The sequence below is a fragment of the Streptomyces sp. NPDC043680 genome (assembly GCF_056436685.1).
In genome coordinates this window covers 281912-338864 of the sequence record NZ_JBWKCE010000004.1, presented here as the reverse complement: position 1 = coordinate 338864, position 56953 = coordinate 281912, and the positions used below count along the sequence as shown (strand labels likewise).

The following is a 56953-nucleotide window of genomic DNA, read 5'->3' as shown; positions in this document are numbered from 1 at the left end:
CGTATGGAGGGCAGGGTCGAGGCGACCTTGCAGCCGGCCGTGTGGGACCGGCTGCTGCGGCTGCCGGTGACCTTCTTCGCCGGCCGCTCCACCGGTGAACTGGCCGGCGCCGCCCTGGGCATCAGCTCCATCCGCAGCCTGCTGTCCGGGATCGGCTCGGTGTCCGTACAGGCGAGCACCGTCGCGGCGATGAACCTGGTACTGCTGCTGGTGTACAGCGTGCCGCTGGCGATGGCGGCGCTCGCCATGCTGGTCGTCGTCGCCGCGGTCTTCCTGGGCCTGGGGCTGTGGCAGCTGCGCTACCAGCGGCAGCTGATCAAGCTCGGCCACAAGCTGGACAACCAGGCGTTCCAGACCCTGCGCGGGCTGCCGAAGCTGCGCGTGGCCGCGGCCGAGAGCTTCGCCTACGCCGCGTGGGCGAGGGAGTTCGCCCGCACCCGTGAGCTCCAGCAGCGCATCGGCCGGATCAAGAACGTCATCACGGTGCTGAACGCGGTCTGTCTGCCGCTGTGCACGCTCGTGATGTTCATGCTGCTGGCCGGGCCGGCCAGGGGCAGCATGTCCGCCGGTGAGTTCCTCACTTTCAGCACCGCCGTGACGATGATGCTCTCCTCGGTCACCCAGTTGACCGGTGTGCTCCTCTCGGCCGCCGCGGTGCAGCCGATGTTCGAGCAGGTCAAGCCGATCCTCCGGGCGGCCCCGGAGGTCCGCGGGTCCAGTACGCGGCCGGGCGTGCTGAGCGGGGCCGTCGAGGCGAAGGGCCTGTCCTACCGGTATGCCGACGACGGCCCGCTCGTCCTCGACGACGTGTCGTTCCGGGTGGGGGCGGGTGAGTTCGTGGCGATCGTCGGCGCCAGCGGCTGCGGAAAGTCGACCCTGCTGCGGCTGCTGATCGGCTTCGACAAGCCGGCCGCCGGCAGCGTCCTCTACGACGGCCAGGACCTGGCGGCCCTCGACCAGGCGGCCGTGCGCCGCCAGTGCGGGGTGGTCCTGCAGAACGCACAGCCCTTCTCCGGCTCGATCCTGGACTGCATCAGCGGCGCGGAGACGTACACGCTGGAGGAGGTGTGGGAGGCCGCCGCGATGGCCGGCCTGGCCGAGGACATCAAGGCGATGCCCATGGGCCTGCACACGATGCTGTCCGACGGCGGCGGCACCGTCTCGGGCGGCCAGCGGCAGCGGCTGATGATCGCACAGGCCCTCATCCGCAAGCCGGGCATCGTCTTCCTGGACGAGGCCACCAGCGCGCTGGACAACGAAGCCCAGCACGTGGTGATCGAGTCCACCCGGGCCCTGCACTGCACCCGCATCGTGATCGCCCACCGGCTGTCCACCGTCATGGATGCCGACCGGGTGATCGTCATGGCGGACGGCCGGATCGCCCAGCAGGGGCCGCCCGCGGAACTGCTCGCCGATACGGGCGGCCTCTTTCACGAGCTGGTCCGCCGCCAGATCGGCTGAGGCGGACCGTGGTGCCGTGGGTGTTGACCGCGGCGACGCGTGGGTCGGGGGCACCGTGGAACGGTGCATCGCCTCGGGCGACGCGGACTGCCGCCCCCGGCGGCCCGGGAGTTCGACGTGAGCCGGCGGGGAGGGTCAGTGGCCGGTGGTGCGGGGGCAGGACGCGGTGCCCGCGACCTCGGGGTGGTCCGCAAGGGCGAGCGAGGTGGAGGGCGGGGTGGTGGTGGCCACGCCGCTGACCAGGGTCAGCAGGGACAGGACCATGGCGGTCGGGGGCAGGCGGAGGGCCGCGGTGACGAGCAGGGCAGTCACGCCGAGCAGGGTCGTCGCGAGGCCGAGGACGAGGGTGCCCCGCTCCGACCAGCGTGCGGACAGCCGTCCCGCGGCGAAGCCGAACACCATGAAGCCGAGGGAGTTCAGCCCGAACGCGACCGAATACCGCTGCGACAAGATGCGTAGATGCCCTGGAGTACGTACGTGGCGCCGCTCAGATAGGCGAACAGGGCGGCGTTGACGAAGCCGGTGATGAGCACGTCGCCGAGGAAGACGCGGCCGGTCAGCGGCCGGCGGACGTCGCGGCCGGTCTGCACGAGCCCTCCGACGGTGCGGTCCTGGCGGGGCAGGGTCTCCTCGCGGAAGACCGCGGCCGAACCGGTCGGACAGGGGCCCGGCGGCCGGCTGGCCCAGGGCGAGGCCGAGCAGGCAGGCGGGGTGACGGTCAGTTGCGCGGCCGAGGTCGACGCGTGCAACTCGCCGGTCAGCCCGGGCAGGACCGGGAGGTAGAGGTCCATCGAGATCGGGCCGAAGACCGTCAGCAGAGCCAGGACGACGGCCGGCGCACGGCCGACGGTCCGCTCGCGCGGTACGGCCGGTATCACGGGGGTGCGTAGCACGGAGGTGCTCACACGGGCTCCGATCGCCGGGGAAGGGCAGGGGGCTACGGCCGCAGGAGTGCCTTGATGGCGCGGCGCTCGTCCATGGCCTGGTACGCCTCGGCGGCCCGGTCGAGCGGCAGGTCGAGGTCGAAGACCTTGCCGGGGTTGATCTCGCGGTTCCAGATCAGGTCGATCAGGTGCGGCAGGTACTGGCGTACCGGAGCGGGGCCGCCGTGCAGGTGGACCTGGGAGAAGAAGAGCTCGTCGCCGGCCAGGGTGACGTCATGGTTGACGCCGACGAAGCCGACGTGTCCGCCGGGGCGGGTGGAGCGGACGGCCTGGAGCATCGACTCCTGGGTGCCGACGGCCTCGACGACCGAGTGCGCACCCAGGCCGCCGGTCAGTTCCTTGACCCTTGCCACGCCCTCGTCGCCGCGCCCGGTGACGATGTCGGTGGCCCCGAACTCGGAGGCGAGCTTCTGCCGCGACGCGTGGCGGCTCATCGCGATGATCCGTTCTGCGCCGAGCTGCTTGGCGGCGAGCACCGCGAGCAGCCCGACCGCGCCGTCGCCGACGACCGCGACCGTCTTGCCGGGGCCGGCCTCGGCGGCCACGGCGCCGAACCATCCGGTGCCCAGCACGTCGGAGGCGGCCAGCAGGCTGGGGAGCAGGTCGTCGTCGGGCATGCCCGGGGTGGCCACGAGCGTGCCGTCGGCGTGCGGGATCCGGGCGCGCTCCGCCTGGGTCCCGGACTGGAAGACGCGGTGGACGCAGGAGGACGGGTAGCCGGAGAGGCAGATCTCGCAGGTGCCGTCGGAGGTGGCGAAAGAGCCGACGACGAACTGGCCGGGCTTGATGTGCTCGACCGCGCTGCCGACCTCCTCGACGACGCCCACGTACTCGTGCCCCATGGGGGTGGGGCCTTCGACGGACGCGATGCCGCGGTACGGCCACAGGTCCGATCCGCAGACACAGGTCGCGGCCAGTCGGATCACTGCATCGGTCGGGGCGGTGATCCGCGGGTTCTCGACCTCCTCCACCCGGATGTCGCCGGGGGCGTGCAGTACGGCACCACGCATGAGGATCTCTCTTCCTTGCCGACTCGGGGGCAGGCCGCCACAGGGGAGGTCCAGGACTGCCTCGCAGACAGTCAAGGGCGGCGACCGCGGGGTGCGGCCCGGGCGCGCAGCGTGTCGCCCGCGATGTCACCCGCGGGCACGCACAGCCCGTGAACCGGACCGGCGGCGACCGGCCCCGACCTTGTACAGGGACTGCGGGGAGGGCCACCGCAACCAAGGAAACAGCTGTTCACAGCGGCGAGGGAGTTCCTAGTGCTGTGGCCGGGAAGGTTTGCCGGGTCGCGTTGTCCGGTGCGGTGCATCGCAAGGCGGAGGCCCGCGGCTCGTACTGGACGTACTTGCGCGGTCCGCCAACGCAGCGAGGTGCCGTGCCGGGCGGCGCGACCCGGTGGACCTTTCCGGTCACAGCACTAGCGAGGGTGTACCGGCAGTACACCCCAGGGCCGGCGCACCGGGCGCACGGTCGAGGGGTGGACAATCGCCAGGAGGTCCGCGAGTTCCTCGTCTCGCGGCGCCGAACCCGGACTCACCCTCACCATCTACACCGCCGAACCCAACTCCCCCTCGGCAGAGGGGCTGCGGCTCCTCGCCGCCTGGGCAGCCACCCAGGAGACGGCATCCGCTATGTCGGGGGCAGCAGCAGACCGGGGTGGTCCTTGAGCAGCCCGGGTGGAGCCGCCTGCCGCCAGGAGTCGACGACGATCGCCCGGAGCTCGTCCGCATCGTCGACAGCGGCCAGGCGCACCCGGACCCAGGCGAAGGACGCCTCGTGGCCCGCGACCCAGAACTTCTCGGGCTCGGCGAGGACCAGTTCGTCACGCTCCTCCTTCGGGCAGCGGACGGCCATCGAGGTCTGGTCGTCGGGCAGGGTCAGGAACATCTTCCCGCCGACCCGGAAGGTGGGCATGGCCCAGGCCTCCTTCTCCGTCGTCTCCGGCAGGGCGAGGGCGATTTCGCGGACTTCGTCGGACGTGCTCACGCCCTGACCGTACGACAGGCCTCTGACATCGGGCCTCGCCGCGGACGCGCCGACCGCCCGGGCGTAGGCTTCGCTCAGCACGGAACAGGGCGGGGGGCGGGGCGTATGACGGCTGAGACGGCACCGAGGTGGAGGTCGACCCTCGATTCGGTCGTGGTGTACGCGCAGGGCGCGGTCTGCCGCCGCCTGGTCCGGGGCAGCGTGCCGCCGCACGGCCAGGTGCGGGTGACGGGACTGCCCCACTCGCTGGATCCGGGCTCCCTGCGGGCCCGTGTCCTCGGCGCGCCCGGGGTGCGCGTCACCGGGGCACGGGTGGAGGTCGAGGCCGAGCCGCTCGGCACCCGCGCACCCGACGGGTTGCGGAGCGAGGTCGAGCGGCTGCGCGAGGAGTACGCGGCGGCGCGGGGACGCCGGGATCGGCAGCTGGGCCTGATCGACGAGGTCAGGGCCCTGCATCCGGTGCCGCCCGCCCGTCGGCGCGAGGACCCGCACCGGCGCACCCCGGTCGACGCCTGGCTGGAGCTCGCCGACTTCGTCGACGAGCGGCTGACGGGACTGCACGCCCGCCTCGTCGAGCTGGAGGAGGCGCTGCGCCGCGTAGAGCACGAGCTCACCGTCGCCGCGGACAGGCTCGCCCGCGCCTCCACCGACGCCCCGTCCGCGCACGTCGAGACCACGGTCTGCGCGGTTCTGACCCTCGACGGCGCCGGTGACGCCGAGCTGGAGTTGGAGCTGGAGTACGGGGTGCCGGGCGCCGTCTGGGTGCCGGCCTACCGTCTCACCCACCGTCAGGGTGACGGCACAGGCCGGCTGGTGATGCGCGCCTCCGTCGCGCAACGCACCGGCGAGGACTGGACCGGTGTGCGCATCGCCCTGGCCACCGCGGACCTTCGGCGCCGCACCGACCTGCCGAAGCTCCGTTCGATCCGGATCGGCCGCCGTCAGCCCGCCCCCGCGCCCACCGGCTGGCGCGAGCCTCCGGCGGGGCTCGCCGACCTGTTCGCCGGGTACGAGGCGGCCGGCCCTCGCCCGGCTCCGATCGCCGCGCCCGCGCCGGTCGGGGCCGGCCGTGCGCCCGTGGCCGGCGCGGCCGGCGCCGCATCCGGTCCCGTACCTCCACCGCCGCCTCCGCCGGCACCGCAGGGCTACGGCGGGCCGCCCCCGGCGCCCGCGCCTCCGGCCGCGCCCGGCAGTGCGTACGCCCCCTCCCCCGCGCTCTTCGGCGGCGGGTCGGCCGCCCTCGCGCAGCCGGCCTCCGCGCAACCGGCCAGCAGGTCGCGTACCGGCGGCGGGTCCTTCGCGGGCGCCCCAGCCCCCATGGCCCCGGCGGCTCCCGGAGCGACCGCACCGGCCCCGCCCCCGCCGCCGGCGGCCGGTCCGCCGCAGCCGAGCGGCGCCGAGCTCGACTACGCCGCCCTCGTCCTGTGCGGCCCCGACGAGCACGGCGGTCGCAAAGGCCGGCTGTTCCCCGAGCCTCCCCTCGGCGCGGTCGCGGCCGAGCACCGGCGGCGCGCCGAAGCGGTGGCGGCGCTGCCGCTGCCCGGGCACGCCGTGCGGCCCCGCGAGTCGGCGGGTTCGTTCGACCACCGCTTCAATGCGGCCGCCCGCGCCGACATCCCGTCGGACGGCACCTGGCACACCGTCACCGTCGCCGAGCTTCCGGTCGCCGTACGCACCGAGTACCTCTGCGTGCCGTCCGTCGAGCAGACCGTGTACGCCGAGTTGGTGCTCTCCAACGCGACCGACCAGGCTCTGCTGGCCGGCCCGGTGGAGGTCACCGTCGACGACGACTTCCTGCTGACCACCGCGCTGCCCACGCTCGCGCCCGGCGGTGTCCGCCGGGTGGGGCTCGGACCGGCCGAGGGCGTCCGGGTCGTCCGCCGTACGAACCTCCACGAGTCGACTTCGGGCCTGCGCAACAACACGACCGTGCTCGACCACCGGGTCCACGTGGAGCTGGCCAACCGGCTCGCGAAGCCCGTCACCGTCGAGGTCCGCGAGCGGGTGCCGGTCACCTCCGACCCGGACGTCCGGATCGTGGAACGGGCCGGCTGGACGGCCCCCGACGGTGCGGGGCCCGAGCACCATGCCCCGGGCACCCGCGTCCGGCGGGTGGACCTGCCCGCCGGCGCCACCGCCGCCCTCGACGGCGGCTACGAGATCCGCTTCCCGGCCGGCAAGGCCCTGGTCGGCGGCAACCGCAGGAGCTGACACACGCCATGTCCACGGCCCCGAAGCCGATCGCCCTCCCCGTCACCGCCGTCACCTGTCTGGAGGACCGCGCCCACGTCGAGCGCACCGCCGTGCTCGACCTGGAAGCCGGTGTCCAGCGGCTGCGTCTCGGACCGGTCAGTGCGCTGGCCGTCGACCGTACCCTCCATGCCGAGTTGACCGCCGAGCATGCCGCGACCGTGCTCGACGTACGGATCGTCCGCAGCTGGACGCCGCGCGGGCCGCTGCCGTCGCCCGACGAGGACTCCGCCCTGCGCCACCGCGTGCACACCCTCGAAGAGGAGCAGCTCGCCCTGGGGCGCCGACGCGACCGGCTGCACGCCCGCCTCGACCTGCTCGGCCGCCTCGCCGCCGACGTGCTGAGGGACATCGGTGAAGGCGCCGGCTCCGGCGAGGCCGAAGCGCCCCGCTGGACCCGTGAACTGGACCGGGTGGACGGGGAACGCGACGCGTACGGCGAGCAACTCCGCGCCGTGGAGGCCCGGCTGGCCGCCCTCGCCGTCGAACTCGCCTCGGCCCGGCGGGCCATGGACCTCTCCGAGGAGGAGCCCGCCGAGCTGGTCGCCCACATCGAACTGACCGTGGAAACCGCCGTCGCCGGGCCGGTCGGGCTGCGCCTGAGCCACCTCACGCCCTGTGCGCTGTGGCGGCCCGCCTACCGGGCCGTGCTCGACGGGGACTGCCTGACGCTGGAGACCGACGCGATGGTCTGGCAGCGCACCGGCGAGGACTGGTCCGACGTACGGCTGACCTTGTCGACGGCCCGGTCGGCGCTGGCCACCGATGCACCGCGGTTGGTCGAGGACCGGCTGACGCTGGGGGACCGCTCCGCCGCGGAGCGGCGCACCGTCGACGTCGAGCTGCGCGAGGAGGAGATCGGGGAGCTCGGCCCGGCTCCGGTGCTCGGCCTGCCAGGGGTGGACGACGGCGGCGAGGCGCGGGTGCTGCGCTCCCCCGCACCCGTCTCCGTGCCCGCGGACGGCCGCGCCCACCGGGTGCCGCTCTCCGCCTTCACCACGGCCGCCGGCAGCGAGTACGCCTGCTCGCCCGAGCTGTCCCCGCTGGTCACCGAGGTGGTGCGGTTCGACAACCTGGCCGGCCATGCGCTGCTCGCCGGTCCCGTGGACCTGGTCCGCGGCAGCGGATTCAGCGGCCGCGGCATGCTGGACTTCACCGCCCCCGGCGCCCCGGTCGAGCTCGCCTTCGGCAGCTGCGACGACCACCGGGTGGTGCGGAACGCCGAGGAGTCCAGTGATTCCGCCGGAATCACCCAGCGGACCGTGGTCACGCGTACGGTGCAGCTGCACCTGTCCCGGTTCTCCGCCCCCGGCGAGCAGGGTGAACGGGTGGTCGTCCTACGGGAGCGGATCCCGGTCTCCGAGGTCTCGGCGGTGGAGGTCCGCCTGCGCAAGGACGCCTGCTCGCCGGCGCCCGACGCGGTCGACGCCGAAGGCATCGTCCGCTGGGACGTCCGGCTGCCGCCCGGCGGCCGCCGCACCGTCACCCTGGTCTACGAACTGTCGGCGAGCGCCAAGGTCGTCGGCCTGTGAGGGGTGCGCGCGAGCCCCGGCCGACCGTCAGCCGCTGTCCGTTCCTCCGTCCTGCCGACGCCTGAGCGCGCGCCGGCCGCCATGGGCGCAGCAGGCCGCGCTGCAGGTCTTGGGGCGGCGCCCGCACCACGGCCGGCAGGCCCGTTGACCAGGAGGGACCGGCCGTGTACCCGGAGCGCACGGTCCGCCGCGAGCTGGAGCGGTCCCGGCCGATCGAACATACGATGGGCGGGAACCGGCGCGGGCGCCTCGCCGTGCCCGCCCAGAGGACTCGGGGTGGAGACACATGGCACAGCCCGCCGACACAGCGCGGACCGTCATCCTGACCGTGGACGACGACCCGGGGGTCTCCCGCGCCCTCGCCCGTGACCTGCGGCGGCACTACGGCGCCGGGTACCGGATCGTGCGCGCCGAGTCCGGCGAGTCCGCGTTGGAGGCGCTGCGCGAGCTGAAGCTGCGGGGCGACCTGGTGGCGGTGATCCTCGCCGACTACCGCATGCCGCAGATGAACGGGATCGAGTTCCTCGAACAGGCCCTCCAGGTGTACCCGGGCGCGCGGCGGGTGCTGCTGACCGCGTACGCCGACACCAACGCGGCCATCGACGCGATCAACGTCGTCGACCTCGACCACTACCTGCTCAAGCCCTGGGACCCGCCGGAGGAGAAGCTCTACCCGGTCCTGGACGATCTGCTGACCGCCTGGCGCTCCAGCGACTTCCGGCCGGTACCGGCCACCAAGGTGGTCGGGCACCGCTGGTCCGCGCACTCCTCGCACGTCCGGGATTTCCTGGCCCGCAACCAGGTGCCGTACCGCTGGTACTCCTCCGACGAGCCCGAGGGGCGGCGACTGCTGGAGGCGGCCGGTGCCGACGGTGAGCGGCTGCCCCTGGTGATCACGCCCGGGGGCACCGTGCTGATCGAGCCGGAGGCACCCGAACTGGCTGCCCACGTGGGGCTCGCGACGACCCCGGCCGCCGAGTTCTACGACCTCGTCGTCATCGGCGGGGGCCCGGCCGGGCTGGGCTCCGCGGTGTACGGGGCCTCGGAGGGGCTGCGGACCGTCCTGGTCGAGCGGTCGGCGACCGGCGGGCAGGCAGGCCAGAGTTCCCGCATCGAGAACTACCTCGGCTTCCCGGACGGCGTGTCCGGTGCGCAGCTGACGGAACGCGCCCGCCGCCAGGCCGGCAAGTTCGGCGCCGAGATCCTCACGGCGCGCGAGGTCACGGGGCTGGAGGTCAGCGGGGCCGCGCGAGTCGTCCGCTTCTCCGACGGCTCGGCGGTCGCCGCGCACAGCGTCATCCTGGCGACCGGTGTGTCGTACCGGCAGCTCCAGGCGCCGGGCTGCGACCACCTGACCGGCTGCGGGGTGTACTACGGCTCCTCACTCACCGAGGCGTCCTCCTGTCTGGGGCAGGACGTGTACATCGTGGGCGGCGCCAACTCCGCCGGGCAGGCGGCGTTGTACCTGGCGCGGGGCGCGAAGTCGGTCACGCTGCTGGTACGCGGGGAGTCCCTGACGGCGTCGATGTCGCACTACCTGGTCCAGCAGATCGGGGAGGCGCCGAACATCGCGGTGCGGACCCGGACCGTCGTCGAGGCGGCGCACGGCGAGGAGCACCTGGAGCAGCTGACCCTGCGGGACGTGGCGAGCGGTGCGACCGAACGCGTCGACGCGCAGTGGATGTTCGTCTTCATCGGCGCGGCCCCGCTGACCGACTGGCTGGACGGCACGGTGCTGCGGGACGAGCACGGCTTCATCCTGGCCGGACCGGACCTCACGCCGGACGGGCGGCCACCGGCCGAGTGGGAGCTGGACCGGCCGCCCTACCACCTGGAGACCAACGTTCCCGGCGTGTTCGTGGCGGGCGATGCGCGCGCCCAGTCCGCGAAGCGCGTCGCGTCCGCCGTCGGAGAGGGAGCCATGGCCGTGATGCTCGTCCACCGGTACCTGGAGCAGTCATGAGCGGGCAGGTCATGACCTGCAGCCCGCAGGAGATCGCCTCGCTGTTCCTGTTCGAGAAGCTCTCCCCGGAGCAGCTCGGGCGGCTGTGCGCAGAGGGGCGGGTGGAACGGTTCGAAGCCGGACCGGTGTACGCGGAGGGCGACCCGGCCACCTGCTTCTTCGTGATGATCGAGGGCACCGTCGTACTGTCCCGCCGGGTCGGCGGCGACGACGTCGAGGTGAGCCGCACCTCGCAGCGCGGCGTGTACGCGGGGGCCATGCAGGCCTATCTGGGCGACCGGGTGCCGCAGACCTACAACAACTCGATGCGGGTGACCGAGCCGACGCGGTTCTTCGTGCTGCCCGCCCAGTCGTTCGCGGACATCATGCAGGAATGGTTCCCCATGGCAGCGCACCTGCTGGAGGGGCTCTTCTTCGGTTCGAAGAACACCCAGCGGGCGATCGGACAGCGGGAACGGCTGCTGGCCCTGGGATCGTTGTCCGCCGGCCTCACCCACGAGCTCAACAACCCGGCTGCGGCCGCCGTCCGCGCCACCGCCATGCTGCGGGAACGGGTCGGCAAGATGCGGCACAAGCTGGCCGTCATCGCCCAAGGCCCGTACTCCCGCGAGGCACTCGCGGGTCTCATCGAGATACAGGAGCGCACCGCCGAACGCATCGCCAAGGCGCCGGCGTTGAGCCCGCTTGAGGCGTCCGACCGAGAGGACGAGCTCGCCGACTGGCTCGATGAGCACGGCGTCCCGGAGGGCTGGCGGGTCGCACCGACCTTCGTACAGGCCGGGCTGGACACGGACTGGCTGGAGCAGGTCGCGGCGGCCGTGGCCGAGGACATCCTGCCGGGGGCCATCGGCTGGCTCAACTACACGGTCGAGACCGAACTGCTGATGGACGAGATCGACGACTCCACCACGCGCATCTCCCACCTCGTGGATGCGGCCAAGCAGTACTCGCAGCTCGACCGCGCCCCGCACCGGGTCGTCGACGTCCACGAGCTCCTCGACAGCACCCTGCTGATGCTGTCCGGGAAGATCGGCCCCCGGGTGCGGGTGGTCAAGGACTACGACCGCTCCGTGCCGGACGTGCCCGCCTACCCGGCCGAGCTCAACCAGGTGTGGACCAACCTCATCGACAACGCCGTGTCCGCCATCGGGAGCACCGGCGACGACGGCACGCTGACGGTCCGCACGGCACGGGAGGGTGACCGGCTGCTGGTGGAGTTCCGCGACACCGGGCCCGGCGTCCCGGCGGACATCCGCAGCCGCATCTTCGATCCCTTCTTCACCACCAAGCCGGTCGGCGAGGGCACCGGTCTCGGTCTCGACATCTCCTGGCGCATCGTCGTCAACAAGCACCACGGCAGCCTCCAGGTCGAGTCCGTGCCGGGCGACACCCGCTTCCAGGTGCTGCTGCCGCTGACCGCCCCGGACCCCGGGGCCACCACCGGAACCGAGACCGCCACCGAAACCGACACCGCCGAGGAGCCCGTATGACCGGCATCAACGGAATCGATCCGACCGTCCCGCCCACCGGCACCGGCTGCGTCGAGTGCGACGCCGCGGGCGGCTGGTGGTTCCACCTGCGGCGCTGCGCCCAGTGCGGCCACATCGGCTGCTGTGACTCCTCACCGGCCCAGCACGCCACCGCCCACTGGAAGTCCACCGGTCATCCCGTGGTCCAGAGCTTCGAGCCGGGCGAGGAGTGGTTCTGGGACTATGACACCAACGCCCTCTACGAGTCCGGGCCGGAACTGACCCCGCCGGGCGGACACCCGGCGGATCAACCGGCGCCGGGACCGGCCGGCCGGGTTCCGCAGGACTGGACGAGTCGGCTGCACCGCTGAACCCGTCGGGGCGGGCGCTCAGGTCCGTCCGTGCTCCGTCCACGGACGGAGCTTCTCCGGGTTGCGGACCGCCCAGATGCAGGTGATCCGGCCCCCGACGAGGCTGAACGCCGCCACGGTCACGGTGAGGCCGGCGTGTTGGGCGACGAGGCCGGGCCTGCCGTTGACCGTCCGCTCCAAGAGTGCCAGCCCAGGGGCCTTGTCGGCGATGTGGATCAGGTACTGGGCGATGCGCTCGCCGCCCTCGACCGGGCGCAGGGCGGCGCCGACCAGTCCGCCGCCGTCGGCGACCATCGTGGCGTCGGGGTCGAGGAGAGCGACCAGGGCCTTGATGTCCTTGGCCTCCCACGCCTCTTTGAAGTCCCGCACCAGACCGGCCTCTCCGGCCGTCGGAGCCGCCGGAGCCTGCGCGGCACGCATACGCCGACGGGCCGAGGACGCCAATTGCCGGCAGGCCGCCGGCGTCCGGCCGACGATGTCGGCGACCTCGGCGAAGGGGTACCGGAAGACGTCGTGCAGGATGAACGCCACGCGTTCGGCCGGCGTCATCGACTCCAGGACGACGAGGAAGGCCATGTTCACCGACTCGTCCAGGGTGACCCGGTCGGCGGGGTCGGCCGGCTCGGCCCGGCCGCCGACCGTCGGCCCGCTGATCCACTCCGTAAGGTCGGGCAGCGGCTCCGGTATCCACGCGCCGACGTAGCGCTCGCGCCGGACCCGGGCCGAACCGAGCAGGTCCAGACAGACGCGGGTGGCCACCGTCGTCAGCCAGGCGCCGGGCGACTCGACGGCCTGCTGCCGTTCGCGTGACATCGCGTACCAGCGGGCGTAGGTCTCCTGCACGGCGTCTTCGGCCTCGGCCAGCGAACCCAGCAGCCGGTAGGCGAGGTTGATCAGGTGCCGCCGCTCGCCGACGATCGCGCTCAGGCCCGACTCGGCGCGGTCGTGCCCAGTTTCGGATGGGGTGCTCATGGTCGCGACCGCTCCCTGGTTCTTCTCGTCCGGTTCCGCTCTCGCTGCTTCGACGAAATACCGCTCCGGACTGTGAGGGCGGCGCTTCACCTCACGTTTCGCGCGCCCACGTCGTCGAAGTACCGAGACACTACCGACGCACCGCCGCAAGGCAGAAGAGGGGACCGTGCCATGGCCGCACAGACGACGGCAGCACACCGCAGCTTCACGTTCCTGCACGTCGCGATCGCCCTGCAGACCCTGGCCGTCTTCTTCCAGGCCGTCACCGCCGGACTGCTGCTGTCCACGTCCCACGGCGAGGCCCTGCACGGCGCCGGAGCCCGCGTGATGTACGGCGCCTCGATGCTGTACGTACTCGGGGCGATCCTGGCGTGGCGGCCGGGCGGCGGGCCGGCCCGTCCCATCGCGTACGCGTCGGGTTTCCTCGTCCTCGCCTCGGTGCAGGTGGTGCTGGGCATCGCGCACGTCCCGTCGCTCCATGTCCCCCTGGGCGTGCTGATGTTCGGCCTGAGCGTGTCGGCGCTGGGACAGGCGCTGTCCGCCCGCCGGCGGGAGCGCCCCGGCACCCGGTGACGGGGGTCCGTTTTCGCCAACCTTGCACTGACCCGATGTATGTCTGTACTCCCCACCTACCCGCCGATAGCCTGCATCCCGCCGTGCACCGCCCCTCACCATGGCCGTGCCGGCCGCCCGTCCGCGCGCCCTCGCTTCCACGTCACTCGACGAAACGGGACCCATGAAGTCGCCCTTCCACGTGAGAGCATTCGCCGCCGCCCTCGTCAGGGCCGCCAGGGAACGCAGGCGCCCCCATGGCGAGTAGCGGTGTCTGAGGTGGATCCCGTGACCGACGTGGCACGTGAAGCACCGCGCTCAGAGGTGCGTCTGGTGGTGATCGGCTCGGTGATCGGTGCGGTGCTGCTCGCGGCGTCGCTCGTGGTCGCTCTCGGCGGACACAACGACCCGGAGACGCCGAAGATCCCCGGCCTGCCGGGGCTGACCGCTTCTCCCCGGCTGCCTTCCGGCGTGCCGTCCGGCTTCCCTTCGCGGTTCCCCTCCGGTTCCCCGTCCGGTCCTGGACAGCCGGGTGACCTGCCCACCGGACTCCCCTCCGGGTTTCCGTCGCACTTTCCCACCAGCTTTCCGACCGACCTGCTCACCCGGTTCCCGACCGGGATGCCCGACGCACCCGTCCTCCCGGACGGTGCACCGTGACGGACACGAACGCGAACACGAACACGGACACGGACTCGGCCGCGCCCGGGCGCCCGGGCGTGGACTCGGTGGCGCGAGGACGGGCGCTCCTGGTCGCCCGGCTCATGATCGGGCTGTACATCGTGGAGCTGCTGCTCAATGTCGCGCGGCCCAAGGTGCTGCCTGACGAGCCCACGGTCTCCATCTTCTACAAGCTTCCGAAGTCGATGGCCCAACACCTGCAGCAAGGGCCGTTCGCCTCCTTCGACCGGCTGCTCTCCGTGCCGCGGACCGTCTTCTGGGCCGTGATGGCGGGCATCGTGGTGGGGGCGCTGCTCCAGGTGGCCGCGGCGGTCATGCGCCCGCAGGGCCGCCGGGCCGCGGTGCTCACGTGGGCAACGCTGGCAGCGCTGCTGGGCCCGTTCTCGTTGCTGGCCCTCAGCATCGTCGCCGCGTATCCCCTGACTGCGCTCGCCTGCGCCCCCGGCACGGCCTTCGTCCTCTGGCTGTTGCACCACGGCCAGCGCTTCGCCCGCGCCCCGCTGTCAGCCCTGCTCGCCGCCTTCGGCTGGGGCGCGTTCATGGTGTTCGGGTTGGGCCGGGCCTACACGGGCCTCGCCTACGCGACCATCTACGGATACTCGGTCAAGAACGCGCACTCGCTGCTCGACGCCACCTCACCCAAGTCCCTGTACCGGGTGATCGACTTGCTGGTCCTGCACCTGAGCGTCGTGAACGCGCTGCTCGTCGCGGCAGGCGTGGTGGTCGTCCTGCTCCTGTTCCGCCACCAGGTCGTCGATACCGTGACCGGCCTCGTACTGGGAGCCGCCGTCGGACTCGGGTACGCCTTCGTGGAGTCCATCCTGTTCATCCGGCTGTACGGGGCCCTGAGCTCGATCACCGGCGCGTCAGGCGGCTTCGAGTACTGGATCCGGCAGTCGATCGGCCTCCTCGGCGGGCCGGTGGCGTACGGTGCGCTGCTCGGAGCCGGGCTCGGCCTGGCGCTCCGGAGGAAGCAGCGCCGGGAGCGGGGGCTCATCGCGGGGGCCGCCCTCATCGCCGTGATCGGCGGCGCGGTCTCCACCGAAACGCTGGCGGCGTGGTTCTCGCGCCTGGTCGGTGACCACATGGAGGTCGGGGCGGCGTTCGACACCCTCGTCGTCTCGCCGTTCCTCTGGCTGCTCCCCCAGGCGCCGTTCATCGTCCTGGCCGTACTGCTCCTGCTGGCCGGCCGGCGCGCGCGGGCCTCGGCGGCGCGGGCCGCCCTGTCCGCCGAGGCGGCGGCAGGCGTGGCCGTCACGCCCGGTGAGGAGACCGTCCTGGCCGATCCCAGGCTGCGCTTCTGGGCGCTGGTGAGCACCTGGCGTCGGTACGGGCCGTTCGCGGCACTGGCGCTGCACCGCCTGCACACCGCTCAACTGGAGCTGGCCGGCCTGCGCCTGCACGAGCAAGTGGATCCCGAGAGGGCTGACCCGTTGCGTACGAAGGTCTTGCGTTTGAAGACGAAGGTTCGCGACGCGGCGGTGATGTCATGAGCCGTCGCCGACTCGGCGCGCTGATGTCGCGGGGATCCCGCCTCATCGCAGCAGCGGTGCCGCTCGCTTGCCTCATGCTGTTCCTCGTGCCGCACCAGGCATCAGCCTGCTCGGTCAGCTACGGCTACAAGCCGCAGTTGAAGTTCAGCGGCAAGGACTTCCGCCTGGGTGGCGGCCACGCGTGTACGAGCGGCACGTCGCTCGCCGGCTCCACCGCCGTGGCCCTCCTGGTCGTGGGCGCGCTGGCCGCCGCCGGCGCCAGGGCCTTCAGGCGAGGTGAGGCGTGGGCCGAAGCGTCGGCACCGGGGCAGGCGTTGACCGATTACCTGCAGGCTGCGGGAACGGTGGTGACGGGGCCCGTCCCCGAGGACAGCCGGACGGGAGACGACGGTGCGCATCCTCAGTCGTAGTCCGCTGACGGGGCGCCGGGCCGCTCGGTGCGGCGCGCCGCACCGGCGCCGGCGCCGCATGGTCGCCCTGCTCGGCGCGGCGGCCATCGCGCTCGTACCGGGGTCGCCGGCGGCGCTCGCGCAGCCCACGCCGCCGCCTGCGCCCCCGCTCTTCACGGACTCGAACGGGGTACGTCTCATCGTCCCGCCGGGGACGCATCTGGGTACCGACCAGGAACTGGAGGCAGCGTCCGGGCAACTGCTCCTGAATCCGCTGGGCCGAAGGCTGGTCGCGGCACGCATGAGGTTCGGTTCCGCTCCCGGCAACGTGTCCGTCGAGTGGTTCGACTTCCTCTCCGCGCTGGGTGAGGGGATCCCGTCATGGTTCCGAGCGGACACGTTCCGCAACGACATGCTCAGAGCACTCAATGCGGCGAATGCGAACTTCGACATCAAGAACGACTACAGCATTGCCGCGAAAGCGGTGGACTACGCGACAGGAAAGGGGCTTTACGGGGAGCTCGGGGCGAAGCAGGACAGTGGCCTGCTGGAGGTCTCGACGAGCAACGTCTATCACGACGCCCACTCCGAGCAGATTCCGCTCGCACGCGTCCGCGCCGCCGGTCCGCTGAGCATCAAGACGATGTCGAAAGGCGTCAGTGACGCGGAAGCCCGGGAGCTCACCGAAAAGATCCTGACGAGGTCCTCGTTGGGACTGGCGAGCGAGAACAGCCCCTGCCTGAACATGTGCGAGAAAGAGACCAAGGACTTCCGGTACAGACTGGCGATCGCCCAGTACGGGCGTATGGGGAGTCCCGAATCCAAGGTGTCCGTGGGAACCTCGCAGAGCGTCATGGGCAAGGCCACTGCCCAGCTGCGCAGGGAAAAGAGCCGGGCGGCGGAACAGCAACGCGCCGCAGCCCTGGGCCTGCGGCCCGACTGCGACACCGGGGCGGCACGCCTGCCGGGAGGAACGGGCGGAGGCGGAGGCCGGGGGGTGGTGGCGATGGCCGCAGCGCTTCCCGCAGCCGCCCCCTGCCCCCCGGCGGAAGAATCCCCGTCGGGTGGGCTCGCCAAGGCGCTCGGCTCGAACGACAACGGCGGCATCGACTTCTCCACTCTCGAAATGCGCTACTTCTCCGACGCCCCGGGCTCGGACGGCGTGCAGTACTCGTACACGGCGCAGCCGGCCGCGCCCGGTCTGCAGCAGGACATGGACTCCGGCCTCGACGCCCTCACCAACAGCGTTGCGGACCTGAGGGCCTGGCTCGTGCTGGACCCGGCGAAGTTCTGGGTCAATCTCAATCCCTCGGAGCCGGACAGGATCATGGACAGTGCTCTGGGCCAGACGAACGCCGGCCGGGTACTCCTTGAGGCGGACCTTGAGATGAAGCGCACCGAGGGCCGGCTCCTCGACCCCCACACCGAATTCGGCGCGCGCTACTGGAAGGAAATGAGCGGCATCTCGGGGAACTCGTGCTATTCCTCCAGGCTCTGGATCGTGCCGGGCGACGTAGAGGTACGCGAGGACGGCGCGTCGCTCTACATCCTCAAGGCCTCCCTCGCGGTCAATGCCACATCGCAGCACCTTGAGGGACTGCCGCAGTCGTGCAAGGCCGATCCCCAGAGCGATGCCCGCAGTGAGCAGCTGCAACAGGCGATGGTGGTACCCAAAGTCACGGAAGCGGTCAACACGGCGCCGGAGTACGCGCCGCTGCGGCGGGCCTTTCTCGCCCGGGTCGTGGCCCAGTGGATACGCAAGCGCCATCAGGAGGGCCACAGCACCTCGTTCGACAAGCTGATCGACTCCAGTGACCTCGGCCTGGCCAAGATGCAGGGTCCGTGGCGGCCGCGCCAGGTCTTCGACGCCTATGTGCAGTCCATCGAGAAGGGGGAGTTCCGCTACGAGCAGACCACCCAAGAGGGCAACACGCAGGTCACGTCCACCATGGTGTTCGGCGGGGTCGACTTCAGCAAGCTCGACCCCAAGCAGCTCAGCGCCGCGCAGATGGACGAGGCGTACCCCCGGCTGCCCCGGATCGTGAAGGCGTCGAAGGACCGACCGGCCTCCGCCGCGAACGGGTCGATCTGGCTGGGCGAGACGACGACGGCCCCGAGCCGCAGCGTCTGGTCCAAGTCGGCGGACGCCATACGGGACTTCGCGGCCGGGCGCACCGGCATCGTCGTCTTGCTGCTGGGCGCGCTGGTGCTGGTCACCTTCGGGATCCGTAGCGGTTCCGGAGGCAGACGGGCACGATCGTGAACCGGACCGGACCGGCATCGGATCCAGCGGCGGCGGCAGGGTCATCAGGGTGATCCGTCCGCACAGATGTGCTGGTGCGCCGGGGCGGGGATCGACTTGCGCGGGAAATCGAACAAGTGGCCTAATCGAGCCATGGCGCGAACAGCTTTCCCCGACGATCTTCTGCTCACCCAGGTCCAGGTCATCCGGACCTACACCGCTCTTGCACAGCCACGCGGCGGCCACACCACCGACCTGCGGCACCAGCTGATCGAGGGCCTGCGTCGGCTCTACGCCCACCCCTACTGGACGGAGCCCGGCCACTCGTACGCCGACCTCGTCGACCTGCGCCGTGCGGCCAGGGACCACGCGTGGGTGGAGGCGGCATGAGTGGCCGATACGACCTAGGCTGGTGATGTCGTCCTGGGTCTTCGTACGACAGGAGGCCGGCCGTGAGACGAACCCGCATCCGGCTGGGCCGGGTCTGCGTCGCCGCCGCCGCAGCAGGTGTGCTCCTCGCACCGACCGCGGCGGGCTCCGCGTACGGGACGGGGTACGGGACGGGCTCGACGCACGGGGCACCCCCCTCGGGGCGGCCCCCCGCCACGGCCCCCTCGCCGGACACCGGCGGCACGGCGTTCCAGGAGCTCACCCCCGCCGTCGCGGCGAAGCTGGACGACGCCGTACGCGAGGTCGTGCGCGAGACTCGGGTGCCGGGTGCGATCGTGGGGCTGTGGGCCCCGGGCAAGGGCAGCTACGTGAAGGCGTTCGGCGTGGCCGACAAGCAGTCCGGCGCGCCCGTGACGACCGACCTCTACATGCGCATCGGCAGTGAGACCAAGACGTTCACGGTCACCGCCCTCCTGCGGCTGGTCGACCAGGGGAAGATGAGCCTGGACGACACGATCGGCACGTACGTCAGCGGCGTTCCGAACGGGGACCGTATCAACCTGCGCCAACTGGCCGGTATGCGCAGCGGCTTGTACAACTACGCCAACGACGACGCCTTCAACAGGCTGCTCGACACCATGCCCGCCAAGCCCTTCACGCCGCGGCAGTTGCTGGACTACTCCTTCAAGCACCCCGTGCAGTTCCAGCCGGGCGCGAAGTTCGAGTACTCCAACACCAACATCATCCTGCTCGGCCTGGCGATGGAGAAGGTCACCGGCCGGCCGTTCCAGGAGATCATCAAGGAGCAGGTCCTGGAGCCGGCCGGCCTGCACCACACGCTCTTCCCGACCGGGACGGAGTTCCCCGAGCCGCACGCACACGGCTACACCGCTCAGACGACGTCCGGCAAGGTCGAGGACTCGACGGGCATGAACCCGTCCTGGGGCTGGGCCGCCGGAGCGATCATCTCCGACCTCCAGGACCTGCGCAGCTGGGCCCGTACCGTCGCCACCGGAACGCTCCTGAAGCCCGCAACCCAGGCCGAGCGGCTGAAGACCACGCCGATAGGCATCCCGGGGGCCGGCTACGGCCTGGGCATCTTCGACGTCAACGGCTGGATCGGGCACGACGGCTCCCTCCCCGGGTACGAGAGCCTGGTCGTGTACCTGCCCGAGGCGCAGGCGACCATGGTCATCCTCCTCAACACCGACGTACTGACCGACGGCAAGGAGCCCAGCGCGTTCTTCGGCCAGGCGGTCACCGAGGTCGTGACCCCCGACCACGTGTACCCCGGCCGCAAGCCCCTCGTACCCAAGAGCAGTTGAGGGCCACGCCGACGTGCGTCAGATCAGCACGACGGCACGGTTGTACGCCACGAGGCCGATCCCCGTGCCCAGGCAGACCAGCACGATCAGCCAGAACATGAAGGGCAGGGCGACCTGGGCAAGGACCGGGGCGAGGACCACCGCCGGGACCACGGCCAGGATGAAGTTGAGCGGCCAGCCAGAAGAACGTTCGAACCAGCCGTAGCCCTGGAGGTACGGTTCGAAGGGGGCGTTCAGCAGGGTGTGCCATGGTCGCCAGCCGGAGTACAGCTGATCGCTGACGCCTTCGGCGAAGTAGACCAGAGCCCAGACGAGCGCGACCCAGCCGAGGGCGAGGACGAGGAAGCCCCGCCCCGGCACCTCGATGTCGGTGACGGCCAGCAAGAAGGCGTGGGCGCCGAACACGAGGGCGACGACGGTGGCGGCACTGAGCAGGACATAGCCCATGACGGCGAGTAGGGCCCGGCGCCAGGACGGGGTCTCGACGGAGTAGGGCTGGCCGAGGGCGCGCCCGGCCTCCAGGCGGAGTTTCCAGTCCTCGGCCTGCCGCAGTTCCTCCAACCGGCTGCGAGCGCTGTGGGAAAGGGTGTCCTCCCTCAGCACTTTCGACTGCATCAGCACTTCACCCAGTTCCCGGACGACCTCGCGCCGCGTCTCCCCGTCCAGGGAGACGAGCCCGGCACTCGCGCGGTCGAGCGACGCCCTGGCCGTCCAGCGCAGCCCCTGGACCGGCTCGGCCAACTGCGCGAGATCCCGCTCCCCCCGGGACCGCTTCCGGTCCCGCCAGTCCAACAGGATGGGGCCCAGCAGGTCGTGGAACAGCTCGTACTTGGTGGTCGTGCCGCACACCACGCGCCGCAGGATGAGGACCCCGCCGACGCAGAGCGCTTCGAGCGTCTCGTGCAACAGGTGACGGAGCCGGAGGCTCTCGAACGGCTGTTCATCGTCGTCCAGGCCGAACATCCTGCGGGCCTGCGGGGTGAAATCTCGGGTCGTCACCAGCCCGGAAAGATCGTCCAGGCCGAGCAGTATCTTGGCTCCGGTCGGTGTGACCAGGTAGCGGATGATCGCGTAGAGAATCTCCAGATGGTCGGACGGCATCGAATCGTCCAGCTTGCCGCGCACATAGGACCGCAGGACTCCGGCCGCCCGGCCTTCCTGTTCATAGGTGGCACGGGTGAGCGTCCGGTCGGGCCGGTCGCTGTCGAGCTCCCACAGGTGCCGGCAGACCACTTGGAAGTAGCCGGGCTCGGCGTAGCCCTTCGTCCCGCTCGGCCCCTCCGTGCCCAGGTCCGCCACCAGCTCTTCGAACAGACCGTCCTCCGCTTCGAAGGGCGGCACCAGGGTGTCGAGCGGACCCCGGAACGCGCGCTGCATGCTGGTACGGCTCATGGGTCCCAGCCGCAGACCGTTCTCGATCAGCGTGGGCACACGGCTCAGCAGTTCGTCGAGTCCGGCCAAGTAGTCCTCGCGGATTCCGACCACCACCCGGGCCCCGCCGCGCGGGTGCGTGCCGAGCACGGCCAACTCCTCCCAGACCGTGTCCAGTCCGTCCGGGTAGCGCAGCGCCTCCTCGAACTGGTCGAGGATCAGCACGGGGCAGCTGCCGGTCTCGGCGCCGTAGCACCGCAACTGGTCACACCACGCTCCCGTGCGCTCCGCGGACCTGAAGTCCTCGGCTACCAACGAGCTCAGCTGCTCCGCCACCGGAGGCCGCCACGTGTCGACGTACACGACGGTGAAGCCCCCGGCTGTGTCGAGGGCCGGACCCAGCCCCGCCTGGAGCAGCGAGGATTTGCCGACGCCGCTCGGCGCGTACACCAGCGTGAGGGGGGTCGAGTAGACCATGTTGTACAGCACCTCGGCCTCGCGCTTCCGGCCGAAGAACAGGTGTCGGTCGTGCTCGGTGAAAGGCCGCAGGCCCACGTAGGGGTTGTCGGCCGTCCCAGGGGGGGTCATGCCGCCGCTCCGATCGCCTCGTGCAGGTTGACAACGAACTCGGCGAGGTCCATGTCGAACAACTCGACGTCCCGCTTGTCCCAGAACCTCTGCTCGACGACGGAGACCGATCTGCGGACTCCCCAGGAACGCGGCACGTCATAGGGTCTGGGCTGGCGCTGGCCGAGCTGGTACAGGATCACGCGCATGTTCCAGTCGGCCATGGAGTACCCGAGGAAGAGGATGCGCCGCTTGTCGAGGATGTGCGTCGCGATGGCGCTGGGCGGCACGGTGTTGTACGTCAGCGAGGCGACGAAGCGAATGTAGTCGCCTTCGGTCACCACCACCGTGTCGACGTCATCGCCGAGTCCTTCGCAGAAGCCGCCGTGCAGTTTGTAGATCAGGGTCGTACCCGCGTAGTCGTCGAGTACCAGGTCCTTGCCCTGCATCGCCCGGAAGCCGGCGCCGCCGCTCTTGCGCACCAGCAGCGTGTGCGTGGTCCAGGGCATCGTGTCCTGGATGACCACGGTGTACCTGCGCCCGGCCAGTTCGAGCGCCTTCTCCAGCTGGCAGTCGTAGTTCGTGGTGATGACCACGAACGGCCGCTCGGCGGGTGGTTCGATGGCTGCCACCAGTCCGGCTGTGGGTGCCGGGGGAAGTCCTTGCTGCTCCTCGTAGAACACGCGGCGGAAGCAGCGGCAGATGTCCCCGTGGCTGGCCACGCATTCCTCGTAGTACTGCGCCACCTGGGTGAGCGGATCGCTGACCTCGCCCGGATAGCCCTCGAAGACGTCGATCAGTCGTTGGGCGAGCATCTGGCCACCGGGCAGCCTTCGAGGCTCGTCCTCGGGCACTCCCGCATAGGAGGCGGCCGCGCCGAGGAAGGGAACGGCACGCCCTGCGACGAGTTCCCTGGCGATCAGTCCGTAGGGGGGTGCATGGCCGACGGTGGTCATCGTGTTGCCTCCTGCCTCCTGCCTCCTGCTTCCTGCCTTCGCACCGGCCCGTGCGCAGATTTCAGCGGTCCATGCCGTCCATGGCGTCCGTGCCGTCCGGGCCGGCAACGAGGAAGACGTCGGACAGCGGTGCGGTGCCCCGGCCGGCGCGGACCAGCAGGTCGTACGTCCCGGCGGGCAGCACGCCGAGGTCGAACCGCCGACGCTCCCGGGGGACCGTGACGGCGCGGTCGACCACCGGCCTTCCGGTCGACCGGTCGGTCACCGAGAGGCGGGCCGGGACCTCGGACAGTTCGCTCCCGCTGAGGGCGCTGGTGGCGCCGATCTCACAGACGACGGGTTCGTCGGTGAGATAGAGGTCGTCACCGAGATGGCTGAACCAGACGGTCATGCCGTCCCGCAGGTCGCCGACGCGTATGTCGTGGAGGGACTGGAGGATGCCCTGCAGGTGGTCGAGCATCGCGGCCTGCTTCTGCAGGCTCCCGTGCTTCTGCGGGACGAACGTGCGGGCGTCTTCGGTGCCGGAGAGAGCGGCGGAGAGCTTGGGCACGGTTCCGTCACCTCCTTCGTCCGAGTCCCCGCGCGTCATCAGGGTCTCGACCTTGTGGTCGGCCAGCCGGGCCGACTGCCTCGTGGGCTGGTCCATGCCGACGATGGGGTGGTAGACCACCGGGTTGGACCCCCAGGCAGGGTCCTGCCGGTTCGCGGTGGCCGCAGCCTCCATCTCCCCCCCGAAGTCGGTGAGATGGCTGCTCCACTGCGGCCGCCAGCCGGGCAGCCCCGCCATCGCCGGGGTGGTGGCCGGGCCGTTCTCCCCGTACACGCACTTGTAGGCCGGAACGAGCTGGTGCAAGCCGGTGAACGAGCGCAGGAGGCGGGTGAGGTCCTGTTCGAAAGGGCCGATCCGCTTGTGGAAGCCGTTGCACAGGAACTCGACGGCATTGAGCGAGCCGTAGAAAGGGGTGGCGAAGGTCACGACGGCCCGGGTGTCCTTCCAGCCGCCCAGTGCCTCGACGAAGTACCGCGCCACCAGCCCGCCCATCGAGTGCCCGATCAGGACGAGTTGGGCGCCGGCGTTGCCGCTCGCCTCGCGCCAGTTCCGCAGCCAGGTGCTGCTCAGTTCTGCGAGCCTGCGTGCGGCCGCCCGGTTGTCGCGCCGCCAGTCGTACGGGAACGGGAAGTAGTTCTGGCCTTCCGCCAGGTCGAACCGCGCCAGCAGGAAGGTCTCGATCTCCGTGTACCCGTCGATCTTCCACAGGCCGGGCAGGGTATGGAGGTCGGGCACCAGCCGCTCCGCGACGACGCCGTCGCCGAGATCGTCCGCGTGCCAGTCGTCCTCCCCGAGTTCGAGCAACTCCACCGAGCGGCCGAGGCTCGCCAGTGCACCCCATGCCGCCGAAGGCGAGGGTGCCCATACGTCCTTGCCGTTCCTGCTCAGTACGCTCCCGGTGATTCCGGGGAGCAGTACGACGATGTCGGCCATCGGGATCCTGGCCATGAGCAGACCTCCTAGCTGCCCCCCGTAGTGCCGGACGAGTCATGGCGGACGAGCACGTCCGAAGCGTCCCCGTAGTGCTGATAGGCGGCCCAGGAACTCCAGCGCTTCGGGTTCGGCGCGATGTCCGGCGGCACCCGTCCCGCGGCCTGCTGCTCGTAGAGCCTCTTGCGCGCCCTGCGGACGGCACCGCCCACCGTCGGCGCCGGCTCGCCGGGGCCGCCCTCGAACACGTACGTGTAGAACTGCTCGGCGAAGGAGATCGCCTGGTCGTCAGGGATCCGCCACGCTGCCCCAACGTAGTGCCCGACACCTAGGCGAAGGAACTCGTCGGCGAGGCTCGGTACCAGCGCGGCCTGCGGGTTCCCCCACGGGCTCCGGTCCGCCACGCCGGACGGTTGGGCCTGCCGTCCGAGACCGGTGGCGCTGCCGAGCAGGGCCGAGTAGCAGGCATTGGCCACCACGATCACGGGCGGCCGTTCGAGCAGTGCAAGCTCCTGAGCGGTCAGCAGACCATCGGCGAACACCCAGCCCGAGCGCCGTCCCGTGCCGGAGAAGTCGAAGTCGCTGTGGCCGCAGTAGTGCACGATGTGATGGCGCCCGGACAGCAGGGCCCGCAGCACGTCCAGACGCCTCGCCGGGTCGACGCCCGGCTCCCGGGAGTTCGCCGCGCCCACGAAGAGACTGACCTCGACCCCCAGGTTCTTCAGCCGGGCGGCGACCGCGAGCGCCTCGCTGCGGGCTTCCTTCAGCTGGAACCCCTTCTCCGGGTCGCCCGGGTCACCGATTACCAGGGCACGCAGCGGCGCGTCGCCCAGCGCCTCGGTCATCACGCGCGCGTAGGGGGTGCGCAGTTGCCGGGACAGCTGGGTCCGGATGGCCAGGGGATCGTGTCTCCCACCGTCGGCATGCTGGATCTCGGCGAGGAACTCCCAAGGCACCGAGGCCGTGTCCCGGTCCAGTTCCAGCAGCACCCTCGCATCATCGGTGAGCAGCCGCTGGAAGTCCGGAGGTACGACGACCCGGGACAGCAGGTCGGGGAGTTCGCGTGCGTCCTCGACGCTGGGTTCCGTCAGCCGGTTGACCAGATCTCGCAGCAGGTCCATGTCCACGGGCACGAGCCGTTCCGGGACGGTGGCCCGCCCGGTCAGCGCCGCCCAGCGCAGTCCGCCGACTCCCGACAGGACGGACATCCGGACCTGTGCGGAGTCGTCCTGCTCCTCCACGGATCCGCCGACCGCCAACGACAGGTCGGTGCGGTCCACCGTGGCCAGGTGGGCCAGCTGCTCGCGAACCTTCCCCTGGATGTCGGGGTCGAAGCCGGCCAGCACGGTGCGCAGGGCTTCCTCCCTGCCCGGGCGGTCCGGCCCCTCCGGCATTCCGTCGCGGATGGGCGTGCTCTCCGGTCCGGTCAGCCTCGCCAGCGCCGCCAGCGCGTACACCGCCGCGGAGGGCGCGGACAACCGCCCGCCGCTCTCTTCGCGCAGCCGGGGGGCGATCCGCAGCTGCGGCAGGCTTTCAGCTGCCGTGATCAGCGCGAGGTGGAGCTGCTCCGCGCGCAGCCGGTCGACCTCCACGATAAGCACCTCGGTGAGCCGGGGCGGTGGCGTCGGGGGGCTCAGCAGAGCCAGGACGCCGGCGAACCCCCTGACGAGGGCGCGGGCCGCCTGGCTCACGGCCAGATTGCCCGTGCCCGAGCCGATGAGCACGGTCGCCATGCTCTCGACATGGCCGAGCGCGACCGCTTCGCCCAGCAGCGAGGCGTACATCTGGAGGGCGCGGCGTTCCGTCAGGGTGCCCATCGGTCCCATGCCGACGACGGCCGCGGACCGCACCGGGCCCGCCTTGCAGGGGAAGTACGTGACCTCCCCCAGCTGGGCGTCGATCCAGCCGAGCTTGGTGTGCTCCTTGATGATCAGGCGAGATCCGCCGGATATGGCCTGGTCCAGTGCCAGTTCCGCGGCGGCGGGCACTACCGACTGGTAGTGCCCGGTGACGTGCAGATCGGCGGCGACCTCCGTGAGATCGCCCCACACCACCGTAATGTTGAGGGTGGAACCACCGGTGCACGGTGCCTCGCCCGGATCCGAAGCGGGAAGCGGTGCGGGAGGGTTGGAGGCCGTCGGTACGTCCTCCAACAGGTCAGCGATGCGCACCGCGGGAGTACTCACCACGCGCCTCCTTCGAGTCGCCCGAGCATCTGGTTGCGGTGCGTGCACCCGTGTCCCCAACAGCAGTATCCCACTGTTTCCGAAGCCGTTCACGGGCTCCCCTCGATGAGCGACCAGCCGAGGAACTCGCACGTGAGCGCGTGCAGCGGCAGGGCGCGGGGCGGCGGCCCTCGGGGCGCGTAGTGGGCACCGGGCCGTCAGGCGCAGTTCACGGTCGCCTGGGCGCTGCCGCCGTTGCTGGAGAAGCCGATCGTGAGCCGGCCGTTCGCCGGCTGCTGCTCGGTCCGCCCGCCCAGCGTGATGACCTGCGAGGCGTCGGCGGCAAGGACCCGCCGGCCTGGCTGACGGTGACCCCCGCGGGCAGCTGACCGATCAACCAGTTCAGGTTGCCGCCCCCGCCGTTGCGGACCGACAGGGTCTTCGGCCACTGGCCGTTAGCGCAGTACTCCTGGACGCTGGTCGGACGCAGCATCAGCACCGGTGCGGCGGCCGGAGCAGGCGGGCTCGACTGCGTCGGCTGCGTCGGCTGCGTCGGCTGCACCGTCCGGACCGGCGAGGGGCTGCTGCCGCTGCGAGCGGGCGGGTTTGCGTCGACGGGCGTGGGTGAATCCACTTCTGTGGGAGGGGTACTCCTGGGAACGGGCGCCTGGCCGTTGCTGTCGGGCGAGGCCGAAGGGGCAGGGGCGCCGGGCGCGCCGGGCGAAGCGGCACCAGTGGGTCGTGGGCCTCGGCGAGCCGGTGGGCTGTAGGTCCACCCTCGGATGGGTGGGCTGACCTTCACAGCTGCATTCTGCACCGCCCTACGCGAGCACGTGAGAAGCCGTACGAACAGGGACACATCGGTTCCCGTTGCGCAGCTTGCGCAGGTCCACGCGGGCCCTTCGCGACGAGAAGGGCCCAGGGGAGAACAAGGCGATGCGCTGGGGCGACTTCCCTGTGTTCCTCAGCATCTGGTCAACGCGATGCCCCAGGGCGTCCGCGCTCCTGAGTCAAGGTGCGGCCCCGGCCGGTGGCATAGACCCCACCGAAGCAGGAGTGAGGCCTGGAGAACTACCAGCTCGGCGAGGGCCGGCACCCTTCGCGGCCGTACCCGCCCCAGGGCCGACGCCGACCGGGTGGTGACGGCGAACACAGGATGCCGCCCGATTGTGATGGGCCGCCACATATCCCGTTGACCTGGGGACTTTTACGTTGTGGCGACACGGAACGTCCCCGAGGTCCCCTGGAAGTGGTGCACATGGTCTCCCCCGCAACGGCTAGAACCACCCCGTCAGGCATTCGGAGGATCGTCGCCGCCAGTCTGATCGGGACCACCATCGAGTGGTACGACTTCTTCCTCTACGGCACCGCCGCGGCGCTGGTGTTCAACAAGCTGTTCTTTCCGACCGGTGATCCGCTGACCGGTACCCTCATCGCCTTCATCACGTACGCCATCGGGTTCCTCGCCCGGCCGTTGGGCGGGGTGGTGTTCGGGCACTTCGGCGACAAGGTCGGGCGCAAGAAACTACTCGTGGTCAGCCTCGTCATGATGGGCGGGGCGACCTTCGCCATGGGACTGCTGCCGACCTACGCCGTCATGGGTGTCGGTGCGCCCGTCCTGCTCACCGTGCTGCGGCTCGTGCAGGGCTTCGCGCTGGGCGGGGAGTGGGGCGGGGCCGTGCTCATCGTGTCCGAGCACGGGGGCGACCGGCACCGCGGGTTCTGGGCCTCGTGGCCGCAGTCGGGGGCTCCCGGCGGGAACCTGCTGGCCACCGGAGTGCTCGCGCTGCTCGCCGCCGTGCAGTCGGACGCCGCGTTCCTGGCGTGGGGCTGGCGGATCCCGTTCCTGCTGTCCGGGGTGCTCGTGGTCGTCGGTCTGTGGATCAGGCTCTCCGTGTCGGAGTCCCCCGTCTTCCTCGCCGCGCAGGCCAAGGCCCGCGCCGAGGCGGCCCGGGGGGTGCGGGAGACGGCGCCCGTCGTGCAGGTGCTGCGCAGGAACCGAGCGCAGGTGCTGACCGCCATGGGGACCCGGTTCGGCGAGAACATCTCGTACTACGTCCTCACCTCCTTCCTCCTCGTCTACGTCACCGCCCACCTGGGCCTGCCCAAAAGCACCGCGCTGAACGCCGTACTGATCGGCTCGGCGGTCCACTTCGTCGCCATCCCGGCCTGGGGCGCGCTGTCGGACCGGATCGGGCGCCGCCCGGTGACGCTGATCGGCTCCGTCGGCATGGCCCTGTGGGCCTTCGGGTTCTTCGCGCTGGTCGACTCGCAGTCGTTCCCCGTCATCACGGCCGCCGTCACCGCCGGTCTGCTGCTGCACGGCGCGATGTACGGACCGCAGGCCGCCTTCATCTCCGAGATGTTCGACACCGAAGTCCGTTACTCAGGTGCCTCGATGGGCTCCCAGCTCGCCTCGATCCTCGCCGGTGCGCCGGCGCCCGTCATCGCCGTCGAGCTGCTGAAGGACTACGACTCCTCCGTCCCCGTGTCCGTGTACCTGTCCGCCGCCGCCCTGGTCACCACCCTGACCGTCGTCCTCGCCCGGGAGACCCGCGGCCGCGACCTGGCCGGTACGGGACCGACCGCCTCCGCGCCCGGCCGTACGGGCCGGCTGCCCGCGGAGACCACCCCGGACCCCGCCTGATCCGGCCGGGCCCGCCACGGGAGAATGGCGCCATGACCTCGGAGCCCGAGAAGGACCCCGTATCCGGGCGGGCGGCGCACGCCCTGCGGGAACTGCTCGAACTGCTGCGCAGCGGCGCGGCCGTCGAGCAGTTCACCCGGCCCGCCGCGCGGGCCCGTACGGCCGGGGCGGGGCCGGCCGAGCAGGCCCTGGTCGAGGAGGCCACGCGGGTGGCGCTGGACATCCGCGGCACGCTCGACCAGCACCGGCGGCGCGAGGCGGAGCTGACGGCCCTGTTCGACACGGCCGGCGACCTCGCGGCGCTGCGGGATCTCGACGCCGTGCTGCGGGCCATCGTGCACCGGGCCCGCATGCTGCTGGGCACGGACGTCGCGTACCTGACCCTCAACGACCCGGCGGCCGGTGACACGTTCATGCGGGTGACCGACGGCTCCGTCTCCGCCGCGTTCCAGCAACTGCGGCTCGGAATGGGTGAGGGGCTCGGCGGGCTGGTCGCGCAGACCGCCCGCCCGTACGCCAGCGCCGACTACCGCGCCGACGACCGCTTCCGGCACACCCCGGCCATCGACCACGGGGTGCGCGAGGAGGGTCTGCGCGGCATCCTCGGGGTCCCCTTGCGGGTGGGCACCCGGGTGATCGGGGTGCTGTACGCCGCCGACCGGGCGGTCCGGGACTTCGCGCCCGACGCGGTCGCCCTGCTGTCCTCCCTCGCCGACCATGCCGCCGTCGCCATCGACAGCGCCCGGCTGCTGGAGGAGACCCGCGCCGCACTCGTCGAGCTGGGCGCGGCCACCGAGACCGCCCGCGCCCAGAGCGAGGCGATGCGGCTCGCCGCCGAGACCCACGACCGGCTGACCCGCCTGGTCCTGCGCGGGGGCGAGGTGGGCGATGTGGCGCGGGAGGTCGCCGCCCTGCTCGGCGGCGCTCTGGCCGTCCACGACGCCGACGGCGCGGAGCTGGCCCGGGTGCCCGCAGACCCGCACTCTCCTTCCGGCCACGACCCGATCGGGCCGCCACCGGCCCGGGGCCTCGCCGCCTCGCGTTCCGACGGGCACGCCGTCCGGGTCGACGGGCTGTGGGTCTGTGCCGTCCTTGCCGGGCCGGAGCCCCTCGGCAGCCTGACCCTCGCCGGCCGCGCCGACCTCAGCGACAGCGAGCGGCGGCTCTTCGAACGGGCCGGGTTGGTGACAGCGTTGCTGCTCCTGCTGCGCCGCTCCATCGCGCAGGCCGAGGACCGGGTGCGCGGTGAACTCCTCGGGGACCTGCTGGCTCCCGAGCAGCCCGGCCGCGCCCGCGACACCGGCAGCCGGCTCCTGCGAGCGCGCAAGCTCGGCGTCGACCTCACCCGCCCGCACGCCCTCGTGGTCATGGACTGCGATCCCGGCCTGCGGTCGCGGCTGGCCACGGAGGCCGCCCGCCGGGCGCACACGCGCAACGGGCTCGCGGGGGTGCACCAGGGCCGCGTCGTGCTCCTCGCCCCCGCCGAGGCGCCCGGCACACTCGCCCGGGCGCTCGCGGCGGAGCTGGGCCGGGCCGTGGGCGGTCCGGTGACCACCGGGTGCGCCGGCCCCGCCGCCGGCCCGGCGGAACTGCCTGGCGCGTACGCCGAGGCCGTGCGCTGCCTCGAAGCCCTGCACGCACTCGGTCACACCGGCTGCGGCGCCGGCCTGCCCGACCTCGGGTTCCTCGGCCTGCTCCTCGGCGACGGTGCGGACATGGGCGCGTACGTCGACACGGTGCTGGGGCCCGTCCTGGAGTACGACGCGCAGCGCGGCACCGAGCTGGTGCGCACCCTGGAGGCGTACTTCGCCCAGGGGACCAGCCTGACCAGGACCAAAGACGCCCTGCACGTGCACGTCAACACCGTGGTGCAGCGCCTGGACCGGATCGGCCGGATCCTGGGTGCGGACTGGAACAGCCCGGCGGGCGCGCTGGAGATCCAGTTGGCGCTACGGGTCCTGCGGGTGGCGGCGGGTCCTGCGGAGGGCGGCCACCCGTCCGGCTCCACCCGGGGCTAGGGGATCCACCGTCCGGCGGTGAATCCGCCCCCGGCGCGCCGGACTTCGACCGCACCGGCTCCGGCGAAGTGCGCCGGGAGCAGCAACTCTCCTTCGTCGCAGGCGCGTTCCAGGATCCTGCGGCGGCTCGCGGCGGCAGCCTCGGCGTCCAGGCAGAAGCAGCTGTTGCAGGAGGGTTCGAGGATCTGTACCGGACTGTGCAGCAGGTCACCGGCGAACACCGCCCGCTCGCTGCCGGACCGCAGCCGCAGGACGGAGGAGCCGGGGGTGTGTCCCGGCGCGGACTCCAGGGTGAGGTGTTCGTCGATGTGGTGGACGCCCTCCCACAGGACGGCCTGTCCGGCCCGGTGGACGGGCGCGATGCTGTCCTCGTAGATCAACCGGTCGTCCTCCCGCAGGCCCTTCCCGTAGCCGTTGTCCGGTCCGAAGTACGCGTCGTCCGCGGCCGGGATGAGGTACTGGGCGTTGGGGAAGGCCGGGGTCCATCCCCCGTCCGCTGCAACGGTGTTCCATCCCACGTGATCGCCGTGGATGTGGGTGTTGACGACGATGTCCACGTCCTGCGGCCGGACCCCGGCCCGGGCCAGGTCGCCGAGGAAGTCGCCCTGGCGCTGGTGGAACTGAGGGGAGCCGGGCCGCTCGCGGCCATTGCCCACTCCCGTGTCGATCAGGACGGTCCGTCCGGCGCTGCGCACGATCCAGGTCTGGAGCGCGAGGACCGCGCGGTCGCTCCCGGGCTCCCAGTGGTCCGGTGCGAGCCAGGCCTCGTTGTCCTTCCACACCTCGGCCCGTGCGTCCGGCACGAGGGTGCGGGCCGGGGCGAACGCGCCCTGCCACTCCACGACCCGGTTGATCTCGACCTCGCCGAGCACGATGCCCTGTCTGCTCTCGTTCGTGTTCATGCCTCGACCCTAGGAGGGGCGGCTGAGCGGCTCAATGCGCGGGAGGATCAAGAAAATACGCAGGAGGCTCATGGGCGATCCCATGGATAGGCTGATGCGATGGATGTCGTGAGCGACGCGATCGCGGCCGTGCGGATCGGCCGGCCCTCTTCCCAGCGGGTGCGGGTCAGCGGAAGCTGGTGCAGGAGGTTCGCGCCCTACGACGGCGCGGGCTTCCACGTGGTGCTGGAGGGCAGTTGCTGGATCCTGCCGGACGGAGGCGGCGCCGCCGACGCGGTCGTGCTGGGTGCGGGTGACGCGGTGCTGCTGCCGCACGGCGCGGGGCACGTGATCGCGGACTCACCCGCCGATGCGGCGACGGTGGAGCGCGCGCTGCCCTTCGATCCGGGGCCCGACCCGACGCGCCCGCAGCAGGCGGGACCGCTCCGGAACCCGGCCCGGGCGGGCGCCGGCGGCGGGGTGGAGCTGCTGTGCGGGAAGTACCGGCTCGACCGCAGCCGCGTCCACCCGCTCATGCGGGAGCTGCCCGAGGTGGTCCATCTGCCGAACCGGGTCGGCTCGCACCCCGAACTCCGCGCGGCCATCGACCTGCTGGGCGGTGAGCTGGGCGAGCAGCGGCCGGGCTCCTGCATGGCGGTGCCCAGCCTGCTGGACCTGCTGCTCGTCTACATGATCCGGTCCTGGATGGCGGAGGGGTCGACCGGGGCCTGGTCCGCGGTGCTGGGCGACCCGGTGGCGGCTGCCGCCCTGCGGGCACTGCATTCGGATCCCGCCGCCCCGTGGACCACCGACCGGCTGGCCGCCGCGGCGGGTGTCTCCCGTCCGACCCTGGCCCGCCGGTTCACCGCCCTGGTGGGGCGCCCGCCGATGGCGTACCTCACGTGGTGGCGGCTGACCTACGCCGCCACCCTGCTGCGTGACACCCCGGACCCGCTGGCCGCCGTCGCACGACGGGTCGGCTACGGGACGCCGTACGCGTTCTCCCACGCGTTCAGCCGGGAGTTCGGCACCACGCCCGGGCGTTATCGCGCCCGGGCGTCGGGGCGCACCTGAACGGCCCGGTTCAGCGGCGGACGGTGCACTTCTTCCAGGAGAAGTGGTAGACGGTGTTGATCGTGCCGTCCGTGGAGTCGACGGCCATGTAGCTGGTCTTCGCGGGGTCCGAGTCGCCCACCTCGGCCCGCAGTTCGGTGTTGATGTTGAAGTTGCGCTGGGCGCCGCAGGGTGCGAAGACCAGGGCCTCCACCCCGGCGGTGTCGGTGACCTGCCAGTTGTCGTCGAGCGCCCCGGTGAACTTGTGGGTCCGGGATGCAGTGGCGCTCATGCCCTGGAAGTAGTAGCTGGCCTTCTGCGTGCCGATCGCGCCCTCCTCCAGTTTGGCGTAGCCGCGGTAGTCGACCTGGGCGACCGCGTAGGTGTAGCCCTGGGGGACGTGCACGTCCAGGGCGAGCTGACAGTTCTTGCGTCCTGCGACCGCGGTGCTGGCGCCGCCGGCCGAGGCCAGGTACTCGCTGTAGGTGACGGTGAAGGCGGTGTTGTCGGGGGCCACGGCGACGGTGGCGGTGCCGGGGCGGCAACCCGACCCGTTCACCGTGGCGACGTCGACGGTGACCCGCTCGGTCGGCGGCGCGGCCGTGGGGGTGGCCGTCGCCCCGGCGGAGGGGGAGAGCGTGAGGAGGCTTCCGGTCACGGCTACGGCCGTCATGGCGGCGCGAAGTGTCTTCATCACCCCGTCATGGAAGCCCTCCGGAGCGTCGGCGGAGCGGTACCGGGTACGCCGTCTCACCCGCTTGGAGGTCCCGGTTCACCGCAGAAACGATTCAGCGCACCGGTCCGGGCCGCCGAATGGCCCCACACCCCCGCCACGTACAAGAATTTTGACCTGATTCTCCTACTATGGGCGTCTCGCTGACGGAGGAGGGCTCATGCCGGGTCGGTACGTACAGCGGTCCGCCGCACTCACCCTGTGCACGGTGGCGGCCCTTCTGGGGGTCTCGGCCCTGCCGCCGCCCGCGCCCGCTTCCGCCCTCGCCCGAAGACCGGCACACCCCCCCACGGACGACGGGAGCGCCCCGACCGTCGGGGCCCTGGTCGCCGGGGCGCCGGCATCCGCGCCGCAGGCCGAGCAGCCCCAGCAGGCCGACCAGGCCGAGCAGGCCGACCAGGCCGCCGAGCCGCAGCCCGACGAAGCCGCCGTGATCGGACAGGAGCACGCCCGCGCCCACGCGCAGCGGCGGCAGGCGGTCAAAGGCTCCGGGGCGTACCCGCAGTCGACCCGGACGGCGAGCCTCGCCGCCCTCGGGGCCTCGCAGCGCAAGGCCAACGCGCGCTTCAGCGCGGCCGCGTACGGCCGCTTCACGGAGTACTTCCCCTCCCCCGACTTCGGGGTCCACGCGGCGCTGCTCCCGACCGGCAAGGTGCTGCTCTTCTCCTTCGAGCGGGTGGAGGTCAATCCCACCAAGGAGACCGGCCCGACCGACCGGATCGGCCGGACCAACGCGGGCCGCGCCTATTTGTGGGACCCGTCCCGGGGCACCGGGCCGCGGGCGTTCAAGAACGTCGAGCCGCCCACCGTCCTGATGCCGGACGGGACGTACGCCCCGCGCCCCGCTCCGTTCTTCTGCGCCGGACACGCGTTCCTGCCGAACGGCATGGTCGGGGTGTTCGGCGGCAACACCGGCGGCAAGGGCGGCAGCGGCGCCAAACTGTCCTTCGTCTTCGACCCCTGGACGGAGACGTGGTTCCGCAACCGCGACATGTCCGTCGGCCGCTGGTACCCGTCGGTGGTGACCGGGGCGGACGGGCGCCAGATCATCATGTCCGGCCAGTCCGAGCGCGGTACGGGCACCCCCACCCCGGTGGTGGAGCGCTTCCCGGCGCGGCGCCATCCCGTCCCCTGGCTCTCGTACGACATCCCGGTGGACCTCGGCGTCGAACGGCTGCGCAGTGACGCGCCGTTCCGCAACGACTATCCCCACCTGTTCTCCCTGCGCGACGGGATGATCTACGGCCTCGGGCGGGACGCCGACCAGCAGTGGCTCTTCGACCCGGTGAAGGAGACCCGGAAGGACCTGCCGCGGCGGCCGGCGGACTTCCGCGGATACGGCTCGGCGGTGCCGCTGCCGGCCGGCTTCCGCGGCCCCGACTCCGTCCTGGTCCTCGGCGGTGACCCGCGCGACCCCCACACGTACCGGCTGTCGGGGGGCCGCTGGACCACCGAGTCGCCGCGGGCCTTCGGCCGCACGCAGGACGACACGCTGATCCTGCCGGACGCCACCCTGCTGACCGTCAACGGCGCCCTGGACACGAGGGATTACGGGTTTGGCCCGTTCAATCCGCGGGCCGACCTCAAGTACCGGCAGATCGAACTGCGGGACACGAAGGGCCGCTGGCGGCTCGGGCCGGCCCAGCGGCTGCCGCGCGGCTACCACTCCAACGCCCTGGTACTCCCGGACGGCCGGATCATGATCACCGGCGACGAGCTGCAGCAGATCGCCAACGACCCCGACATCAACGACGGGATGGACGGCAGCATCGAGCTGTACGAGCCCGCGTACCTCCACCGGGGCGGCCGGCCCGCGCTCGACCGGGCGCCGACGGGCACCCTCGGCTACGGCACGGGCTTCGAGGTCACCAGTTCGACGGCGGCGCGGGTCAAGCGGGCCGTGCTGCTGGCGCCCACCACCGTCACCCATGCCGTGAACACCAGTCAGCGCCATCTGGAGCTCCCGATCACGGCGGTGCGCGGCAAGGCCGTCGGGCTGCGGACCCCGCCGAGCGCGGCCGACGCCCCGCCCGGCCACTACATGTTGTTCCTGCTCGACGGGAAGGGGATCCCGAGCACGGCCAAGTGGGTCAAGCTGGGCCCGCGTTGACCCGGCCCGTGTTGACCCGGGCTCCCGCCGCGGCTCCGGCTCCGCTCACGGGCCGGGGGGCGGGGGCTCCATCCGGGCCAGCCAGGCAGTGAGGAGGGATTCCAGCCTGGCTGTGTCCTGGGGGGACATCCCTGCGAGCAGGCTCCGCTCGTTCTCCATGTGCTCGGCGAAGGCCCGGTCGATCAGCTCCCGGCCCGCCGGGGTGAGGGCGACCACGCGTCCCCGGCCGTCTTCGGCCGAGCGGCGGCGGGTGACCAGGCCGTCGCGTTCGAGCCGGTCGATCCGCTTGGTCATCGCCCCGGTCGTCACCATCGTGTGCGCCGCGAGTTCGCCCGGGGCCCGTTCGAAGGGCTCGCCCGCACGGCGCAGGGTGGCCAGTACGTCGAACTCCCCCTCGCTCAGCCCGTAGCGGCGGTAGACGAGGCAGAGACGCTCCGTCAGCAGCAGGCCGAGGCGGTGCAGCCGCCCGATCACGCCCTGGGGGCTCACGTCGAGGTCGGGACGCTCGCGGGCCCACTCGGCCTGGATCCGGGCGACGTGGTCGGCGGGTGGCTGTTCCTTCACGGTCCCATCCTAGTCCCATATCTTCCTTGGAAGCTATTATATCTTCCATGGAAGCTAATCTTCGATGGTCGCTGGTCACCGCGGTGGCGCCGGTGGCCTGGGGTACGAATTACTTCGTCACGCGCGAGTTCCTGCCCCCGGGCCAGCCGCTGTACGGGGCGGTCCTGCGGGCCCTGCCCGCGGGCCTGCTGCTCCTGGCCGTCCGGCCCGCCCTGCCGCGCGGCGCCTGGTGGTGGAGGTCCCTGCTGCTGGGCGTCATCAACATGGGCGGGTTCTTCGCGCTGGTGTACGTGGCCGCGCAGCGCCTGCCGACCAGCGCGGCCTCGACCGTCATGGCCACGGCGCCCCTGGTGATGATGCTGATCGCCTGGGCGGTCGTGGCCGAGCGGCCGATGCCGCGCCAGCTGGCCGGGGCGGGCATCGGGGTGGCGGGCGTCGGCCTGATGCTGCTCTCGGGACGCGTGGCCGTCGACGCGCTCGGCGTGCTGACGTCCGTGGCCGCCATGGCGATGTCCTCCCTCGGCTACATCCTCGCCAAGCGCTGGAACGCGGAAGTCGACGCGGAGGTCGACGTCCTCGCGTCGACCGCATGGCAACTGCTCGGGGGCGGCCTGGTGCTGCTGCCGTTCGCCGTCGCCGCAGAGGGGACGCCCGCGGCGGTCGACGGTCCGGCGCTGCTCGGATTCGGCTACGTGGGCGTCGTGGCGACCGCCCTCGCCTTCGCCGCCTGGTTCTCCGGGCTGCGCCGACTGCCGGCCGCGACGGTCGGCCTGCTCGGACTCCTCAACCCGGTGACGGGCGTGCTGCTGGGCACCGCGCTCGCCGGGGAGGTGCTCACCGCACGGCAGTTCTGCGGGCTCCTGCTGACACTGACGGGCATCCTCGTCGGCCGGAGGGGACGATTCCTCACGGCTCGTGACGATGGGAATTCAGCAGGTAGTAATTAGGTGAATCCCTGACTGAATTACCGTCAACAAGGCGGTACCAGTTATTTCGATTTGGTAACGAGATCGCCTAAAAGGCCTGGACCATTAAGCCACTACGCGCGTAACTGGCCCTAAGGCAAAGCGAATTGACTGTTCATCAAATCAAACCCGAAGGTAACAGTCAGATATCTCAAGGGTCATTCCCGTTTGTCCGAATTCTCCACCGCGCTCATCTGGCAGGCTTCCGCGCACCCACTCCTCCGACCAAGGATTTGAGGTGCGCATGACCAGACACCGCAGGATGAAGCGCGAACACCGGCGCAAGCCCAGACGGTTGATACTTCTCACCGCCGCCATGGCCACGGCGGCGGTGATCGCGGGAGGCCTCGCCTACTCCGGCCTGGGAGAGGACGCCCAGGCAGGGACCCCCGCACAGGCCGAAGCGGCCGCGGACACCCTCGTACCGGCCGCCGCACCGGCCCGGGACCAGGAGCCTGCCCCCATCGTGGGAGAGCCCGCCAACGACAGCGCGCGCGGCATGGTCTTCGACGGCCTCAAGGCCGCCCCGAAGGGCGACCGTTGCATCGGCGTCTACCGCACGGAGGCCGGCCTCTGCACCCACGGCCCCGACGCCCCGCCGAAGGGCGTCGACATCAAGGCGGACATCGCCCCGGCCGTCAAGACGACGGCGCCGGCGGCCGACCCGGCGAAGCCCGATGACCAGGCCGCGGCCGAAGGCAGCGGGCGTCCTCAGGACGCGCCCGCCGCCGACGCCCGGTCCGCCAAGTCCGCTCCCGCCGCCGCCCCGGCGCCCGCCCAGTCGTCCGGCGGCCAGACCGTCGCCGCCGGGCCCGCGGGCCAGACCGTCCAGTGCGACGGCGACGGCAGCACCGGCAACCGCGTGCAGGTCGTGTACGTCCACGGCCCCGACCGCGACCGGTACTCCGAGTACCTCGCCTCGTTCCGCAAGTGGGCGGCCGACGCCGACCTCATCTACTCGGCGAGCGCCAAGGAGACCGGCGGCGTCCGCCACATCCGCTACGTGACGGCCGCGGATTGCACGCCGACCGTGCTCAACATCGAGCTCCCGGCCTCCGCACTGTCGGAGTTCAGCGCGACGAACAACGCGCTCGCGGGCAAGGGACTCGACCGCCGCGACCGCAAGTACATGATCTTCGCTGACACCCAGGTCTACTGCGGCATCGGCACCTTCGCCGGTGACGAGCGGCCCGGCCAGAACAACCAGAGCAACTTCGGCCCCTCCTACGGGCGTACCGACTCGGGTTGCTGGGGCGGCCACACGGCGGCGCACGAACTCGGCCACAACCTGGGCGCGGTCAACAACAGCGCACCCAACACCAGCCGCGGCGCGCACTGCACGGACGAGTACGACGTCATGTGCTACTCGGACACCCCGTACTACCCGCAGATGCGCTACGTGTGCAGCAACCAGGCCGCCGAGAACATCCTGGACTGCAACCACGACGACTACTTCCACACCAGCCCCAAGGCGGGCAGCTACCTGGCCACGCACTGGAACATCGCCGACAACCAGTTCCTGATGCGGACGAACGGCGGTGACGGGACGAACCCCGACCCGAACCCCAAGCCCACGCCGAAGCCGACCCCGTCGCCCACCAAGCAGCCCACGGGCGGCCCGGCGGTCAAGGCCGCCCAGATCCAGGCCACCTCCGTCGTGGTGAGCTGGCCCAAGGTCGACGGCGCCGCGTGGTACCAGGTCCTGCTGAACGGGAAGCACCTGACCTGGGTCCAGTCGCAGGCGCTGCGCATCTACAACCTCCAGCCCGGTACCGAGTACAAGGTCGCCGTGTCGGTCCGCGACACCGCCGGCCGTGACAGCGGCCCCGGCAAGGCCACCTCGTTCCGTACGACGGCCGCAGGAGGCGGTACCACCACGCCCGGCACCCGTTACACCCTCGGCAACGGCAGCACCGGCATGGCAGCCGAGCTGTGGGGCGGCCGTTCCGCCGACGGCACGGTGCTCGTCGGAGCGCGGGCCAACGGCTACGCCCAGCAGCAGTGGCTGTTCGACGACGCGGGGAACGGGCTCGTCCGCATCCGGTCCGCCGTCTCGGGCAAGTGCCTGCAGACCGGCGGAGCCCCGGCCGCGGGCATGTGGATCGCCCAGCAGCCGTGCGGCAGCAACGGCGCCCAGCAGTGGAAGGTGTCGTCCCGCGGTGGCGCGTTCACCGTCACCGACCCGAGCGGCGGCTTCGCCCTGACCGTGAGCAACCGCCCGTACTACGGGGACTGGCTGCTCGACCTGCAGCGCGCCGACGGCCGGCCGACGCAGGCGTGGACGGTCCAGAAGGTCTGATCCGCCGCCGGCGGGCGGCCGCCCCGCGCGGCCGCCCGCCGGCGCTCCCCCAGCCCCCCACGCACGTACGTTTCCACCGCATCCCACGCACCAGGAGCACCGCACCGATGCGCACACGACACGTTTTCTCCGCCCTGACCGGGCTCGGGTTCCTGTTCCTGTTCCTCGTCCGGGCACTGGCCGTGCCCACCCCCGCCCAGGCCCACGGCGACACCGTCAAGGTCGTCGTGACGGGGCAGCGGGAGGGCCGTGTCACCACCGAGATCACCTGGGAGAACGACGGCGACGCCATCGAGGAGGCGGTCGCCGCCACCGTGAACGCGTCCAGCATCGACGGCTCCCGGTCGATGGGCCCTTGGCGGCTGGTCCGCGATGCGGGCACCCGTACGGGCTGGAGCACCGCCGAGGCGCTCCCGCCCGGCACCTGGAAGGTCACCGTCGACGTGGGCTTCCCCTCCCTCGGGCACGGTGAGCGCGAGGTGGCCGTACCGGTGACCGATCCGGTTCCGTCCGCCGCGCCGTCCACGGCTCCGTCCTCGCCGCCCGCGCCGACGGCCTCGGCGGCCTCGCCCGCGGCGCCGTCCGCGGCTCAGCCGCAGATCCCCGCGCCGTCCGCCTCACCGGCGGACGGCAAGGGCGGGCAGGACCGTACGGTGTGGTGGACGACCGCCGGGGTGGCGGTGATCGCCCTCGCGGGCGCCGCGGCCGGTGTACTGCTGCGCCGGGCCCGGGCCCGCAGGCGCTGACGGACCTGACAACCAAACGGGCGTGCGTTGACAGCGGAATCCGCCGTGCCGTTCATTCGGTGCATGGACATCACCACCGCCGCCGCCGTGCGATCCACCCTCCGCGTCGTCCGTCCCTTCCACACGTACGAGGGTGAGGGCTTCCCGGTCCGCCGCCCCTTCCCGCAGCCGGAACTGCCCCTGGTCGACCCGTTCCTGATGGTCGACCAGGTCGGCCCGCACGTCCTCGGCCCGGGCGAGGCCAAGGGTGCGCCGCCGCATCCGCACCGCGGGTTCGAGACCATCCAGTACGTCATCGAGGGCGCCATGGAGGACATCGACTCCGAGGGCCACAAGCGCGTCATGGACGCCGGTGAGGTCCAGTGGCTCACCGCCGGTTCGGGTCTGGTCCACCTCGCCCGCCCGACCCCCGAACTGCTCGCCGAGGGCGGACCGCAGCACCTGCTGCAGATCTGGGTCAACCTGCCGGCCCGCCTCAAGGCGACCCCGCCGCGGGTCCAGTACGGCGGCCCGGCCGACATTCCGACCGTCACCACGGAGGACGGCGGCGCCCGGCTCACCGTGATCACCGGCAGCACCCACGGTGTGCGCGGCCCCTTCGAGACCCACACCCCGGTCCTCGTGGTGCACGCCCGCCTCGCGGCGGGCGGCCGCGCCGAGTTCACCGTACCGACCGGGCACAACGCCATGGTGTACGTGCTGTCCGGCACTGCGGCCACCCCCGACGCACAGCTCCCCGACGGCCACCTCGCGATCCTCGGCCGCGATGCGGAGCGCTTCACGGTCGAGGCCCCGGAGGCCGCCGCCGAGGTGCTGGTGCTGGCCGGTGAGCCGATCGGCGAACCCGTCGCCCGCAGCGGTCCCTTCGTCATGAACACCGCTGCCGAGATCCGCCAGGCCCAGCTGGACTACCAGCGGGGCCTGATGGGCCACATCGACCTCTAGCGGTCGGCGTTCGGCTCCCCCGGTCCCCGGACCGTGTGGGCCGCGCAGGGAGTTGCGGCGTCGCCCCAGCCGAACAGAACGGGACCGCTCGTACGGGACAGGGTCACCGGTCCGGTGAGCCGCGACCCGCAGACGGTGACGGCCAGGGCGCCGTCGGAACGGAGCGGACCGTCGATCTCGGCGTCCGTCACGGCCAGCGCCCCGCCCGGCCGTACCGTGACCGGTCCGGTCTGCCGGCCGCCGGGGCCGATGCACAGCGACTGTCCGCCGGCGACGGTCAGCGGGCCGTGGTGCGCGGTGGTGAGGCACGGCTCGGTGAATCCGACGGTGAGACCGGTGGACTCCGTCGTGGCGGCGGGAACGAACACCGGGTCTCCGTCGTGGGTGGCGGTGACGGGGTGGCCGCCCGGCTGGAAGGCGCTCGTGGTGAAGGTGGCCCGGCCGCCGTCCAGCGGAACGGTGGCCAGCTGCCGCGTGCCGTCCGTGAAGGTGACGGCTCCGGTCGGGGTGCCCGCCGCGGGATTCGCCGGGGCGACCACCGCCGTCACCGTGACGGCGGGGCCGAACAGCGGGGTGGTCGTGTCCGCGGCCAGTCTTCACTGGCAGATGCGGGATGCTGCGAAGCTCAGTCGGCCGCGGAAAAACCCGGTGCGCGCCGGTTTCGCCCGATCTACGCTGCCGGGATGAGTACCCGTACCTTCCGGATCACCGTCCGCGGCTCCTTCGGCGCCCTGACCGAAGCCCAGCGCGCCGAGCTCGCCGCCGCCGCGCCGCAGCACGACATGCTCCACGCCACGTTCACCGCCGAGGGCCACCTCACGTACGACGCGGACCTGACGGCCCGGCCGTTCTTCGCCTTCCGCTTCCTCGACTCGGGCGAGGCCGAGGAGGACATCCTCGACGCGACGGTGCGCGCCGAACTCGCGGCGGAGAGCTGGCTGACCGAGCGCGGCTACGCCTTCAAGGGCCTCAAGTCCCAGGCCCAGGACCTCTCCCTGGCCCCGCTGAGCAAGCGCCAGCGCAAGGCGGCGGCCCGCAGCGGGGACTGAGGCCCGGCGGCCTGGACGTCGCACCCGGCACCATGATCGAATGTTGTATGACTTCGTTCTGGACGGGCCGGCGGATACGCCTGCGGGGTGTGGAGCCCGACGACTGGGCCGCGTTCATGCGCCTCGCCGCCGACGAGGAGCGGTACGGGGATCTGCTCCACCCGCCCCGCTCCGCCGAGCGCTACCGCGAGTGGGCGAAGCAGCAGGCTTCCGCCGCATCCGACGGCGACTGCTTCCAGTTGGCGATCGAAGCGGCCGACACGGGCGAGGTGGTCGGCTCTGTCGGCTCGCACCACGCGGATCCGCGCGCAGGCCGCTTCGAGTACGGCGTCACGATCGGCGCCGACCACCGGCGCAAGGGCTATGCGGCCGAGGCCGTGGTGGTCCTGCTGCGCTACATGTTCGCCGAGCGGCGCTTCCACAAGTGCGAAGCGCGGATCTTCGCGCACAACGAGGCGTCATTGGCGCTCCACCGACGGCTCGGCTTCGTCGAGGAGGCCAGGCTGCGCGACCACGTCTTCCTCGCCGGTCGGCACCACGACCTCGTCATCGTGGGCCTGCTCGCGCAGGAGTTCCACCTGCGGCACTCGGTGCACGAGGGCGGGGTGCCGACCCCCGGGAGCCGGTAGTCGTGCACCTCGGCCACGTCGACGGGGCCGGCACCCTGGAAGGGTGCCGGCCCCGCGAGAAAGAGCTCAGGCGGTTCAGGCCGGTTCCGACACCTTTTCGGTGACCGGGCGGTTCACCTCGACCGTGCGGGGCGCCTGCCCGCCGCGCAGGCCGAGCCAGCTGATGACGGCGACCAGGGCGAAGGCCACTGCGCCGATCCAGAAGGTGAGGGTGAAACCGGACTCGGCGGGCAGGGCCGGAACCCCGGCCGGCAGGTGCTCGATCGTCTTCGACGCCAGGATCGTGGTGACGATGGCGCTGCCGATCGCGCTGCCCGTGGAGCGGGAGATCGAGTTGATGCCGTTGGCGATGCCGCTCTGGTGGTGCGGGACGCTCGCCATGATGACGGCGGGCATGGCCGCGTATCCGAAGCTGACGGCCGCGCCGACGACCACGCCGGCGCCGATCACCGAGAGGGTGTGGCCGTGGTCGAGCGCCAGCCAGCCGAAACCGGCCGCGCCAAGGCCCGCGGCCAGGGCGAGGGCGATGCGCGGGCCGCGGTGGCGGACCAGCTGGCCGCCGACCGGAGAGGCGAGCAGCGAGACGATGGCGCCGGGCAGCAGGAACTGGACGGAGGCGCGCAGGATGGAGGCGTCGAAGCCGTAACCGGTGAGGGCCTCGGGCATCTGGACGAGGTAGGAGACGCCCAGGAAGTTCGCGAACATGCCGAATCCGACGAGGATGCCGGCCAGGTTGGCCATGAGGACCGGGCGGTGGACGAACATCCGCATGTCGACGAGCGGCTCGCTGACCTTGAGCTCCGTGAAGACCCAGACGACGGTCATGACGGCGGCGCCGGCGAAGCTGCCCAGCGTACGACCGGAGGTCCAGCCCCACTCGTGGCCCTGCGAGATCGGCAGCAGGAGCAGCAGGAGGGTGATGCCGAGGGTGAGGGCGCCCAGGAAGTCGGTACGGCCACCGGTCTTGTGCCGGGTGGCGGGGACCAGGAAGGCGACCGCGAGGAGGGCGAGGGCGGCGAAGCCGGTCGCCATCCAGAAGGCGTTGCGGTAGTCGGCGTCGGCACCGGAGGTGAGCAGGCCGGTGGCGACCAGAGCCAGGCCGCTGCCGAAGGCGAGGGTGCCGCTGACCAGGGCCATCGCGCCGGGAAGCTTCTGCGGGCGGACTTCCTCGCGCAGGACCGAGAGGGCCAGCGGGAAGATCGCGGTGGCGGCGCCCTGGAGCACGCGGCCCAGGATCAGCAGCGGGAGCGAGCTCGCGAGGGCGGCGATGACGGAGCCCGCGACCATGACGCCGAGCACGGCCACCAGCGTGGGCTTCTTGCCGTGCTGGTCGCCGAAGCGGCCGAGCAGCGGCGTGAAGACGGCTGCGGAGAGCAGGGTGGCCGTGGTCACCCAGCTGACGTTGGCGGGCGATGTGCCGAGGTCGGCGCGGATGAGGCCCAGGATCGGGACCGGCAGGGTCTGCATCATCGACACGACCATGGCGGCAAGGCTCAGGGCGAAGACGATGACCGTCTCGTTCCTGTTCCTGGCATCGGCGGGGATGGGGGCGGCGGTGCTCATGTCTGGCAGGACCTTCTTAGTGCTTCAGATCGCAGATGTTTGATGTCATCAAGTACTTCTCCGACGGTAGACGGGAATACTTAAGGTGGTCAAGTAAACAATTGATAATGTCAACCAATCTGAGTAGGCTCCGGAGGCATGAGCGCCACCACCCCCCACACCCCCACCAAGCTCCAGCTCCTGGAGCTGCTGGCCGCCATCGGCACCGCCCAGTGGCGCGATTTCGCGGCCGCGGCGGCCCACTACGGCCTCACATCCACCCAGGCCCGGGTCCTCGCCCAGCTGAACGGCCCCCTGCCCATGCGGGGCCTCGCCACTCTGCTGGTGTGTGACGCATCGAACGTCACCGGGATCGTGGACCGGCTGGAGGCCCGCGAGCTGGTCCGGCGGGAGCCGGATCCCGCGGACCGGCGCGTCAAGAACGTCGTGGCGACGGATGCGGGCCGCGAGATCATCCGGCGGGTGCGCGAGGAGATGCAGGCCACGCACGGCGCGCTCGACACCCTCGACGCCTCCGAGAGCGCGACCCTCTACGCCCTCCTGGAGCGCCTGCGCCCCACCATGGAGAAGGACACCTGACGAGAGGCCTGACGGGCGCCGGGGGGCGACCTGACCCCGGGAGGCGATCGGGTCACGGTGGTCGGACGTGAGCGGCACACCAGCCGGTGGATCGTCATCGACACGGCGACACGCCACCTCCACGGCTTCCGGCCCAAACTCGTCCACCCCCCGCGGGTCTTGGAGCGACTGCGCGAGGCACGACGCGCACGTGGCTTCATCGAGCCGGACTACCAGCGGACGTCTCCGCGACGCTGGAGCGGTACGCGCGCCGGTACCGCGCCGAGGCGGCGCCGCACCGTCCACACCCGGACCGATGCCTGTGCCACGCCTGCCTCACCGGCGAATCCGGGGAGAGCGTCTCCCTTCGTCGCGGAGGACACGTTTCAACGAATGAACTCGCCCCGGAGGAAAGGGCTTTGCCGGTTCCATGTCTTGACGCCGGTGGTGGCGGGGAGCACAGTGTCCAGCGGCGCGACCTGAGAGCGCTCTCAGTCCGGCTCGCACGGTGGCGTCTCCCCCCGCACTGCGCCTCGCGGCGCCTCAGAGAGGTCACGCATGCGTCAGACATCCGGTAGAAAACCGTCGGCCGCCCGGCGGTCCTTCCTCGCCGTACTGGGCACCCTGGCCGTGGCCGTCGCGGCAGCGGCCGCCACGGTCTCCCTGCCCGCGAACGCCGCCGCTCCCCCGCCTCCGGCCGGCTGGACCCAGGTGTTCCTGGACGACTTCGACGGGCCTGCGGGCTCCGGCGTGAACACCGCCGACTGGCAGTACACGACGGGGACCAGCTACCCCGGCGGCCCCGCCAACTTCGGTACGGGCGAGGTCGAGACGATGACCGCGAGCACCTCGAACGTGGCCCTCGACGGCGCGGGCAATCTGCGGATCACCCCCCGCCGGGACACCGCCGGGAACTGGACCTCCGGGCGCATCGAGACCAGGCGCTCCGATTTCCAGCCCCCCGCGGGCGGGAAGCTGCGCGCCGAGGCCCGGATCCAGATGCCGAACGTCACGGGGGCCGCGGCCAAGGGGTACTGGCCGGCGTTCTGGATGCTCGGCGCCCCGTACCGCGGCAACTGGTGGAACTGGCCCGGCATCGGTGAGCTCGACATCATGGAAAACGTCCAGGGCATCAACAACGAGTGGGCCACCATGCACTGCGGCACCACCCCCGGCGGCCCCTGCAACGAGACCTCCGGCATAGGCGGCCAGCGCGTCTGCACCGGCACCACCTGCCAGGGCGGGTTCCACACCTACGCGGTCGAGTGGGACCGCTCCACCGCCGTGGAGGAGATGCGCTTCTCCCTGGACGGGGCCGTGTTCCACACCGTACGGGCCGATCAGGTGGACACCGCCACCTGGACCAATGCCACCAACCACGGCTACTTCCTCATCCTGAACGTCGCGATGGGCGGCGGCTTCCCGGACGCCTTCGGCGGCGGGCCCGACGCCGGCACCGAGCCCGGCCACCCCATGGTGGTCGACTACGTGTCCGTACGGACCGCGCCCGGCGGCACGACCCCGCCCCCGACCACGCCCACCTCGCCGCCCACCAGTCCGCCGCCGTCCGGCAGCCGCGACGCGTACGGCAGGATCGAAGCGGAGTCGTACGACGCCCAGGGCGGCGTGGTGAAGGAGACCACCACGGACACCGGGGGCGGCCAGAACCTCGGCTCCGTCGCCAACGGCGACTGGGCCCTTTTCAAGGGGGTTGACTTCGGTTCCACGGCGGCCCGGCAGTTCTACGGACGCGTCGCGAGCGGTGCGCCCGGCGGGGTCGGCGGGCTCGTCGAGGTCCGGCTGGACAGCCGCACGAGTGCGCCGGTCGGCAGCTTCTCCGTCTCCAACACCGGGGGCTGGCAGAGCTGGCGGACCGTGCCGGCGAACATCGGCCCGGTCACCGGCAGGCACGACGTGTACCTGACCTTCACCAGTGGCCAGGGCGCCGACTACGTGAACGTCAACTGGTTCGGCTTCGGCCACTGAGATCCTGCGGACCCTCTCGCCGGGAGCGCTCTCAGCCTCCCGGCGACAGGGGTTACCCTGCTGTCCGGTGAGGCGACCGCCCCCGCACACGCAGGAGGAGGGCCCGTGCCCGAACAGCTTCCCGCTCCACGCCCGACGCTGGAGGCCGTGGCGGAGCGCGCCGGGGTGTCCCGGGCCACCGTGTCGCGGGTCGTCAACGGGGGTGACGGCGTCCGCCCGCACGTGGCGGAGAAGGTCCGGGAGGCGGTCCGGGAGCTCGGCTACCTACCCAACCCGGCGGCCCGGACGCTGGTCACGCGCCGTACCGGCGCGGTCGCGGTGATCATCGCAGAGCCGGAGGTACGGATCTTCTCCGATCCCTTCTTCTCCCGCCAGATCCGCGGAATCAGCAAGGAACTCACCGCACACGACACGCAGTTGGTGCTGCTGCTGGTGGAGGACCGGGGGGACTACGACCGCATCGAGCGCTATCTGGCGGGCGGCCACGTGGACGGCGCGCTCGCCTTCTCCCTGCACGCCGCCGACCCGCTGCCCGCGATCACCCGTCGGATCGGCATGCCCACCGTCTACGGTGGCCGGCCGGGCTGGACCGCCGAGGCCGCGGAGGGCGGAGCGGTCGCGTACGTCGACGCGGACAACCGCGGCGGGGCCCGCGAGGCCGTACGGTACCTCGTGGACCAAGGGCGCCGGCAGGTCGCGCACATCGCCGGGCCGCTCGACCAGACCTCGGCCGTGGACAGGCTCGACGGCTACCGGGACGTCCTGCTCGACGCCGATCCCGCACTGATCGCGGAGGGCGACTTCACCGTGGCGGGCGGGGCCCGCGCGATGGCGGAGCTGCTGGAACGCCGCCCCCGGCTCGATGCGGTGTTCGCCGCCAACGACCTGATGGCGACGGGGGCGTTGCGGGTGCTGCGCGAGCGGGGGCTGTCCGTGCCCGGGGACGTGGCCCTGGTCGGATTCGACGATGCGGAGCCGGTGGCCGAGACGGCGGATCCGCCGCTCACGACGGTCCGCCAGGACATCGAGGGGATGGGCCGCATGATGGCCCGCCTGCTGCTGCGCATCCTCGACACCGGCCGGGATCGGGAAGGCCGCGCCCTTCCGGCCTCGGTGATCACCGCGACCTCGCTGGTGCGGCGCGCCTCGGCCTGACCGGCGCCCGGGCCCGACGGGCCGCCCCCGCCCGCCCCGCCCCGCCCGGGCGAGGGTCGCGGTCTGACGGCAACGCGCCTGTCCGGGCGCGTCCTTCGCCGACACCGTCGGCGTCACACTCTTGACGGGGTCATGGCAGTGGGTGCACGCTCCAAGCGCGTTCTGAGAGCGCTCTCATTCCTTCCCGGCCAAGGAGGCCACCCCATGCCCATGCCCCGGACCGCCGGCAGAGCCGCCCTCCGCCTCGGCGCCGTCGCCCTCGCCGGCACGCTCCTCGCCGCATGCGGTTCCAGCCCGGAGAGCAGCGGGGACGCGGATGGCCCCCTCACCCTCACCATCGACCTGTTCGGCGCGTTCGGCTACCAGGAGAGCGGGCTCTACGCCGAGTACGAGCAGCTCCACCCCGGGATCAAGATCAGGCAAACCGACACCGAGGACGAGCAGGACTACTGGAAGTCGCTCCAGACCCGGCTCGCGGGCGGCGGCGGACTGGCCGACGTCCAGGCCCTGGAAGTCGGGCGCATCGCCTCCGTCACCCAGAAGCAGGCCGACAAGTTCACCGACCTGACCGCGTACGGGGCCGGCGCGCTCAAGGACGAGTTCGCCGCCGCCACCTGGTCGGCCGGGACCACCAAGGACGGCAAGGTGCTGGCGCTCGGCACCGATGTCGGCCCCGAGGCCATGTGCTACCGCAGCGACCTGCTCAAGGCCGCGGGCCTGCCCACCGACCGCGGCGAGCTGGCCGCGCGCTGGGCCACCTGGGACGGCTACCTCGAACTCGGCCGCCAGTACCGGCAGAAAGCACCCGCCGGGAGCGCCTGGCTGGACAGCGTGGGCAGCCTCAACGCGGTCATGGTCGGGCAGCAGAAGGAGCGGTACTACGACGCCTCGGGCGCGCTGGTCTACGAGAACAGCCCCGCGGTGAAGGCCGCCTGGGACGCCTCCGTCAAGGCCGCCGCCGAAGGGCTCAGCGCCAAGCTGGACCAGTGGTCGCCCCCGTGGAACCAGGCGTTCTCCTCCGGTGCCTTCGCCACGCTGCCCTGCCCCGCCTGGATGCTCGGCTACATCAAGGGCCAGGCCGGCGAGGCGGGCAAGGGGAAGTGGGACGTGGCGAAGCTGCCCGGCGGTGCGGGCAACTGGGGCGGTTCCTACCTGGCCGTGCCCAGCGCCGCCCCGCACAAGAAGGAGGCGTACGAGCTGGTCAAGTGGCTCACGGCGCCCGAGCAGCAGGCCAAGGTCTTCCGCAAGCAGGGCAACTTCCCCTCCGCCACCCGGGCCATCGCGCAGATCGCGGACGCCGGGGACCCGTACTTCTCCGACGCCCCGATCGGGCAGATCTTCGGCGAGGCCGCCCGCCAGTCCCCCGTCCAGGTGCTCGGCGTCCACGACAAGGACATCGCCGACCAGATCAACAACGCGCTGAGCGAGGTCGAACGCAAGGGCACCACGCCGGACACGGCCTGGTCGAACGCGAAGAAGGCCATCAAGAACGCCCTCGGCTGAGCCCGCCGCCCCGCCCGGCCCCGCGCGGCACCGCGCGGCCCCGCCCGGCCCCCGCCGCCCCGCCCCCACTCGGCCCCGTGCGGCCCGCCCGCCCCGATCCCGAAGGACCGCCCCGTGAGCGCCAGGTCCCCCTACGCCTTCCTCGCCCCGTTCTTCACCCTGTTCGCCGCGTTCGGGATCTTCCCGCTGCTCTACACGGCGTACGTCTCCCTCTACCGCGTCGAGCTGCAGACCCCCGGCGAGCTGGAGTGGCGCGGCCTCGACAACTACACCGCGCTGCTCGGCGACCCGTTCTTCTGGACGGCGCTGCGCAACACCTTCACCATCGGCCTCCTCTCCACGGTCCCCCAGCTGCTGATGGCCCTGGGTCTGGCACATCTCCTCAACTCCCGGCTCCGTGCGCTGACGTTCTTCCGCACCGCGCTGCTCCTGCCGTACGCGACGTCGGTCGCCGCCGCGTCCCTCGTCTTCGCGCAGCTCTTCGGACGTGATTTCGGCCTGGTCAACCAGATGCTCGGGCTGGCCGGTGTCGACCCGGTGGACTGGCAGACCGGCACGGCGGCCTCCCAGATCGCCGTCTCGTCCATCGTCGTGTGGCGTTGGACCGGCTACAACGCGCTGATCTACCTGGCGGGCATGCAGTCGATCCCCCGTGAGCGGTACGAGGCCGCCGAGGTCGACGGTGCCTCGTCCTGGCGGCAGTTCGTCCACGTGACCCTGCCCGGGCTGCGCCCCACGATCGTCTTCACCTCGATCGTCTCCACGATCGGAGCCACCCAGCTCTTCGGCGAGCCGCTCCTGTTCGAGGGCTCGATGTCCGGCGGCATCTCGCACCAGTACCAGACCCTGGGCCTCTACATGTACGAGCAGGGCTGGGGCTTCTTCCACTTGGGGCGGGCGGCGGCCATCGCCTGGATGATGTTCCTGCTGATCGCGGTGCTGGTCGGGGTCAACGCCCTGCTGGCCCGGCGCCGTTCGGGTCAGGAGGCCTGGTGATGAGCACCTCTGCCCCGGCTGCCCGGCGTGGCGGGAGGGTCGCCTACGCGATCCTGGCCGTCGCGGTGCTGGTCTCGGCCTTCCCGCTGTACTGGACGCTGGTCGCCGCGAGCCGTTCGAACTCCGAGTTGGCGCGACCGGTGCCCGCGCTGCTCCCCGGCCCGCGTCTTCTGGAACACCTCCAGGCGGTATTGGACGAGGCGGCGATCGGCAAGGCGCTGGTCAACTCGCTCATCGTCTCCGCGTCTATCACCGTGGGCACGGTGCTCTGCTCCACGCTGGCCGGTTTCGCCTTCGCCAAACTGCGGTTCCGCGGTCGCGGGTTGCTCCTCGGTGCCGTCGTCGCCTCGATGATGATCCCGCCGCAGCTCGGGGTGATCCCGCTCTTCATGCTGATCGTCGAGCTGCACTGGGTGAACCAGCTCCAGGCGGTGGTCCTGCCCGGACTGGTCTCGGCATTCGGCGTGTTCTTCATGCGGCAGTTCCTGGCGCAGTCGCTGCCGGACGAGCTGATCGAGGCGGCCCGGGTGGACGGGGCTTCGTACGCCCGGATCTTCTGGTCGGTCGTGGTGCCGATCGCCCGCCCGGGCATGGCCGTCCTGGGGCTGCTGACGTTCATGACGGCCTGGAACGACTTCTTCTGGCCGATCGTCGCGCTCTCCTCGCAGGAGCCGACCGTGCAGGTCGCCCTGCGTCAGCTGGGCGGCGGCTACGTCCACGACCAGTCCGTGATCATGGCGGGCACCCTGCTCGGCACCCTGCCGGTGCTGTTGGTGTTCGCCGTACTGGGCCGCCAGATCGTCGGCGGCATCATGCAGGGCGCGGTCAAGGGCTGACGGGCACCGCCGGGCCGGGTCCTCCTTTCCCCTTCTCTCCCTCCAGGAGTCCTTCCATGACCACTGCCGACGCGTTCGCGCTCGGGGACGCCGCCACGGATGCGCGGACGGAAGTGCAGACGGACGCACACACAGATGTGCGGACGGATGTGCGGAAGAGTGCGCAGACCGGTGCGGCCCTGCGTTTTCCGGCCGGCTTCCGCTGGGGCGCCGCCACCGCCGCCTACCAGATCGAGGGGGCCGCCTCGGCGGACGGGCGCGGACCCTCCATCTGGGACACCTTCAGCCGGGCCCCGGGCAATGTGCTCAACGGCGACACCGGAGACATCGCGGCCGACCACTACCACCGGGTGCCCGGGGACGTGGCCCTCTTGAAGCGGCTCGGCGTGAGCGACTACCGCTTCTCGGTCGCCTGGCCGCGGATCCAGCCCACCGGCCAGGGCCCGGCGCTCCAGCGCGGGCTGGACTTCTACCGGCGGCTCGTCGACACCCTGCTGGAGGCCGGGATCCGGCCGGTCGCCACCCTCTACCACTGGGACTTGCCACAGCAGTTGGAAGCCCTCGGGGGCTGGCCCCGGCGCGAGACGGCCGAGCGGTTCGCCGAGTACGCGGGGATCGTGGGAGCGGCGCTCGGGGACCGGGTGCACGACTGGACCACGTTCAACGAGCCCTGGTGCGCGGCCTTCCTCGGATACGCGTCCGGCGTCCACGCCCCGGGCCGGACCGAGCCGGTCGCCGCCCTGCGGGCCGCCCACCACCTCAACCTCGCGCACGGCCTGGGCACGGCTGCCGTGCGCGCGGTCCTGCCGCGCCCGGCAGCGGTCTCGCTGACGCTGAACCTGCACGCGGTGCGCCCTCTCACGGGGTCCGCCGCCGATCTGGACGCGGCCCGGCGCATCGACGCGGTCGGGAACCGGATCTTCCTCGACCCTGTCTTCCACGGACGTCTGCCCGAGGACCTGGTCCGGGACACGGCCGGGCTCACCGACTGGTCGTTCGTCCGGGACGGCGATCTGGCCGCGGCCGCCGCCCCCGTCGACTGGCTCGGGATCAACTACTACTCCCCCACGCTGGTCGCCGCCGCCCCGGCCGCGGAGCCCGGACCGTCACCGCGGTCGCCCGGCGACGCAGAGCCCTCGCCGTGGGTGGGCGCGCAGGCGTACGTACGCCTGCTGCCCGCGCCGGGTCCGCGGACGGCCATGGACTGGCCGGTGGACGCGGGCGGACTGTACGAGCTGCTGACGCGGCTGCGCGACGAGCTGCCGGGGGTGCCGCTGCTGATCACGGAGAACGGCGCGGCCTACGCCGACTACGCCGACCCGGAGGGCGCGGTGCACGACCCGGACCGGATCGCATACCTGCACGGCCATCTGGCGGCGGTGCACGCGGCGATGGCGGACGGAGCGGACGTGCGGGGGTACTTCGTGTGGTCGCTGCTGGACAACTTCGAGTGGGCCCACGGCTACAGCAAGCGGTTCGGCCTCGTCCACGTGGACTTCGCGACGCAGCGGCGCACCGTGAAGGACAGCGGCCGCTGGTACGCCGGGGTCATTGCGCGCGGTGGTCTGCCAGCCTGACCACGGCCGCCTGCCCGGCCGTACGGAGGCGGCAGCCGGACCCGGCGGTGAGCAGGGCCGCGTCGTACGGGCCGAGGGTGAGCGGCCCCTCGCCCGCGTCGAGTTCCGCCGAGCCGCGCAGGGCGACCACCAGCAGGGTTTCGCGGGGTGCGGCGCTGAGCGCGAGCACGCCGCGGACGACGGCGGTGTCCGCGCGGGCGCTGCCGCGCCGGTACATCACGTTGAAGTTGACGACGGGCCCGTCGATCAACCGGCAGCCGGTCGGGACGTCGCCGGGGAAGTCCTGCGGGGCGAGGCGTTCGGCGACGGTGCGGGCGGCGCCGCCCACGCTGAGGTGCATGCCGGCGCCCTCGGCCAGGGTGAGCGTGCGCTCGACGCCGGGGAACGCGGAGAACGGCCCGTCGGCGGCCACCTCGGCCAGGCTCACCCGCCAGGCGAAGTCATCCGTCCCGGCGCCCTCGGGCCAGGCGGCGATCTCCCGGGTGACTCCCCCGCCGTTCTTCCACGGCACGGCCACCCGCGCACCGGCCCGCAGCACCCGCACGTCGTTCCCCTCTCTCACGTCCCACCCCGGAGCCTATCGAGCCTCCGGGGCCCTCGCCGCGGCCGTCTGACAAGATCCACCAGGGGGAGCCGTGCGGACGGGCCGACGGCCGGACGGGAGGGGACATCCATGCTGATCGCCGAGGAGAGCGCCTTCGACCCGACGGAGGTGTTCGAGCTCTACGACTCCGTCGCCTGGGTGGGCCACACCTGCGACGTCGACAAGCTGTGCCGCGGCCTCGAAGACTCCCACCTTGTCATCACGGCCCGCTACGAGGCAGGCGTGCTGCTGGGGCTCGGCCTGGACGGTGTCCGACGACGAGCACATCTGATACGTCCAGGACCTGCTGGTGAACCCCAGGTTCCACCGGCAGGGCATCGGCCGCGCGCTGATGGAGCACCTCAAGGCGCGGTACGCGCACTGCCGCTTCTTCCTGCTCTCCACCGACCAGCAGTCCGCCGCGGGGGAACGCGGGCTGAGCCTCACGCCCGCTTCGCCGGCGGCGCGGGGTCCGCGCGGTGCCGGAGACGATGGACGTGCGCCGGATTGCCGGGAGGGAACGGGAGTCAGACGAGACGCCGGGTCGTGTGCGCGAGCGAGGACCGGGCTGCTGGGCCGCCTTCGGCGTGGTCGGTGTCGACGGCGTACACCATGAGCGGGCTGCTGCCGGTCGGGGCGGTGACGGTGGCACGCAGCCGGTAGCGCTCGGTGCGGACGGCGCCCTGGCCGAGGGCGGTCCCGCCCTCGTAGCGGTCGGCGGGCAGTACGTCGGTGGCGATGCGCAGGTCCACGCGGCGCCAGCTGCCGGTCGCCGGGTCGCGCCGCTCCAGGACGTACGGGTCGGCGGGTCCGGGCAGGTCCCCGGGGGAGCCGGGGAGCGGCTCCATCTGGAAGGCCACCAGCAGGTGCCGGTAGGCCTGGCCGCTGCCGCCCCGCAGGGTGACCGTGAACTCCTGGGCGGGGCCGCCGCGTACGAGGTTCAGCCGACCGCCCGCGGTGTCCACGGACAGGGCCGGCCGCGTCGCCGGGGCGGCGGCCGGCGCCGGGGCCGCGGGCCGGGCCGCGGCGGCCGAGGGTGTGGACGAGGGGGCTTGCGCCTGCACGGAGGCGGAAGCGGACGGGGAGGTGGTCGGCGGGGGCGTAGCGGAGACGGAGGGTGTGCCGGTCGGCGACGGCGCGGGAGCGGCCGACCCGGTCTTGGTGTGCGACTGCCCGGTGCAGGCGGTGAGGCTCGCCGCCAGCACCGCCGAGGCGATGAGCAGACCGGGTCTGACGTACATGCTGGTGGCCCTCCTACGGCTCCCGTGAGGCCAGGACCGTAACAGGACGCCCCCGCGACGGGCGGCGCCGGGGGATGACACTTCGGTCACGGTTCCCGACACCCCGCCCCCTACAGGGCGCAGGCTGTCGTCGGGCCGACTGCGCGGCGCGGGCGACAAGGCCTGGGTGGCCGGGCCGAGCCGCGAGTCCCAACTGTCGGGCCGGCTCCGCGAGCACGGCCGTCAGGCCGACCGCCCGGAGGCCGCCCCGGGCCGGGGCGGCTGCGCAGGGCCGGGGGTGGGGCTTCCGGGCGGGGGGTGGTCAGGCCTTGAAGTCCTCCTGGCGGAGTGGGGAGGCTTCGGTGAGGGCCTTGGCGACCTCGGCCGCGCCCGCCCTCAGCCCGTAGACGGGGGTGCCGGGCTGCTGGCGCCAGGAGTCGTCGAGTCCGCCCGCGTCGACCGAGTCGAAGCCGAGTTCGTCGATGAGGGCCCGGACGGTGTCCTTGGCCTTCTCGTCGTCGCCGGCCACCGGGACGGCGATCCGGTCCGGGTCGCCGGCCGGGCGGGGCCGGTCGATGAGGTCCTGGGCGTAGGTGCCGTTGAAGGCCTTGACCACGGGGTGCCCGAGCTGCTGCTCGGTCCAGCGGCTTTCGGTCAGGCCCTCGTCCTCGATGCCGGCGATGCGGCCGTCGCGCCGCTTCGGGTAGTAGTTGCCGGTCTCGATGACGACGAAGTCCTTCGCCGCCCCGTCGAAGAGCCCCTTGGGCAGGTCCGGTACGTTCTTCAGGGGGACGGTGACCACGACGACCTCGGCGCCGCGGGCGGCCTCCGCGGCCGTGACCGGGGTCGCGCCGGTCTCCGCGGCCAGGTCGGCCAGGGTCTCGGGGCCCCGGGAGTTGGCCACGCGCACCTCGTGCCCGAGGGCGGTGAGGCGGCGGGTGAGGTTGCCGCCGATGTTGCCTGCGCCGATGATGCCGATCTTCATGAGCTCTCCCGTGCGTGCAGGGTGGCCGGTGTCGCGCGGTTGCGCGGGGTGCCGCCTTGCTTCGAACCGCCCGGCGCCGCCCGGCATTCCGCCCCGGCCGGCCGATCCCCCGTACGGGCGGCCTGCCGCACTGACCGTTCCGGCCTGGTCCTGCCCCCGCGGGGCAGGACCAGGCAACGGCGGACTCCCCGGCCCGAGATCAGGCTCCGCTCGCGTCCAGCATGTCCTCGCGCTCGACGATCTTCACGCGCTCGCGCCCCTGGGGCTCGCCCAGCGCCTTCTCGGCCGCGTCGAGCCGGTACCAGCCCTCCCACGTCGTGTAGCGGACGCTCCGCTCGGCGAGGAAGGCGTCGACGGCCTCCGGCTCGGGCGTGGCCGGCGTCTGCAGGCGCCCGCCCGCGTGGTCGGCGAGGAGGTTGGCCACCGTCTCGTTGGCGTCGCCCTTGGTGTGGCCGATCAGCCCGATCGGGCCGCGCCGGATCCAGCCGGTGACGTACGTCGACTGCAGGTGCTCGCCGCCCTGCATCACGCGGCCGCCCTCGTCCGGGACGGTGCCGGTGTCCACGTCCCAGGGCAGCTTGGGCAGTTCGTCCGAGAGGTAGCCGACGGCCCGGTACACGGACTGGACGTCCCAGTCGGTGAACTGGCCGGTTCCCTTGACGTTGCCGGTGCCGTCGAGTTCGGTGCGCTCGGTGCGCAGGCCGACGACCTTGCCGTCCTCGCCGAGCACCTCGACGGGCGACTCGAAGAAGTGCAGGAACAGCTTGTGCGGCCGCTCGCCGATGTCCCG

At 71.9% G+C, this 56953-nt stretch carries 49 protein-coding genes and 1 pseudogene (2 of these 50 cut by a window edge); 32 read left to right on the top strand and 18 right to left on the bottom strand.

What is annotated here, in order from left to right; all coding sequences use genetic code 11:
* Positions 1–1461, top strand: partial view of an NHLP bacteriocin export ABC transporter permease/ATPase subunit gene (locus AC0666_RS11165; RefSeq protein WP_478707483.1) — the 3' end only. It extends 1494 nt beyond the left edge of the window; the window shows 1461 of its 2955 coding nt (coding positions 1495–2955); its start codon lies off the left edge, out of view; its stop codon occupies positions 1459–1461.
* A gap of 135 nt (positions 1462–1596) precedes the next feature.
* Here the strand turns inward: AC0666_RS11165 and AC0666_RS11160 are convergent, their stop codons facing one another.
* The 3 genes from AC0666_RS11160 to AC0666_RS11150 are packed head-to-tail and all read right to left on the bottom strand — an operon-like array spanning position 1597 to position 3415.
* Entirely contained in the window at positions 1597–1911 is a 315-nt protein-coding gene (locus AC0666_RS11160) for a hypothetical protein (RefSeq protein WP_478707482.1), read from the bottom strand.
* Positions 1878–2366, bottom strand: a complete 489-nt coding sequence (locus tag AC0666_RS11155; protein WP_478707481.1) for a hypothetical protein — start codon at positions 2364–2366, stop codon at positions 1878–1880. Before AC0666_RS11155 ends, AC0666_RS11160 begins: the two co-directional genes overlap by 34 nt.
* Before the next feature lie 32 nt (positions 2367–2398).
* A complete protein-coding gene (locus AC0666_RS11150) occupies positions 2399–3415 on the bottom strand; it encodes a zinc-dependent alcohol dehydrogenase family protein (protein ID WP_478707480.1) in 1017 nt (338 codons plus the stop codon).
* A gap of 516 nt (positions 3416–3931) precedes the next feature.
* Here AC0666_RS11150 and AC0666_RS11145 point away from each other — a divergent pair.
* Positions 3932–4075: pseudogene (locus AC0666_RS11145) on the top strand (transcriptional regulator); the annotation flags it as partial.
* Here AC0666_RS11145 and AC0666_RS11140 read toward each other — a convergent pair.
* The gene (locus tag AC0666_RS11140) at positions 4038–4394 is read right to left on the bottom strand and encodes an MmcQ/YjbR family DNA-binding protein (RefSeq protein ID WP_468963716.1); all 357 of its coding nucleotides are present in this window, start codon (positions 4392–4394) and stop codon (positions 4038–4040) included. The pseudogene AC0666_RS11145 and the gene AC0666_RS11140 sit on opposite strands and share 38 nt — an antisense overlap.
* Before the next feature lie 105 nt (positions 4395–4499).
* On the opposite strand from AC0666_RS11140, the gene AC0666_RS11135 reads away from it, so the two are divergent.
* The 5 genes from AC0666_RS11135 to AC0666_RS11115 all read left to right on the top strand — a co-directional run bounded on the left by AC0666_RS11135 (position 4500) and on the right by AC0666_RS11115 (position 11979).
* Positions 4500–6605 carry a DUF4139 domain-containing protein gene (locus tag AC0666_RS11135; RefSeq protein WP_478707479.1) on the top strand — a complete coding sequence of 702 codons (2106 nt, stop codon included), beginning with the start codon at positions 4500–4502 and terminating at the stop codon, positions 6603–6605.
* An 8-nt stretch (positions 6606–6613) separates the two neighbouring features.
* Positions 6614–8176, top strand: coding sequence for a DUF4139 domain-containing protein (locus AC0666_RS11130; RefSeq protein WP_478707478.1), 1563 nt, complete (start codon positions 6614–6616; stop codon positions 8174–8176).
* Between the two features lie 286 nt (positions 8177–8462).
* The gene (locus AC0666_RS11125) at positions 8463–10139 is read left to right on the top strand and encodes an NAD(P)/FAD-dependent oxidoreductase (protein WP_468963713.1); all 1677 of its coding nucleotides are present in this window, start codon (positions 8463–8465) and stop codon (positions 10137–10139) included.
* Complete coding sequence (locus AC0666_RS11120) at positions 10136–11629, top strand: ATP-binding protein (RefSeq protein ID WP_468963712.1); 1494 nt, start codon at positions 10136–10138, stop codon at positions 11627–11629. The genes AC0666_RS11125 and AC0666_RS11120 overlap by 4 nt, the downstream gene beginning before the upstream one ends.
* The gene (locus AC0666_RS11115; RefSeq protein ID WP_361724240.1) at positions 11626–11979 is read left to right on the top strand and encodes a UBP-type zinc finger domain-containing protein; all 354 of its coding nucleotides are present in this window, start codon (positions 11626–11628) and stop codon (positions 11977–11979) included. The genes AC0666_RS11120 and AC0666_RS11115 overlap by 4 nt, the downstream gene beginning before the upstream one ends.
* Positions 11980–11997: 18 nt before the next feature.
* On the opposite strand, the gene sigJ is transcribed toward AC0666_RS11115, so the two are convergent.
* Positions 11998–12951, bottom strand: coding sequence for an RNA polymerase sigma factor SigJ (gene sigJ / locus AC0666_RS11110; RefSeq protein ID WP_478707477.1), 954 nt, complete (start codon positions 12949–12951; stop codon positions 11998–12000).
* Between the two features lie 171 nt (positions 12952–13122).
* Here sigJ and AC0666_RS11105 point away from each other — a divergent pair, with 171 nt between their 5' ends.
* The 7 genes from AC0666_RS11105 to AC0666_RS11075 all read left to right on the top strand — a co-directional run bounded on the left by AC0666_RS11105 (position 13123) and on the right by AC0666_RS11075 (position 20023).
* Entirely contained in the window at positions 13123–13524 is a 402-nt protein-coding gene (locus AC0666_RS11105) for a hypothetical protein (RefSeq protein WP_468963710.1), read from the top strand.
* A gap of 267 nt (positions 13525–13791) precedes the next feature.
* Positions 13792–14163, top strand: a complete 372-nt coding sequence (locus AC0666_RS11100) for a hypothetical protein (RefSeq protein ID WP_478707476.1) — start codon at positions 13792–13794, stop codon at positions 14161–14163.
* A complete protein-coding gene (locus tag AC0666_RS11095; protein ID WP_478707475.1) occupies positions 14160–15677 on the top strand; it encodes a PrsW family glutamic-type intramembrane protease in 1518 nt (505 codons plus the stop codon). The genes AC0666_RS11100 and AC0666_RS11095 overlap by 4 nt, the downstream gene beginning before the upstream one ends.
* 74 nt (positions 15678–15751) lie before the next feature.
* On the top strand, positions 15752–16087 hold the full coding sequence (locus tag AC0666_RS11090; RefSeq protein WP_478707474.1) for a hypothetical protein: 336 nt from the start codon (positions 15752–15754) through the stop codon (positions 16085–16087).
* Positions 16068–18329 carry a hypothetical protein gene (locus AC0666_RS11085; protein WP_468963706.1) on the top strand — a complete coding sequence of 754 codons (2262 nt, stop codon included), beginning with the start codon at positions 16068–16070 and terminating at the stop codon, positions 18327–18329. The genes AC0666_RS11090 and AC0666_RS11085 overlap by 20 nt, the downstream gene beginning before the upstream one ends.
* Positions 18330–18461: 132 nt before the next feature.
* Positions 18462–18698, top strand: a complete 237-nt coding sequence (locus tag AC0666_RS11080) for a hypothetical protein (protein WP_468579208.1) — start codon at positions 18462–18464, stop codon at positions 18696–18698.
* Positions 18699–18760: 62 nt separating this feature from the next.
* The gene (locus tag AC0666_RS11075; RefSeq protein WP_478707473.1) at positions 18761–20023 is read left to right on the top strand and encodes a serine hydrolase domain-containing protein; all 1263 of its coding nucleotides are present in this window, start codon (positions 18761–18763) and stop codon (positions 20021–20023) included.
* An 18-nt stretch (positions 20024–20041) separates the two neighbouring features.
* Here the strand turns inward: AC0666_RS11075 and AC0666_RS11070 are convergent, their stop codons facing one another.
* The 4 genes from AC0666_RS11070 to AC0666_RS11055 form a co-directional block, all read right to left on the bottom strand.
* Positions 20042–21982, bottom strand: a complete 1941-nt coding sequence (locus AC0666_RS11070; protein ID WP_478707472.1) for an nSTAND1 domain-containing NTPase — start codon at positions 21980–21982, stop codon at positions 20042–20044.
* Complete coding sequence (locus AC0666_RS11065) at positions 21979–22917, bottom strand: SIR2 family NAD-dependent protein deacylase (RefSeq protein ID WP_469155884.1); 939 nt, start codon at positions 22915–22917, stop codon at positions 21979–21981. Before AC0666_RS11065 ends, AC0666_RS11070 begins: the two co-directional genes overlap by 4 nt.
* 61 nt (positions 22918–22978) lie before the next feature.
* A complete protein-coding gene (locus AC0666_RS11060; RefSeq protein WP_478707471.1) occupies positions 22979–24415 on the bottom strand; it encodes a lipase/acyltransferase domain-containing protein in 1437 nt (478 codons plus the stop codon).
* An 11-nt stretch (positions 24416–24426) separates the two neighbouring features.
* Positions 24427–26583 carry a CHAT domain-containing protein gene (locus AC0666_RS11055; RefSeq protein ID WP_478707470.1) on the bottom strand — a complete coding sequence of 719 codons (2157 nt, stop codon included), beginning with the start codon at positions 26581–26583 and terminating at the stop codon, positions 24427–24429.
* A 1237-nt stretch (positions 26584–27820) separates the two neighbouring features.
* On the opposite strand from AC0666_RS11055, the gene AC0666_RS11050 reads away from it, so the two are divergent.
* On the top strand, positions 27821–29209 hold the full coding sequence (locus AC0666_RS11050) for an MFS transporter (RefSeq protein WP_468963703.1): 1389 nt from the start codon (positions 27821–27823) through the stop codon (positions 29207–29209).
* 32 nt (positions 29210–29241) lie between these two features.
* Entirely contained in the window at positions 29242–31227 is a 1986-nt protein-coding gene (locus AC0666_RS11045) for a helix-turn-helix domain-containing protein (RefSeq protein ID WP_468963702.1), read from the top strand.
* On the opposite strand, the gene AC0666_RS11040 is transcribed toward AC0666_RS11045, so the two are convergent.
* On the bottom strand, positions 31224–32129 hold the full coding sequence (locus tag AC0666_RS11040) for an MBL fold metallo-hydrolase (protein WP_478707469.1): 906 nt from the start codon (positions 32127–32129) through the stop codon (positions 31224–31226). The two genes, AC0666_RS11045 and AC0666_RS11040, sit on opposite strands and share 4 nt — an antisense overlap.
* A 99-nt stretch (positions 32130–32228) precedes the next feature.
* Between AC0666_RS11040 and AC0666_RS11035 the strand changes: the two genes are divergently transcribed.
* On the top strand, positions 32229–33182 hold the full coding sequence (locus tag AC0666_RS11035) for an AraC family transcriptional regulator (protein ID WP_478707468.1): 954 nt from the start codon (positions 32229–32231) through the stop codon (positions 33180–33182).
* Positions 33183–33192: 10 nt separating this feature from the next.
* Here AC0666_RS11035 and AC0666_RS11030 read toward each other — a convergent pair whose 3' ends face one another.
* Positions 33193–33855, bottom strand: a complete 663-nt coding sequence (locus AC0666_RS11030; protein WP_468963699.1) for a DUF4360 domain-containing protein — start codon at positions 33853–33855, stop codon at positions 33193–33195.
* A gap of 199 nt (positions 33856–34054) precedes the next feature.
* Here AC0666_RS11030 and AC0666_RS11025 point away from each other — a divergent pair, with 199 nt between their 5' ends.
* On the top strand, positions 34055–36004 hold the full coding sequence (locus AC0666_RS11025; RefSeq protein WP_478707467.1) for a galactose oxidase-like domain-containing protein: 1950 nt from the start codon (positions 34055–34057) through the stop codon (positions 36002–36004).
* A gap of 45 nt (positions 36005–36049) precedes the next feature.
* On the opposite strand, the gene AC0666_RS11020 is transcribed toward AC0666_RS11025, so the two are convergent.
* Positions 36050–36568 carry a MarR family winged helix-turn-helix transcriptional regulator gene (locus tag AC0666_RS11020; RefSeq protein WP_468963697.1) on the bottom strand — a complete coding sequence of 173 codons (519 nt, stop codon included), beginning with the start codon at positions 36566–36568 and terminating at the stop codon, positions 36050–36052.
* A gap of 47 nt (positions 36569–36615) precedes the next feature.
* Here AC0666_RS11020 and AC0666_RS11015 point away from each other — a divergent pair, with 47 nt between their 5' ends.
* The 4 genes from AC0666_RS11015 (at position 36616) to AC0666_RS11000 (ending at position 41523) form a co-directional block, all read left to right on the top strand.
* Positions 36616–37515 carry an EamA family transporter gene (locus AC0666_RS11015; RefSeq protein ID WP_478707466.1) on the top strand — a complete coding sequence of 300 codons (900 nt, stop codon included), beginning with the start codon at positions 36616–36618 and terminating at the stop codon, positions 37513–37515.
* 262 nt (positions 37516–37777) lie between these two features.
* Positions 37778–39832: an RICIN domain-containing protein gene (locus tag AC0666_RS11010; protein WP_468963695.1), complete on the top strand. Its 2055-nt coding sequence runs from the start codon at positions 37778–37780 to the stop codon at positions 39830–39832.
* 107 nt (positions 39833–39939) lie between these two features.
* Entirely contained in the window at positions 39940–40578 is a 639-nt protein-coding gene (locus AC0666_RS11005; RefSeq protein ID WP_468963694.1) for a hypothetical protein, read from the top strand.
* Positions 40579–40641: 63 nt separating this feature from the next.
* The gene (locus AC0666_RS11000) at positions 40642–41523 is read left to right on the top strand and encodes a pirin family protein (protein WP_478707465.1); all 882 of its coding nucleotides are present in this window, start codon (positions 40642–40644) and stop codon (positions 41521–41523) included.
* Here the strand turns inward: AC0666_RS11000 and AC0666_RS10995 are convergent.
* Positions 41520–42116: an Ig-like domain-containing protein gene (locus tag AC0666_RS10995; protein ID WP_478707557.1), complete on the bottom strand. Its 597-nt coding sequence runs from the start codon at positions 42114–42116 to the stop codon at positions 41520–41522. The genes AC0666_RS11000 and AC0666_RS10995 overlap by 4 nt on opposite strands.
* Positions 42117–42206: 90 nt before the next feature.
* Between AC0666_RS10995 and AC0666_RS10990 the strand changes: the two genes are divergently transcribed.
* Together AC0666_RS10990 and AC0666_RS10985 are read left to right on the top strand one after the other, a co-directional pair.
* A complete protein-coding gene (locus AC0666_RS10990; RefSeq protein ID WP_468963692.1) occupies positions 42207–42572 on the top strand; it encodes a DUF6204 family protein in 366 nt (121 codons plus the stop codon).
* A 47-nt stretch (positions 42573–42619) separates the two neighbouring features.
* Positions 42620–43201: a GNAT family N-acetyltransferase gene (locus tag AC0666_RS10985; protein WP_478707464.1), complete on the top strand. Its 582-nt coding sequence runs from the start codon at positions 42620–42622 to the stop codon at positions 43199–43201.
* A gap of 75 nt (positions 43202–43276) precedes the next feature.
* Here the strand turns inward: AC0666_RS10985 and AC0666_RS10980 are convergent, their stop codons facing one another.
* Positions 43277–44764, bottom strand: coding sequence for an MFS transporter (locus AC0666_RS10980; RefSeq protein ID WP_468963690.1), 1488 nt, complete (start codon positions 44762–44764; stop codon positions 43277–43279).
* Between the two features lie 138 nt (positions 44765–44902).
* Here AC0666_RS10980 and AC0666_RS10975 point away from each other — a divergent pair, with 138 nt between their 5' ends.
* The 7 genes from AC0666_RS10975 to AC0666_RS10945 all read left to right on the top strand — a co-directional run bounded on the left by AC0666_RS10975 (position 44903) and on the right by AC0666_RS10945 (position 53375).
* Positions 44903–45343: a MarR family winged helix-turn-helix transcriptional regulator gene (locus AC0666_RS10975; RefSeq protein WP_468963689.1), complete on the top strand. Its 441-nt coding sequence runs from the start codon at positions 44903–44905 to the stop codon at positions 45341–45343.
* 537 nt (positions 45344–45880) lie between these two features.
* Positions 45881–47308, top strand: coding sequence for a glycoside hydrolase family 16 protein (locus tag AC0666_RS10970; protein WP_468963688.1), 1428 nt, complete (start codon positions 45881–45883; stop codon positions 47306–47308).
* 105 nt (positions 47309–47413) lie between these two features.
* The gene (locus AC0666_RS10965) at positions 47414–48463 is read left to right on the top strand and encodes a LacI family DNA-binding transcriptional regulator (protein WP_468963687.1); all 1050 of its coding nucleotides are present in this window, start codon (positions 47414–47416) and stop codon (positions 48461–48463) included.
* Positions 48464–48667: 204 nt separating this feature from the next.
* Positions 48668–49966, top strand: coding sequence for an ABC transporter substrate-binding protein (locus AC0666_RS10960; RefSeq protein WP_468963686.1), 1299 nt, complete (start codon positions 48668–48670; stop codon positions 49964–49966).
* Positions 49967–50080: 114 nt separating this feature from the next.
* Positions 50081–50962: a carbohydrate ABC transporter permease gene (locus AC0666_RS10955; protein WP_468963685.1), complete on the top strand. Its 882-nt coding sequence runs from the start codon at positions 50081–50083 to the stop codon at positions 50960–50962.
* Entirely contained in the window at positions 50962–51798 is an 837-nt protein-coding gene (locus AC0666_RS10950; RefSeq protein ID WP_468963684.1) for a carbohydrate ABC transporter permease, read from the top strand. Before AC0666_RS10955 ends, AC0666_RS10950 begins: the two co-directional genes overlap by 1 nt.
* Positions 51799–51854: 56 nt before the next feature.
* On the top strand, positions 51855–53375 hold the full coding sequence (locus AC0666_RS10945; protein WP_478707463.1) for a GH1 family beta-glucosidase: 1521 nt from the start codon (positions 51855–51857) through the stop codon (positions 53373–53375).
* On the opposite strand, the gene AC0666_RS10940 is transcribed toward AC0666_RS10945, so the two are convergent.
* Positions 53347–53937, bottom strand: a complete 591-nt coding sequence (locus tag AC0666_RS10940) for a HutD/Ves family protein (RefSeq protein ID WP_468963682.1) — start codon at positions 53935–53937, stop codon at positions 53347–53349. The genes AC0666_RS10945 and AC0666_RS10940 overlap by 29 nt on opposite strands.
* A gap of 325 nt (positions 53938–54262) precedes the next feature.
* On the opposite strand from AC0666_RS10940, the gene AC0666_RS10935 reads away from it, so the two are divergent.
* Positions 54263–54574 (top strand): GNAT family N-acetyltransferase, encoded by a 312-nt coding sequence (locus AC0666_RS10935; protein ID WP_468964299.1) that lies wholly within the window; start codon positions 54263–54265, stop codon positions 54572–54574.
* On the opposite strand, the gene AC0666_RS10930 is transcribed toward AC0666_RS10935, so the two are convergent.
* From AC0666_RS10930 to AC0666_RS10920, 3 genes are all read right to left on the bottom strand, one after another.
* Positions 54486–55199, bottom strand: a complete 714-nt coding sequence (locus AC0666_RS10930) for a hypothetical protein (protein WP_468963681.1) — start codon at positions 55197–55199, stop codon at positions 54486–54488. The two genes, AC0666_RS10935 and AC0666_RS10930, sit on opposite strands and share 89 nt — an antisense overlap.
* Before the next feature lie 301 nt (positions 55200–55500).
* Positions 55501–56163 (bottom strand): NADPH-dependent F420 reductase, encoded by a 663-nt coding sequence (locus tag AC0666_RS10925; RefSeq protein WP_468963680.1) that lies wholly within the window; start codon positions 56161–56163, stop codon positions 55501–55503.
* A gap of 199 nt (positions 56164–56362) precedes the next feature.
* Positions 56363–56953: the 3' end of an FAD-dependent oxidoreductase gene (locus tag AC0666_RS10920; RefSeq protein ID WP_468963679.1), read on the bottom strand. Its footprint extends 771 nt past the window's final position; only the last 591 of its 1362 coding nucleotides appear in the window; its start codon lies beyond the right edge, outside the window — the gene reads right to left on this strand; it ends in the stop codon at positions 56363–56365.

Bases quoted from the DNA above. Each gene is read 5' to 3' on its own strand.
- AC0666_RS11150 (WP_478707480.1), bottom strand. From the start codon at position 3,415: ATGCGTGGTGCCGTACTGCACGCCCCCGGCGACATCCGGGTGGAGGAG.
- AC0666_RS11135 (WP_478707479.1), top strand. From the start codon at position 4,500: ATGACGGCTGAGACGGCACCGAGGTGGAGGTCGACCCTCGATTCGGTC.
- AC0666_RS11130 (WP_478707478.1), top strand. From the start codon at position 6,614: ATGTCCACGGCCCCGAAGCCGATCGCCCTCCCCGTCACCGCCGTCACC.
- AC0666_RS11125 (WP_468963713.1), top strand. From the start codon at position 8,463: ATGGCACAGCCCGCCGACACAGCGCGGACCGTCATCCTGACCGTGGAC.
- AC0666_RS11120 (WP_468963712.1), top strand. From the start codon at position 10,136: ATGAGCGGGCAGGTCATGACCTGCAGCCCGCAGGAGATCGCCTCGCTG.
- AC0666_RS11115 (WP_361724240.1), top strand. From the start codon at position 11,626: ATGACCGGCATCAACGGAATCGATCCGACCGTCCCGCCCACCGGCACC.
- sigJ (WP_478707477.1), bottom strand. From the start codon at position 12,951: ATGAGCACCCCATCCGAAACTGGGCACGACCGCGCCGAGTCGGGCCTG.
- AC0666_RS11105 (WP_468963710.1), top strand. From the start codon at position 13,123: ATGGCCGCACAGACGACGGCAGCACACCGCAGCTTCACGTTCCTGCAC.
- AC0666_RS11090 (WP_478707474.1), top strand. From the start codon at position 15,752: ATGCTGTTCCTCGTGCCGCACCAGGCATCAGCCTGCTCGGTCAGCTAC.
- AC0666_RS11080 (WP_468579208.1), top strand. From the start codon at position 18,462: ATGGCGCGAACAGCTTTCCCCGACGATCTTCTGCTCACCCAGGTCCAG.
- AC0666_RS11070 (WP_478707472.1), bottom strand. From the start codon at position 21,982: ATGACCCCCCCTGGGACGGCCGACAACCCCTACGTGGGCCTGCGGCCT.
- AC0666_RS11065 (WP_469155884.1), bottom strand. From the start codon at position 22,917: ATGACCACCGTCGGCCATGCACCCCCCTACGGACTGATCGCCAGGGAA.
- AC0666_RS11060 (WP_478707471.1), bottom strand. From the start codon at position 24,415: ATGGCCAGGATCCCGATGGCCGACATCGTCGTACTGCTCCCCGGAATC.
- AC0666_RS11050 (WP_468963703.1), top strand. From the start codon at position 27,821: ATGGTCTCCCCCGCAACGGCTAGAACCACCCCGTCAGGCATTCGGAGG.
- AC0666_RS11045 (WP_468963702.1), top strand. From the start codon at position 29,242: ATGACCTCGGAGCCCGAGAAGGACCCCGTATCCGGGCGGGCGGCGCAC.
- AC0666_RS11040 (WP_478707469.1), bottom strand. From the start codon at position 32,129: ATGAACACGAACGAGAGCAGACAGGGCATCGTGCTCGGCGAGGTCGAG.
- AC0666_RS11035 (WP_478707468.1), top strand. From the start codon at position 32,229: ATGGATGTCGTGAGCGACGCGATCGCGGCCGTGCGGATCGGCCGGCCC.
- AC0666_RS11030 (WP_468963699.1), bottom strand. From the start codon at position 33,855: ATGAAGACACTTCGCGCCGCCATGACGGCCGTAGCCGTGACCGGAAGC.
- AC0666_RS11025 (WP_478707467.1), top strand. From the start codon at position 34,055: ATGCCGGGTCGGTACGTACAGCGGTCCGCCGCACTCACCCTGTGCACG.
- AC0666_RS11015 (WP_478707466.1), top strand. From the start codon at position 36,616: ATGGAAGCTAATCTTCGATGGTCGCTGGTCACCGCGGTGGCGCCGGTG.
- AC0666_RS11010 (WP_468963695.1), top strand. From the start codon at position 37,778: ATGACCAGACACCGCAGGATGAAGCGCGAACACCGGCGCAAGCCCAGA.
- AC0666_RS11005 (WP_468963694.1), top strand. From the start codon at position 39,940: ATGCGCACACGACACGTTTTCTCCGCCCTGACCGGGCTCGGGTTCCTG.
- AC0666_RS11000 (WP_478707465.1), top strand. From the start codon at position 40,642: ATGGACATCACCACCGCCGCCGCCGTGCGATCCACCCTCCGCGTCGTC.
- AC0666_RS10990 (WP_468963692.1), top strand. From the start codon at position 42,207: ATGAGTACCCGTACCTTCCGGATCACCGTCCGCGGCTCCTTCGGCGCC.
- AC0666_RS10985 (WP_478707464.1), top strand. From the start codon at position 42,620: ATGACTTCGTTCTGGACGGGCCGGCGGATACGCCTGCGGGGTGTGGAG.
- AC0666_RS10980 (WP_468963690.1), bottom strand. From the start codon at position 44,764: ATGAGCACCGCCGCCCCCATCCCCGCCGATGCCAGGAACAGGAACGAG.
- AC0666_RS10975 (WP_468963689.1), top strand. From the start codon at position 44,903: ATGAGCGCCACCACCCCCCACACCCCCACCAAGCTCCAGCTCCTGGAG.
- AC0666_RS10970 (WP_468963688.1), top strand. From the start codon at position 45,881: ATGCGTCAGACATCCGGTAGAAAACCGTCGGCCGCCCGGCGGTCCTTC.
- AC0666_RS10960 (WP_468963686.1), top strand. From the start codon at position 48,668: ATGCCCATGCCCCGGACCGCCGGCAGAGCCGCCCTCCGCCTCGGCGCC.
- AC0666_RS10950 (WP_468963684.1), top strand. From the start codon at position 50,962: ATGAGCACCTCTGCCCCGGCTGCCCGGCGTGGCGGGAGGGTCGCCTAC.
- AC0666_RS10945 (WP_478707463.1), top strand. From the start codon at position 51,855: ATGACCACTGCCGACGCGTTCGCGCTCGGGGACGCCGCCACGGATGCG.
- AC0666_RS10930 (WP_468963681.1), bottom strand. From the start codon at position 55,199: ATGTACGTCAGACCCGGTCTGCTCATCGCCTCGGCGGTGCTGGCGGCG.
- AC0666_RS10925 (WP_468963680.1), bottom strand. From the start codon at position 56,163: ATGAAGATCGGCATCATCGGCGCAGGCAACATCGGCGGCAACCTCACC.